Below are 56685 nucleotides of genomic sequence, written 5' to 3'. Positions count from 1 at the left end.
TCCTGAATAATTTGATAAAGTTCTTCTCTCAATTCTGGTTGGACATCAATCAAAAATTCTCCCGATAAACCATGTCGCTCTTGATAAATTCTCACAATACTATCCCATTCATCATGAGTAAGCATTTTTTCTCCGTTGTAAATTAAAGCAACCATAGCACTCTTAAAAGCAAGAGAATATTCTGCGTTTCCGTCTACATTTTGCTCATGCCATATACAGCAAAGCTGACTCAATGCAAAGTACGGGTCAATTTTGAAGTGTGCCTGTTTTTCCATCTTTCTACCTTCTTTCCTAGTTTGCTATCTCTTCCCATCAGTGACTAAATTAAGTGAATTATTAAGATCTTTTCGGGCTTTGTCAGTCCGTTTTACAGCGGATTTATACACTTCAGATTCTTTGCTATACCCTAATGATTCGAGTTCTGACAAATCTCTTTCCAACTTTTCTACCCACATTTTTTTATGATCCATTTGACTGTATCTCATATTTTTTCCTCCTATTCCGTTATATCTTCCACTAGTAAACTTCTTGACTTGCAAAATAATTGTATTAAATTCTCTTATCGCAAATTCAGAGATCGTTTTTCAAAACACCCAGAAAAAGTGCTGGCACTTTTTGAGTAGTCAAATGAAAGTGTGATCACTTTTTTAATTTAGGTATCTCGAAACCTGCTTTTTCTTGTTCTATCAACATATCCAAAGCAATACAAAGTAGTTGTGATTCGCTCTTTGTATACTTTGATTTCAATTCCTGAAGACTTTGTTGCCTATGCTTATTCAAAGTCACAGGAAGTCGCTTGTTACCTTTTGCGATTGTCATATGCATCCTCCTAAACTTGGCTCAGGTTGAGAAAAGTAAATAGTTCATGGATATAAATCTATGACACAGAAATGATTACTCTGTGTCATAGACATCTCCTAGCTAAGATTTACTTTTCATTTCCTTTGCTTTGGGAGTAAGCTCATAGACATAAGCTGCTGCCATGCCACAGGGGATAACTCCGACAGCATCTGGGCATATGACCTCTGCTTGAATCAAGGCTTGCTCAATGCCCGTGTTTTCCGACCACCCTTTAATTGCTACAAATTCATTATTGATTTTCATATCTGTATTAACTGTCGCAGTAGCAACTAGCTCAGTTTCGCTTCTTCCTTTACGTTTCCTAACTAGTTGTATTGCCACATTATCATTATCTTCATACTGATCAAATTCCACACAACACAATTTATTATTTAATACTACATTCATTTATATTTCCTCCTAGAAATCAGGAGTTAAAAGGCTCTATCTCTTTTCGTCACTCTCTTCAGATCTCAGCTTATCTGCTAGTTCTGTAAGCAAAGAAGCATTATCAAATCGCATTCTATCAATCGAGGACTTCCCATGCTTAAGGTCCGAGACTGTCATCTTTTTAACACCTGATTTTTTACTTATTTCAGCTATTGATTTTCCACTTTTCAACAGTAACCATTGAATTTTTTCTTTATCAGCGTACATAGATATTCCTCCAGAGTTGGAGTGTAGCTATTATTATTTGCTACTACTCACTTTTATGATATATTTTGAGTAGTAGCAATCCAGGCTATGGTTTTGTTACTTTGTGCTTATTCTGTGTCCGCAGGATAAGCACCTTTTTTATTGCCATAGTCATCCTCGTAATAATAAGCCTCCTCCCACCTCTTTGAAGCAACACCAGGTAAATTCTGAATATTCCTCGTAATCAACGTTTACAGTGAAACACAGCATTATTTTGTCTTCTTCTAATTCTTTTCTATCCTGTTCCCACTCGAACTCATGTTGGCTGACATGAAGCAAAATTAAAAGTAACCCATGCTTAGTATTTGTTTCGACCACATGAAAAACCACAAATCCATATTTTTTCTCGTATTTCTCAATGAGTTTCTTTTGTTGATCTGTAATGCTATAAACAGTTGGCAGTATCATCTTCTTGCGATTGACCATTATTGCGGTTCGCTTAGAACAATATATCTCCCCTTCCCTGAAACTTTCTTTGACGTAGCTCTCTATTGAAAATGTATCCAAACGTTTCTTTGCTTCTTCTACTAGCCTATTTCTCGTTTCCTCAAACAAGTAACATAACCTCCTAAAACAAAAGTTAGACGGTGTACCGTCTATAATTATTATAGCACGGCACGCCGTCTTGTTCAACTGATTTTTGCTGTTTTTTTCGATTTTTCAGCAATTGAAAAGGTCAATTTGCGTTACATTGTTCTGAATTCTATCTATAGCCTTGGTGTAGTACTCAAAGTTGGTTTCAAATCCTACATAATGCCTGTCAGTATTTATACAAGCAATCGCAGTTGTTCCGCTACCCATACAGTTGTCTAATATTAGATCTCCTTTTTTCGAGTAGGTTTTAATTAAATATTCAAGTAGACGGACCGGCTTTTGTGTAGGATGGAAGGTATTCATTGACTCCTTGTCAAACCGAAGAACATTATTCGGGTAGCCTGTATACTCTTGGAAATATTCTTTTCCTGACAGAGATCCCGTATTATATATATTCTCTTCATTACCGGTTCTAATCTTTGTAAGTGGTTGTTTCATCCGTTCTAATCCCTGAGGGTAATAAGCAGGTGTTCCTTTTGAAAACACTGAGATTGTTTCTACAGAACGCATGGGCTGTTTTTTGGCAAAAGCAAAGCCGGTTGCTGTATTTTTGACCCAGTACCAATCATATTTATAGTGTTTGAAGTTACTCATACGTAACTGAGTAGAAAATGGTTCTGCGCCAAATAAAACGATCGCACTATTCTCTTTGATTACGCGCAAGTATTGTGACCACAATTCTTCCCATGGCAAAATAGTATCCCAGGAGCAAGCAGTGGTTCCATAGGGCAAGTCGCAAATGATCGTATCGATCGATCCATCCGCAATTTTTTTCATTCCTTCTAAGCAATCTTCAAAGTAAATCATATCTTTTTGAATCATAGGTTTCTCCTCTATGATTCAGGCCTGAATCCATTGGTTTAGTCAAGTCTTGATACATTTACTATAAAGGATAGCTATTCCCTATTACGCCTGCTTTATCTCCTATGAAAGGTGGAAATGCTTCGCAATAAAGTAGATCACATCAACGGTCACACTATTTCCTGCCTGTTTATACAGCTGACTGTCAGAAACCTTCTGCTCAAAAGGGCAGTTATAATGATCTAAATTTTCAGCTAAAATTCTTTGCGCAACTTGTTTGCTGCCGAATTTTGCTGCTAGAAATGCCCAATCTGGGAACGATTGAAGTCTCCAGCACTCTAAAGGTGTTAACTTACGAACCTGAAAATCTCTCTGTGCTAAATCATTTCTGTCCTCATTAGCGATATCAATCGTATTTTTGGGTATTTCGTTCACAACAATTTTCGGTTGTTGGCCACCTCCTTGCATGGTGTTTAACGTTGGACATAGACCATCAGGAGAATAGACACTAACCGCTGATCGATATCGCCCATCAATCTTCCCCTCTACTATAATTCCGTGACGATCTTGTGCGGTGAGTGTAAACATTTCTTCCCCATTATTTTTTATTCTTCGCCCATTTTGACGGACTTCTTCTTTATCTGGGGAAATCACAGGGATTGCTACTTTATTCCCTTCTCCTTTGTTTGTCGTAAGCGTAGGAGCAATTCCTTCTATACTACAAACCTGACCATTCATTCCCTGACCGGAAGGATTTACATTTCCGACTACAATTTGTTTAGGCGTTTTATAATCAGTGGCGGTCAAAGTTCCCATTAAGCCGTCGGTATAATAGGTCCGCTCTCGCAAATTCGTATTTAAGTTATTTCGTTTATTTGTCGTCCCAGCGATATTTATTTTTGCTGATTCTTGATCAACTGATTTTTCTTCTCCTGTGAGAGGTAAAAACTTTCTGGCACCTGATCCTCTAAAACATCCGACAACAAAGACACGTTCACGGTTTTGCGGGACAAAATCCTTGCTGTTAAGCAATTGCCATGCCACGTCATACCCCAGCTCATCCAGTGTTCGGAGGATTGTTTCAAACGTAGCCCCTTCGTTGTGGTTGAGCAATCCCTTGACGTTTTCAAGGAATAAAATGCTAGGTCGCAAAATATGTGCGAAGCGTGCAATCTCAAAAAAGAGAGTTCCTCTAGTATCTGCGAAACCTCTTCTTTTTCCTGCAGAACTGAAAGCCTGGCAAGGAAATCCTCCCGTGATAATGTCCACACGTCCGAATCCTCGAATAGTGTCGTCTGAGATCCTCGTAATATCATGCATTTCCACCTCGTTTTCCGTATTAAAGATCGCTTTATAACTTTGTCTAGCATATTTGTCAATTTCACAAAAGCCGACACATTTATGTCCTGCTTTTTCCATTCCCATCCGAAAACCGCCTACACCAGCAAATAAATCAATAAAAGTTAGTTGTTTCGATTGTTTCATTCGTTATTCTTTCCCACAGCTGTGTTCTTGTATTCAAGCTTGTAAGATAAGAATAGTAAAAAAGCGGTTGAGAGAAGGGCATTCAAAAGCCTCAGAAAGGTTTAGATTTTTGTTTCTGCTATGGGACTACTCTTGTTTTTGTTCAAGTAAATGAATCGCAGATGTAAACTGAATGAGCGATTTTTTTGAGTCAATCAAAATGATATTCTTCTGATAATGAACTCTCTCGCTGACTAATGGTATTGATAAGCCATAAAAATATCTGAGTAAAAATATTTTTCTTCTTCGATCAGTAATCTCAGGTTTATACGGGTGATTGATTGATAGATACCCTTTTATAAAGAGTCTGTGTAAGTACTCGAATTCTTTATACAATGGATCATTCAATACTTCAGGGGAAACATTTTCTCTGTGCAGCACTGAATACGTTTCTTGAATTCTCGGCGTGGCAGGAATACCGACTTTCTCCCGTATATTTTTATACTCTGATAGAAAAACACTAAATCTCTTTTTCGTGGTTTCCCACTCTATGTCCATATCCTTTGGTAATTGGTATTTGGCCACATCAAAAAGTTCCATTTACTCCTCCATAATACAAAGAAGCATTACCTCCCCAAATGAGTAGGCAATGCTTCTTTTTCATCATTATTTTTGTTATAAGTTAAGCTAGAATTTTTATTTATAGCTCTGGGCCGTGGTCTTTTTCCGTTGATCGAAGTTCAGATTTGATTCGATAAGTAGAAAGCTCTTTGCCGTCGTTTCGCTCTTCAATCGGTTGACGTAAATACAATTCACGATCTTTTTTCGAGGGTAACGTACGATATAATCCCTCAAATGCTTGCTCTTCCTCTAAATGATCATTTGCTCGATAGAATGCCATCAGATTATAGGTAAACTCCAAGCGTTTTATATCGTGAAATGGAACCATCAGATAATTTTCGCTGTCCAAAGTGCCGTATGCAGCATTGGCTGAAATCAACGCTGTTCGCTTGTTTCCATCCTGAAAAGCCTGTAATTTAGCAAGTCGAGCGAAAACCCACCAGGCATCTTTTTCGGTCCGTTCTGATTGTTCAAACTGATCCACGATTTCTTGCAAATCATCTCTGGTAATGATCTCTTTAGGAAAATAGTGTTCTTGACTAGCTTGATCAAGAACAATGGCTATTCGATCATCTTCATTGTAATATGAATTTCTCAAATGACCTGGTAATTTGGGCTGCTCTTCAGATGGTGAATCAAACTGCTTGTTTACATCGATAATACCATCTACTGAAAAACCTTTTTCTTTTATCGCATTGATTCCTTTTAGACTATCCACAAAAATAGCTATATCATCTCTATTTTGGCGAAGTGGTTTCGTGGATTTCATGTCCAAAGCTTTTTTCGTTTGGTAAACAGAGCTGCCGTAGTTATTCAAACTCCCCAATGACTGGATAAATTTTGCGAGTGCTGTAGTATTCATAGGAATTCCCTCCTTTATAAAATTCATTCATAACCAGTCAATTTCCTAATTTAAAAAGGATAGATCTCTTAATAAATCGAGTTTATTTAAATGGTTGCTTATATCTCTTGCTATTCTATCTGCTACGCTATTTCCAACAATTCCTGTATGTGATTTTACATTTAGAAAATGAATGTCTAATTCATTGACTTTTATTAACTCGACAATTTCTCTTTGTAAAGAGATTGGGACAGACTTTATTGTTAGTATACCTCTAGCTATTTTCTCAAGATCATTGTAATCATAAACTAAAATAAACTCTTTGAAGTCATACAATGCATTCACTATCTTTAATGCATGTAATAAGCCTTCAAGTTCTCCCAGAGTGTTGTTCTTATCTTGTTTATTAGACTTTGCAAATGCTGCAATCGATCCTACCCCTTCAGATATAACAACTGAAGAACTATACTGTTGCTTAACCGGCATATAAGAACCATCCGTATAAACAACAGGTAAATCTTTACTTTCATACGCAATGATTACTTCTTTATATATACTTTTCTTATATTTATTTATGAATTCTAAACGTTCAGACAACCATTTTTCAGCATCAGCTCTGGTTCTAAATCCATCTTTTCCCCAACCATTCTTAACGCCATTTAAATTATCCAAATATTTCTTCCTATCAACGTAAATACCTCTGCGCTTGCCGATCGCAATAGCAAAATATTCTTTCACTTGATTTTCTTGTACTTCCTTCATCCATTGCTCGGCTCTTTCTCTGGTTTTAAAGCCTCCTTTAGCTTTAATATCTGAGACTCCAGAAATATATTTATTGTACTTCTTAATATCCGTGTAGATTCCTCGACGTCGACCTTTAGCTACAGCATAATATCTTTTTTTAGGTTTTTGAGCGTTTAGCCAATCCAGCGCTTCCTTCTTATTATTGAAATCGCATCTCCCTTTTGCACCAGGGTAACCTATTAAATTTTTCTCATATGTGTGTAGTTTTGTAAAAAATCCGGTGTTAAATCCCTTGGAAACAGCATATAAACCTTTCTTATTCACAGGTGAAATGCCATTTTGTACTAACCAGTTTTGTGCAGCTTCCTTTGTTTTAAAAATGCCTTTTCCCTTACCCGACTTGTATCCCAACAAAGATTTTTTGTAATCTTCTTTATTATCAAATACGCCAACAACCCTTCCTCTGACTACCGCATAATATTGGGACCTCTTGTTCTCTTTAATTTGTTCAGGCGCTTTGTCATTAGTTTGTGGTTTCTTTGATTTGACTACTTTGTGGGGTACACCTTCAAGCCACTCAGAAGCATCCTCTATCCTGTTAAATCCTTTACTGGAGGAATTACTAAACCCTTTTATTCCGTTTTGATAGTCATCATAGTTGTTAAAGATTAACCCCGTATTATCTGCATATCTAACCGCATAGAACTTTTTTTTCCCCACTTAAAACCTCGCTGATCTTTTTAAATGTTTTACCATTCTTCATTCTAATTCTCCTACCATCTTAGACAAAAAAGAAACTTTTAATCCTATGAAGCATTATCTGTGGCCACAAGATAATCCTGTAAATGCATTCGCTTCAATAGAAAATTACTACCTAATTTCGAATGATTAGGTAGTAAATTCGCATTTTCATTCTATCTCTTTAAAGTATTTTTCAAAAATACTTCCAAACGATCCGTATCATTTTGAGAAAGTTCACCAATGTCTTTATATTCAAAATCAGTTTTGTCTTTGGAAAGTACAAATAAAGTGCCAATATCAATCCAGGACTCTTTTTTTAAATTTGAATCTTTCCAATCGTTAATTTTAAAGTACAGCTTTTTTATTTTATCCGATTTATTTTGGTACTTACTTGTGATTGAATAAAATATAATTTCATTCTCACTGTTTTCGACCACTAATACCGGTCGTCTTTTCCCGCCTTCTTTACCAACAAAAGCAACATACAATGAAACAATCTTATTCATCTTCATTCAACCAAGCTTCTAGAGTCTCATTGTCATCTATCCTAGTCACATTAGGTGTCTTTTTTGCTAATTTAGCGATTCGTCTTGTCTGTTTTGTTCTTTCGGATAGCTTTACTTCAAATGGTAACCCTCCTTCTTCTACTACTTGCTTGTAGAAAACTGTAATTGCGGTTGTTGGATTCATTCCTAAGTCTTGTAAAATATCTTCTGCTTCCATCTTTAAGTCTTTTTCTAAAGCGACTTGAATTCTTTCTTTTTTTACTTTCATTTGAAACACCTCGTCAGAGTTATTTATACTCATATTATACTCTTTATTACCGATTATTTCAATAGAATGGCAGAATATGCAAATTGTTTTAAAAGAAGATTTCTATTTTTCCAAATCATTCGTTTCATTCACTGCCTTTTCGCTCAGTATTCCTAATGCAGCATCATAGGTTTTTAATTGCTTTTCAAGTTGCTTTACTTGTTTTTCAAGATCCTTTTTCTCCGCATGCAATGCTCTAACCTTTTCGGCTTGCTCAATATTGGACGGATTATATTTTAGTTTTTCGTTCGCTCTAAATAATTTGTCATCCAACTTTGCCCTTGCTTCTTGGACAATTTCATAATTATCATAAAATTCTTTTCCTAAAACTGTTGGCAGTTGATCGCTACTTACTTGACGGACTGACAGAATATTTAACGCTGTTACCATCTCACGAACATTTTGAATAGCAGAGTTTTTTCGCTTTGGATACAGTCCGCTTTCTTCAGAAAGGTGACTTGCTAAAGACGCCCCCTTAACAAATTTGTTTTTCTGCCCTTTATCATCACTCCAAAAATAAAAAATATCCTTGTAATTAAAGTGTGCCTCGTAACGCCCATCTTCCATTTTCTCTAACATGTAATCAGGAACTTTAACCACACCTGTTTCATAACGACCATAAGCTATCTCTACATAAATTCCAGTCATTGTATCTCGTTGTATTTGCCAAGGTTCAATAATAAAAGTTAGATCAGGCAAAGATTCTTTTGCGGCTTTTTGTTCCTCATATTTTTTTGCAATTTCACCTAAGGAAAAGACGGCTTCTTTTTTATTTTTGCTTGTGCGCTCAATAATATTTTCTTCATTAAAAATACGGTGCTTCTTAATTATCGTGTAATCACGAGCCGGCCGTTGTTGAGGGAGATCCAACAATTTATAATTGATTACTTTCCCATGTTCCTTTGAATTGTGATTAGGATCAACTTCAACATTTAACATTTTAGCTTTAGCAAGAAAATCAGACCAGCTAGTACTGTGCGTAAGTAAAAAATTCAAACGTTCTTTCAGTTCGATACGATACGCATGCTTTCTTCGGTACTCTTGATATTTTTTATAGGAATTTCTTTTGGGTGTATCGAGGATCATTGCGCCGTGATAGTCAGCTACTTTATCGGAGTAATTCCTCAAATCTGCAGCTGTCCTTCGTTGCCAGCGGAACTTAGTTAGATCAACACTAGAAGTTGTGTTAAAAATTATGTGATTATGCAAATGGTCTTTATCAACATGCGTCGCAATGATAAATTCATAGTCTTCTCCCAAAAATTCTAGTGCAGTCTGTCTTCCAATTTCATGGACTTCTTCAGGTGTGATATTGTCTTCTGGAGCAAACGATTGAATAATGTGTCTTGCAATTACTTCCTCTGTCTTTTTTTTATTCATTTTCCCGTGGACTCTTTGAGCCAAAGTTCTTGTTAAATTCATTTCAAAAAAAGCATTGTTCACTGCGTTAATCTTGTGACTGCTCGTTAAAGTTTGGTTTTTTGTCTTCTCTGGATCCAGAATGTACCTTATCGCTTCTCGTAGGTATCTTTCTTGCTTAATCGTGAGAGTTCTAGTCGTTGGCACTTCACTCCCTCCTCGTTAACTTCTGAATTTCTTGCAGCAAAATATCTTGCGAACGTACATAGTTATTTTTTATTTTTGCAAATTCAGAAACCAGATATTGAACATCTTCTGTTTCTACAAGATCAGTTTGATTTAATTTATGAGCAATTTGATTGATATTGTTTCCAATCATGTTCAGCTCAGTAACATATTGTCCCGTTTCAAGTAATGCATCTTTTAAATCCTTAAAGTCTATATTAATGACTAATCCGTTAAGCGCCATTGACCGCATATAATTCGATATTGTCCCTACACCAGCAACTTGTTTATTTCTATGAATTTGCTTCTTCTCCTCCTCCGTAACCATTATTATTATTGACTCTGATCTATATCTGTTAACTTTATTTCCCATTTATTTTCTCCCAAGTAGTCCAAAATTCGGTCAGCAAGGCTGCGCCTTGCCCACTCCCGAACCAAAATCGTCCGCCCAGGAGGGGCGGAGGTTCGACAGTGGCAAGCATAGCGAGTGTATATACACTCGCGAAAAAATAAAAAAGAAGGAAAACCCGAAAATCTACGATTTTCGAGTTTCCTCTTTTTTTGTTTTTAAACTTGGGGCATGCCCCAAACCCCATTTTCTTCTTTCTGCTTCACTTATCTTTTCCAAATTCCTCAAGATCCGATATGAGCTTTCTGAAGGATTGCTCCGATTCTTTTTTTAATATTTCCTCTAACAATGCCAAGCTAGAAATGTGAATAGCGATTGATTCATTCTCAACCTTTTCTAAGTTTCGTCTTTCAGATTGTATCTGCCCCAGCACTGCTTTAATTGGTGGAAGCATAATTTCTTGTAATTCATCACGCTCGAATCGCTGACAAACTTTCCATAAATAATATTGACTAAGCGGTCTTTTTTTTAATAGTTCAATCATCCTCGTCATCACTTTCCGATTTTCCTTGTACATTATTAACAAGTTCCTCTAAAGTAACAGAAGGTCCTGTTTTTTCTTCTCTTTTATTCGCCTTATCCGTTGCGACATTTTCCATTGCTCGACTTTGAGATTCTCTCGCACGTCTAATTTCTTCTTCCAACGTTGGTCGAACTGATTCAATCTCTTTTTCATACATATGCTCGGCAACCTTTTGTAAAAACTTATCACTTCGAACGATAACGTCGGTAAACAATTGTTGCAATTTAACTTTTCCATTACTCAATGATCGCAACTGAGTCAACACACCTAAATTTAGCGGCAAAGGATTAAAACAAAAAACAGTCATCACGATAGACGCAATACTTTCATTTTCAAATCGAATGATTTCTTCTGACGATCGTTTCTCTTTTTCTAAAAGACAAACAACTAAATCACAAAGCGTATGTGCTTCTTCCTGATTTGATTTTAAACGAATCGTGTAATCCTCAAGAGACGATTTCTCTCTTTCTTCAAATACGATTGGCAAATTCGCCATCTTTTCTAAGATAGCGAAAACATCCTTCGGACTCTTTTCAATCTTTTTCGTTTCTTCTTTTCCTTGCGTTTCTGTTTTTTCAAAATATGGAACGATCGGGACAAAAGTGTTTTGTGTAAGGAGTGTTTGTTTTTCTTTAAGGATTTCTCCTGTTTCACTATTCACTTTTTGTTGGTTTCCGCCAAATAAAAAGACTGGTTCCGCATTATTCTTCAACGTACGATTTTCTCGAATCCAGTCATGTACTTCTTTTGACTCGACTGCTTCAGCACGTTGGTAAAGAAGTAATAATTGATTTATTAACGATAAATTTTTTGTCTTTGGCACACTTCTTAAAAAACGTTGATAATTTTTTTCTTCAGTCCAATCATTTAAATGATCCATTACGTAAGAACAGATACTATTTGAATCGCCTTCTGCTAATAATTTTTGTAAGTGATCATCAATAGTGAAATCATGTTCTTCTTGCTCAGCTAATTTGTTTTCTAATAAGGCAAGCAACATGTCCTGTGTTTCTTTTCGATAATACTTTTGATCATTTCTATAAAAGTAAGCCAAAAACATCTGCCGTGCTTTCTCAATTTCATTTCCTTTTGGTTGCCCAATACTTTCTTTTGTCCTTAACCAGATTTGCTGAACAAAACCTTGTAAGAGTTTTTCTAGATCATAGGCATCTAGTTTTATTTCAGGTAGTAACGCATCCTCTCTCAAGTATTGTTTCCAAAATGAAACAGGCAATTCCTCAAACAGAGTCAGGCACATCGAATAAAAATCAATTGTAATCGGAACGATTGGCAAATCTTGATTTTCAATAATTTTTGCGTTTGGATTGAATAAAGGAGAAACCTCAAATAACTCTTTTTCTGAAAGAGGCGTTTGTGTAAAAAACGCCTCTTCGATTACTTCATATGGTACACCTAACGCCTCTGCCGCATATTGGAACAATGAAACAAATGAACTGTTCGGTTTTTCTACGTCGTGTTTTTTTAAATAAGCGAAAATGTCATGAGCATGCAACGCAATATCCAAAGCTGATAATTCATTTTTCAGATTTATATTTCTAGCCAGCTTTTTCCTTTTCGCTATATTCGCTGTCTCGTAATTGTCAGGAAACAATGTTGGCATCCTTTTGTTCCTCCTTTATCCCACTTCAAGTTCTGACTCAGTCTCTTCAACAGAAACTGATTTATTCTTGTCTTCAGCAGCTGCTTCCATAGATCGGATCAATTCTGATTTTTGTGTTTGGGTTAATTCCCTAATTGTAGCCTTATCCTTTTCGCTAGCCTTTAATCCCAACTGATCACTTAATTCCTCGATTCGTTTCAGTTGTTGCAACTCGATATTGTTCATTTTCTGGTCCGTTTGTTTCTGGACTGTTGCTCCTACTGAATTTTTATCGATTGATTCTCCAGTCTCCTCAGCAATTTTTGGATCATCCACCTCATCTGCTTGTTTTTCCCGTGACACAAAGTTAGATTCTTCAGAGTGGAGTTTCTTGTCATCGTTACCTTGTTCATCTACCGCTACATTTGTTTGATCTCCAGATTCAACAGCTGGGGATTGTTGCTCTTGCACGATAGGTTCTTTGGGATCTTGAGCCACTTCTTTTTGAACAGGTTCTTGAGAAACACTCGGTTGTACCTCTTGTAATTTTTCAGCTGTAGTTGCTTGGTCACGTTTTTCCTCAACAACAAACTTTTCGTCTATTGTATTCGTAAATTTCTTAAGCAACCCATTGATTGATAACATTTTTCGATTAAATGAATTTTTAAATCCGAAACGAATGTCATCCATTGTGCTTGTCACCAGACTTACGGTATTATTCTTTTTGGTGGAAATGTAATTCTTTATTGTTTCTTTAAATTCAGATAATATTGTTCCGATCGATCGTTTTACCTTGGTTGTTTCTGCTTGGATTTGGCTCTCAGTAGGATCTACCATGGCATCCACTGCTTCAATGGACTGTTTGACGATAGCTTCAACTTGCTTCAAATGTTTTGCTAAGATATTTTCCATTTCAGCTATGTTGATATGTTGCTCCCCTGTATTTGCTTGCTGGCTTAAAAAGTCATCGACTTCCTGCTTTGTTTCTTCAAATGTAACGTTGATCTCCTGAATAAAGGATTGATTATTAGGAACATCGTTTACCGTTGGTTGATCGTACCCTAGATTACCCAATGGTTGATCTGCTTCTGCTGGGGAAGGTTCGCTTAGAATCTTCGCAGGTTGAGGAATGTTGCCATCATAATCGCTTTTCATTTCGAGTAATTTTTCCCTGTACACTTCTAAAATTGCTATTTTGTCTGTACTTAACTCAACTTGATTGGGAGTGCTGCTAGAATGATCCAGATGTTTCAGTTGCTCGATTTTTTTCTCTACTATTTGGATTTCATCAATAATTGGTCCTAAGTCCTCACGTCCAATTATTTCTCTATTTAAATCAGTTTCTTCCAGCCATTCCATAACTTCAACAGCATATTCCCAATTCCCATTGTCTATCGCTTTATCTCTTGCGTCTGTAAATTCCCCACCTGCGGCATTATAATGCTCTAACGCTCTCTGTTTAGATTTTTTATCGAAAACTATAGGAGTGGAATTATTGATTAATGAACGATTATTTCCTTTCCCAAGGACTTCTTCCGCTACATCACTCAAATCTACTTCTGGGATACCGTAAATAGCAATACATTTTGCCTTTAAGCTATTTAACTCCTTTAGTTCTTTTTTGCGCTCGTTAACCTCTCTTAATAGCGAATCCGTAGTATCCCCATGAGAAATATCTGAATTCAACTTTTCTACTTTGTTCTCCATTGTTTTGATTTGCAGTAAAATAGGATCTAAATTTCGAGTAGTGTGTACTTCTTTTTCTAGTTCTACTAGCCTCAAACTCCACTGATCAATATTTTCCTCCTCATTTTTTTCTACTTCTGTCTGTAAGCTCGTGTCGAACTCATTTGGAGTACTATCTATTTCAATCCCACTTTTTACCATATTGTACTCAGTATATATTCCTTTCAACTCCTTTAACTCTTGTATTTTTTCTTTTGAATGAGCGATTCTTTCAGTAATTGCATGGAATTGTTCTAAATTTTCATGAGACGTCTCAATACTTTCCAATCCGGCAATGTCAATTTCAAATTCTGCAATTTCCCTAAATATGGGCTCCATATTGCCTTCTTCTAAGACTTCTATCTCCAAATTTAATTTTCGTAGCTCCCAATCAATTTTCGAGACTTCTTCCCAATTTTGTTGATTCCTATAGTCAATACGTTCTTCTTGCAATGTCTCGATTCTATTCCCTAACTCAACATATTTTTCGTTCTCTCTACTTTCTTTTGGCACTTTATCCACTCCTTTAATTTTTTCTTGGTAATTTAACTTTTTTTCAGCTGAAGCTTTTCGTACTTCAAATTCACTAATAGTATTAGATTTTAACAATGTTTCTACCACTTTTTGCTCCTCAGCTGTACGTGGTTCGTATTTCTTTGAAAGAACAAAATCTCCTGTTCCTTCTAATTCAAAGGCAACTTTACTCAATCCTCTTACAAAATAAATTGCAGGATACTTTGCCCAAGGAGTCACTGCTTTACTATCAATCAGCGCTTGTGCATGAGGGCTGATATTTTGGTGGGCCTGTTCAGATTGTTCTTTTATTTCCACCAGTACTTCCAATTCTTTTTTATACTTTCGGATGGTATCTTTTGAGAACATAGACTCACCGTTTTTTGATTTTTCGATCTCTTCTTGTATACGTGGAATATTTTCAACGCTCATAATAAGCCCGCCTTGTTTGTTCAAGCCCATTTCTTTGTTTTCTTTTTGCTCCTCTAACTTAGCGACACGATCCTCTTGTTGTTTGATTTGATCTGACAGGTTCCTGATACTATTTTCAATCTGATCTCTTCGATTAAACCAAGATTGGCCGTTTCTCTTATCATTCATCGGCTGCCCGTTTGTTAGTTCCTGGTGCGCGAATAGTTGATCAAACTTTTCGTTATACTCATTACGCAAACGTAAAAGCTTTCTTCTTGCTTGCCCTAACCGACTATTATCTTCAAGGTTCTCTTTTTCAGAAGTTGGTGCTTCAGTACTATTAGTCGGCGTAAGACTCAAGTCAGTCTCTTCAGCTTTATTTGGAATAGAGAGTGATTTTTCTACTGTATCAGGAAGTCTAGGGTAGTTCTCCATCATTCCCAACTTTTCGGCGATTGGCCAAAGCGTTTCCGGAATATACATTTCTCTTTCTTCACCGTAGGCATTCAACCATTCACGTCTTTTATCATCGAATGCTTGAATATCTTCAGTCAGATTTTTATACCGTTGTTCCCACTCGACTCCAAGCGGATTGTTTAAGCTGCTGAAGATACTATCTACATCTTCTAAACCGTACTTCATCAATGCCAGTTTTGCATTCACGGGATTACGGAAAGTAATGATCAAGATCTCATTTTGCGCTTCTTCGGGCAGAGATAGCCACTTTCTTAATTGTTCTTCCGCTGCTGAAACAGATCTTTCATCACCAATTTGTTTTACGTCAATTGTTGATTGTGCCTGCTCACTCATTAAAGCAGAAGGAAACAGCATTTCGGTCAACGAATTGCCATAAACACCATGGAATACTTCCCTTTCACCAATCATTGACAACATTTCGTCATGATCCAGTGAATAGTCAGCAAGTTCTGATCCGTCAAATAAAAAAAGCGTCCCTTCAGGCTGTTCCTTGATCTCTTCTAAGGAATCCTTGAGAATCGCAGTAATTTGTTTCAATCTTTCTGCTTGAGGAAGAGCATACAAGGGATTGGTGTATAACCGAATTGCCTTTTCTTGCATTTGAATAGCAGCAGCTTTTCCTACTAAAGAAAGCTCGCAACTTTCCAGGGCTTCCCCAACAGTCAGTTCATTGCTCTCATGAAAAAATTTCATCGATTTTATATGCTCTATTTTTTTATCTACACGTTCTTGAACCATTTCATGATTTGTCTCTACTTCTCGATCAAGATCAATTTGTTCTTTTTTTGATTCTAAAACTGCAGTTTTTAACTCCGGAAAGACACTGTCAAAAAAGGTTGTAATTTCTTCACGCATCTTCTGATCAAATAAGATATACTCAATGCTTGTTGAATAGGTCTCTTTCGATTTAAGGAAAATACTACTCAGGCCAGCTTCGCTCACATATAATTCAAACGCTCTTGCGAATACTTCTGTAGGAGCTGTATAATATCCTGCCTTTTCAGCCACGTAGCTGCCTTTTCCGTTGAGTGAAAGGTTTTCTCTATATCTTGCAACGATTGGCTTGAAATCGTCTCTCATGCTCAATAAACGACCATTGTCTATACCGTAGTCTATTGCGTGACCATACTCATGTACAAATGATTGTATACCCACACCGCCCACTTCATCGTTAGTATCTCTAAAATCGATTGCGATCGTATTTTTAGTAGGTACGTACAATCCAAGGGCTTTATGGTTCCCAAGCTTCCTCAAACGCAGCTCAGGAAGCTTTTCTCCAGTTTTTGGGAGAATGTCGTGTATTCGTTCCATTTCTTCCTCAAACTCTGAAAACAACGCTAGATCCACATCATTATCTATTTCAACGAATTGGAAATATTTATTTAGGGTTGTTGATTCCATTATTTTGCGAGTATCTTTGTTGATATTCTTTTTTGTTTGCCAAGCTGAAGCCCTTGTTTGCTTATCAATATCTTTTTCGTACTCTTGTTGAAGGAAAATATCGTAGGTGTTTTGAATATATCCTTCTACAAAATCGATAACCTGGTTTTGTTTCCGAGCATTCTGGATCGTTTTTGGATAAAGATAGGTAGTTCGATACCCCTCTGTAAGTAAAAACGGTGACTTGTCTAAATTTACTTTGACTGGATTTTCGGGGGCGTCTGATAGATTTCCCCAATTAGCAGCAAGTTGTTCCTCCAACCATTGCCGTTCTTCTCCTTGTACTTCATTGCTATCTAACAACTTTTTCATTTGTGACGGACTATCAAGGTACCTCTCTCCTTCGTCTCTAGGCAGTGTGTCCAAAAAAGCGTCCGTCAATTCCCCATGAGAATTTTTTTGAAACAAATGAGCATTCTTTTTTCCGGTATAACTTGCTATTGATAGCTGCTCCAGTAATCGTTCTAAGTCCCTTCTTGCAAACTTCCACTCCTGGTCAGACTCATCAAATTCTTTTAAGATGTCTCGTTGTAATTTATCGTAACCAATCGCCCGATTCATGTTCCCTAGTGCATAGTATTCAGGATCTTTAGAGCTGCTAGGCGTAAAATAATAAAAATCACCATGCTTTGTACCATTCTTATTCTTTGGATCTAAAAGCACATTAATGGTTTTGACACGTTCCTCAGATCCATTGATCTCTTTCCTAGTAGCTGTAGCTGAATATACTGATTTCCCCTCGGTTTTACTTCTAAGAAAGATACTTTCAACTTCCTCAACCGGACTGACCTTAACTTCAGTTAACCAAGTTTGCCCGTTCCCGTTTAAAACTAAAGCCTCTTCCATTCCCACTGGATAACCATATCGATTTCGGATAAATGTATCTACTGCCCTTAATTCGTCTTCTTGTGACCATGAGCCATTCTTATAAATATTATCCGCTAACTTTCGAAAGGCCGTATACAAGGTATCTTTGTCGGTAAATATCACGGGGGACGAGGTAGTGGTTCCATATTTCTTTTTAAGCAACGAAGTTAATTGATTTTCCATTTAAGAAATCCCCTCTCTTAGTCTCTATCAATGGGTCCGTCAGTAGCGACCTTTTCTACTGTCATTTTTTGGAACTGATCAGAAACTTGTAATAGGGCTGAAACTGCTCCTCTTTTATAGTCGGTCATTTCCCCTTCTTGATAGTCCTTCATCAACCGAAGAATATAGTTATTGAACTGTGTCTCATTAAATGTGTTGTCTTCCATATTGTCCTCCTATAATTGCATTGGTTCGACCTCGTTTTTCGCCACATCTTTTTGGATATTATTGATCATCTGTTGTAGAGAATCCGTTACTTCTAATCCTTTCAACAAGCCTTTTTGAACCTTCAACTCGTCATTCCAATCGTTTTTTGACATTCCCTCGTGGCATTTTGGGAAGTGTGGAATCACATCGATATTTTTTATACCAAATCCCCGATAAAAGTCCGTTGCTGGTATCTCAATTTTTCCTTTTTCTGGATTAAATTTCGCTTCATCATTATCCAAAGCAAGGACAATTTTTAGTTTTTCATGTCTTGCGCCTGCAGATCCTGCCAAGTCATCGATTTTTTGTAACCAACGATCGACACTCACCTTTTCTTCAATTTTCTTCACGTAGCTTTTATCTGCACAAAGTGCTTCAACAATTGCGCGTGAAATAATCCCTTTATTTAGTCCATTCATTGCTACGAGGCGGCAGTTGGTTAATTGGTTTTTGTGTAATTCGTAATAGCTCATCATATCGATTGGGGCTTCAAAAGCGTAAACAGTGAATGGATCTGCTGGCGTAGCTTTGCTAAATTGCGTTTTATCACCAATATCCACGATTACACCACTTGTCCCCTCACTGTTGTAGAGGGTCTTTTTTAGTCGGCCTTTTTCCGGATAGAGCTGTTTATTGTACCAGATCCCCTGCCTAGCCCCTCCTACAATCTTTCCTTCAATATCAAGGTGTTTGAAAACGATCATAGGCTCAGTCTTGCCCGTCTCAGTATCTTTATGAATAGCCTGCACCATGATCCCTTTGTTTAGAAAAAAATCGATTGTTTCATCTGATAAACCACGTTCTTCTTTAAGGTACTTCCTAGCATAATCAAATGTCTTTGCTTCTCTGACTCGATATACAAATGGTTCTTTCTTAGGTATTTTCGCACCATCAAAAACACCAGCCTCTGTTTCCAACAAATAATGTAAGGCTTCTTTGAACGATACATTATTGATCACTTCAACCATCTTGATCACATCTTGGTTACGAAGTTCACTACCTTTTGAAAACCAAGAGAAAGTATTTTTCCTTGTGTCAATTTTAAAACTCGGATGTTCAATCCATGCATACTGTTGTCCTACACGTTTCAACTCTAATCCTAAGGAACTGGCCACATCTAAAATATTCTTTTGTTTGGCCAGCTCTTTCAATCGATTCGGATTGTAGTTAGCCATAAATATCCCCCTTCTACATCAATTACTTAGTATTTCTTCTAAACTAAAAGTAATCATATAAAAAAAGTCAGTGCCATTCCTTGAAAAAAAAGGATTGGCACTGACTTTTTGAATGATCATTTTCTTTTGGGTATCAACTAAATATTGGGATTTGGTTCTTGCGTCTCTAACGGGGTGCGTTGCTATTTCCACCCGACAGATCCATCATCTAAAACTGTTTCATAGTAGGTTGTTGCACCATGCTTAGAGGCTGCACACTTCTAGACCACTAATCTAAACTGTACTTACATATGAGGCATATGGCATTATATATATCTATCTCTTCTACGGTTGCTGGGAACCAATCTCCTTTTTTTGTATTTATATATTTAAACGTTGAAATCACTTCTAGATTTGTTGCTAATAAATTGACAACGTTAAAGTCAAAATAATCCTTCGTTAGCAGCTCGATTTTCTCGCACTCCTCGTCACGATATTCTTTTGGAAGCGGGCCAAAATCTAATGCGTTATAAATGTGGTAGTTATCTCCTTTCTTTCTGTAATATCCCCAGTGGACAACTTCCAATGGATTACTAGGCGGTTCCTTATCATCGATTTTGGCGAATTTATATTTTTCCTGATAACTTAATATCTTTGCTATGGAAGAGTGAATTTTTCGTTCTTCCTTCGTCACAGGAATTAATTCCAGTTTTGACGTATCTAGGTATGCTACGTTGATCATTTTTCGCAAATCTCTTTGTGTTAAATCAGCAACTAAAAAGTACTGATGATTTTCAAGAAACTCATTTTCCCTTTTGATTTGATAGCCTTCTGGGAGCTCATGTTCTGCTATTGCTTTATAAAAACGCTTTTTGTAGTAATCTACATCCTTGTAGTATTCTCCATGAATGATTTTCATTTTCTTTGGTCCCTTCTAAGACAACCAATTGCTGAATTCTCTACTTGGGCCGATATGCGCTAGTTATTACACATAAGAGTCACCACTTCACCGTTTACTGAAAGTTCACTTGATATCATGAGAGTAAGCACCTCGTCTTTTAAAGCTATGCCCAATGCTCCCAGTATTAATGTCCATGCAGTAAACTTCATTAATTATGTGACTAGTTCTAAAATTTCCAGGCTTAATATTTGCCACCTTAGCCACTTAGTATCCTGATTATCCATTACTCTGTCCTCGTCGTACTGATATTTGAGCTAAAAATCGATCGGTTGTCATTAAATGATCTTTCATGTCTGACAAGCTCATACTTTTCATCCAACATCTACGAAACATATATCTATGGCTATCCAAAAACTGAATGGTTCGTTGTGCAACTTCAATATTTTCGGACGTTGGATCCGCTAAGTAATTATCCGACAACAGATTGAACTGTTTGTGATAGAACTGAATGAGCATTTGCTCTTTCTGGTCCTGATCCTGCGCTTGTCTTCGTTTTCTCGTCAAAAACATGAGACAACACTTCCTTTCTTTATCCATTTACGCCTGCAATCTCAATCTCCTTTCTTCTAAATTGATCGGAGACTGTTGCTTTTTTTGCTCCACCTCATGGATCACTTGTGAATGTTCCCGATTAAATTTCTCTAACACTTCTTTGAAATTGGCTTCTAACCCAGTATTCACTGTGTGCTGCCGCAACCTTAACTCATCCATTTTCCCTTGCAAAATACGTGATAACTGATCAGTTTGTTGCTCATACTCTTTTTTGATGGTCTGATCGATCGTTTCTTTATAGGCGTTCTGGATAGCTGCACTTTGTCCTTCAAGCTGTGTGGTAAAAGAACTCTCAATATGTTGCAATGCTTGTTGGTGACGGATGGTTTCTTCTTGAACTTGTTGCTGTTTTTTGTTGGTTAGCTGTCTTTCTAATGTAACCAGCTCTTCTTGCTTTTTTGATTCTAGACGGTTCGTTACCGACTCCTCAATCAAATGTCGTTTGTCTAATTGTTGGATCTCTTGATTGATTTTCTTTGTTTCCGAGTCGATAAATTTGGTCAGTGCTTGTCCAAACTCAATTTTTGTAGACTGAAGTACTTCTTGGACAATTTCGTCTGTGGCCGATTCAAAGTTTACTGAATCGCCTACTAGAGGATCTGTACTTACTGCTCTTGTCACTGCCTCCAACATATCATCTTCTGTCTTTTGGTCTGCAACTGCAACGACTGATTGACCTGCTGAAGCTTTTTCTTCTCGAATATTTGATATTTCTTTTTGCTGAAGGGCAATCGCTTGCTTTAAGTTATCGAATTCACTTTTTGAGATCTGTACGAATTCTTCCTTATTTTGTTCTTTCAAAGTCTGTGTATGCTCTTCAGGCGGACTATCCCATACTGATTCTATTTCTTTCTCTGCTTGAACTGCCTTAAATGTTTGCTCCTCTGGTTGAACTGAAGATTCGAAATCATCTAATGTAAGTGATTGTTCTGAATCCACGGAAGGGACAGGATCCGAATCGTTCGTTGGCTCAACCATCGACTGCTCTATAAAGTAGTCAATCGGTTTTTTCGTGTAAAATTCTGATAACTCTGCAACCCAATCAAAATCTTCTTCTTGTGGTAGATGGAGTCTTTTTGCATAATAAACGGTCCCTTGAAGATTATTTCTCACTTTAGTGACAACAACAGATCCTCTTAAATAATCCCTCCGAAATCGATAGTCTTCTTCCTGAAGATACTGCACAAGATCATCTGGTTTATAAATCTCTTTTTCTCTTAGTAACTCATTCTCTGAAATTTCAAAGATAAATTTAGGCTTTCTTCTAAACATGATTCTCTTGCTCCTTTTCATAGCTATTCATAAGATTGCTAGCTCTGTCTTGTTGCCCAATTGAATCGTGTATTTCTTTCACTGTAGGTCGATTTTTGCTGGTTAGGAATTCCATTGCCTCTTCATAGGATAATCCCAATTCTGTCAATGTATTGCGAAACCCCTTTGTTTCCTCTTCCAAAATTTCTTTATTTAATTTAACGATTTGTTTGTTTAGCTGCTCTTTTTTCTTTTCTGTTTCCTTCAATTTCGATCGAAGTTTTCCTAATTTATTCTGAGTCATCTGTTTCACTCCTTACTGGATCCTTTGATCCTTCTATATTGCTCACCTGATCATCTTCAAAGCGCAAATGGTATGATTCTTCTATAATAAACGGTGCATCTTGATAAGGTGCTTTCTGTGCGACACGTACAGTTATTCGATAAAGTGTCTGGTCATTGGTATCTTGGTAAATTTGAGAGGAAAGATACCGACTAGATAAGAGTTGCATAGAATTAGAAGTATTGATCTCATTTGTTTCGTTGAATGTATCAATTAGCTCCTTTAAAACTTCACTGTCTGCCTCTATTCCCTTTTCTTCGTAGAGTTGATCTGTCATCAATTCTTGCAATAAGTCTGCACGCTCATTCACTGAGTCCTCTTCTAATTCCCAAGTAAAATAAACACTTAAAAAATTTCGGATGTTAGAAGTGTCGTCTGCTTCTCTTACTGCCGGTCGAATCGCTTCAGTAGTCTGAGTGGTCTCATCTTCGCTCGAACCATCAACTAATGCGACACGACTACTTTCTTCTGTTTTAGATTCTTGGGTCTCAACTTGAGAAGACTGAGTCTGGTTTGGTACTTCCAAAGACGGCGGTTCAGCGTTTATAAATCGAATAACCACTAAAAACAAAAAACTAAAAATCAAGATTGAGGTAATAAACCCCAATCCTACTATTAATCTAAGTTTACGTATGTCTTGCATTCATTTCTTCTCCTTGCCTAATTAGGTGGACGAACAACAGACGATACACTGCCTGAATGGAATGTCACTGTCCACGTTTTTAATGGTCCTGGATTTTGATCGTACAATATATATTGATTATTTCCTAAAACTTTTCCAACAACACCGGTATGTCCGTATAAAGAATGTGCATACCAAGGGCCCATGTTGCCCCCTGTGTGATAATTGATGATATCCCCTGCTCGAATTTGGCTGTATCTAGGGTTTCTAATAACTGTCCATCCCCAACTTTCCCAAGGATAATCAGTACCAATATCACTAGCTTTTATCCCACCTCGTAAAATGATTGATGAATTAATCGAATTTGCATAATAAGCAGAAACGGCGTAGCATTCTCCGGCTAAACCACCGAACTCACCGCCAATCACTGTACCTAGCCTTTGATCTAATACGGATAAACCAGCGCCTCCTCCTCCAACAGGTCCATAACCTCCAGGTGGTTCCGGTGTTCCTCCATTGGCGTCAATCCACCGATTGAACTTTTCTGCGGTTTCAGCTCTCGACTTTCCTGCATCCAACTTGGTCCAGTAAACAAATTCTCCTGGCTTTAATGTATTGTCATGGAAGGCTCTGGCACGTGCATCCATAATCGCTAACGTTCGGTTACCGTAAGTATCGATCTGTGTATTCCGAAAGTCAGTGACTGCACGTGTGTTGTCCCATGAAGCTCCTTGATTGGGATCATTATCAAATGCACCGTAGCCGAATATATTCGCCTTAGGGAACTGCAGGGCGACACCCGCTGTTCCATATGAACTTTCCCATTGTGCAAATGCTACAAGTTGACGGACATCGATCCCAGACAATGCTTGGAGCCGTAAAAACTCTTCACCAGTTGCACGAGAATCTACTGTGTATCCCTCATTCGCTATAAAACCATCAATTTGATCAGCGGTGATACCATACCTTTGAGCCAAAAGAGAGGAATTATAGGCGTCTGGTCCATCCCAGTTTTCCACATAGAATACTCCGTCATCAGAGGATGCGCTGCTTTGGCTGTTGAAGATAAAAAACAAGCCAGCAAGTATAACAAAGAGAAATACTATACCTGCAATGATCCAACCAACTGGATTACTCGCCGTGAAACTACTCATTGCTTTACTAGTCGCACTTGCGATCGCCTGCTGGACTTTCAAAGAAACCTGTGAGACTGCTGTTTGATGCGTAGCAGTCTTCGTCGCTGCTTTTCCGGCTGCATCTGCTAGAGGTTTTGTAGCCTTTGGAGCTTTGACTGAAGAAAAACGCATATCATCTAGTTTCCCTGTGGTTACTGATTGAGAAAATTTTTGATTTTTCGTCAAAAATTTATTTGCTTTTTTCGCTCCTTTAAATACACGCTCGCCATCCTTCACACTGGCTTGAAATTTCTGTAGCTCTTGTGTGTCTTCCTCTTGAGCCATGACATTAAATCCCTGATTGATTAATTGTTTCGTAGCAGTTTTTTGAATTGAAGATGAAAAAGGTGCCTGCGGCTTAGTGCTGCTAGCCTCAGACTTAGTTGAGGGGTTCCCAAATTGATCCTTTTGCTTTGTATGAAATGATTGATCTTTCTTTGTTTTTAGATCCTTTTCACTTTCCTGTTTTCTGTGCTTGTCTTGGCGTTTTTTTTTCTTTGCTATTCTACCTGCAGTTTCTGACTCGTCTTCAGTAAGAAGCGATTGTTTCGACAACCGCTTCTCATGAAGTTTTTTCCCTTTCTTTTCCAGTTTTGAGAATGAAGGCTCTTCTAGGTTTAGTTTTTCTTCCTGATCTATCTTCTTCTTTGTTCTGGATTTTATTAAGTGGCTCTCACTCTTCTGTTTACTGAGTACGTACCCATATGCAGCTCGTTGGTCGAATTTAGCGATCGTTCCTTTGCGGACAGTTAAAGACTTCTGCTCTCCCTTAAAGCGAGTGTCTTTGGGTAATTTATAGTGTTCTTTAGGCCGATTGTTGATCCGCATGACTCGTATTCATCAACTCAAATAGTTTTGTATCTTTTGGAATCAGATTTGAAAAGGGAATGATCTGACCCCCAGCGATAATTAATCCCGTTCCAGGCTTATTATTTTCAAGATACAACGCTTCTTTTTCTGTCAACTTGAATCGTTCAATCAACGCTTCTAATACTTCACCTTTTTGTTCCAGTAAGATCAAAAAGTTTGAGTTAAACAATATCGATCGTCCTTCTGGTGTCAGAAGCATGGTTTCGGCTGATTGTGTCATGAACGTAGGACAACCTTTGTATTTCCGAATTCGTGAATAGATCTCAGCTGCTTGGACACGAAGGATTTCCGGCTGTGACTGATTGATAATCACTTGAAATTCATCGATATAGACCCGCGTTTCAATTCCCTTCGCGCGATTTTCGACCACCTTATTCCAAATTCGATCAAGAACGGCTAAATAGCCAAACGTCGCCATTTGGTTTTTTAATAAATACATGTCGTATATCATAAAATTCTTTGATGTATTGACGTTCGTCTCTTTCGCAAACATGCTTAATGACCCTTCAACATATAATCCCATTGCATCGATCAACTCTTTTGCTTCTGGGCTTTTATCCCGTTGTAATACTTGATACCAATCTTCAAGGGTTGGCTGCTTTTCACATTCACGGAACGTATCTTGTACAGCCTTATCAATTTTCGTTTTTTGTCCAGCTGAAACATGGCCAACCAAATTAGAAATCAAGCTAATCAAGAAATTTGACTTAATAGAGACTGGATCGTCTCCGACCTCTAAGTATTTTTCATCTGCCAATTCCAAAATATTGATAGAGTTACCACTTCCAGGTGCGACAGTGACGATTTCACCATCAAGTGCACTCGCAAGTGGCATATATTCTCGCTCCATATCAAGGATGATAATTTCGGCTTCAGGATTCCTCAAGCGGGTTGCTATGATCTCATTCTTTGCCGCAAATGACTTTCCTCCTCCAGTGACAGACATAATTCCTCCATTGGAATTTTTCATTTCACTCCCCATTCGATTAATGAGAACATTGTTCTTTGACAATTGGTTTATGCCATAGTACGTGCCATTTTTATGTTGAACATCTTGACTTGTGTACGGAGAATTGATTGAGATATTTGGTGTGATCAAGTCACGCAAAAAGGTACGTTCAAAATCTAAATAATTTTTTCCAATAGGTAAACTTGAGTTAAATCCTTGTTCTTGAGTAAGGTATAACGGTTCAAATACCGCCCCAAACTTTTCACCTACCGCTTTAACCTTGTCTATCTGATGGTACAGAGCTTCTTTTGATTCGTCCCATACATAAACCAAAAAAGTAGAAGAAAGCTGCTTATCACCCGTTTCTTCTACAAATTCTATTTGTTCGTTTATGTCTTGTTGATGCTCTCTGATTACCCGAGCAATATGCTGCCTTGAATAGCCGCGCTCACTAGCTTTCATTTCCCGCTTGATGACATCTGTCTCCAAGTTAGTCGCTTCTGTACGTAATTTCTTTGTTGTTTGAGAGATAGAATACGGACTTGCATGAATCGTGATCACCATTTCCATTTCTGATTCTGTCAATTCTTTGCACATGTGGTCCGATAAGTTGCGAGGGAAATCTCGCAAATACAGTACTTGACCAAAATGGTCATCCATCTGAAAATCTATTTTTCCTGATTTTTTAAAATCTAGATAGCCTGGGGCAATTAAATCTTTGGTCGTTCTCCTGCTCCGCTCAATATCTTCAAAATTTCCAAATAATGGTTTTCCCGGCCGTAGTATTTTATTCATTGTGCGTAACCGTTCCATACCGTCCTGCACATCAACCGTTCCTTTTATGCTCATCAACTCGTCCGCAAAGGATTCGCCGATATTTAACAATCTCTTTTGTGCGTTGCGAAGATTCGTTGCGTGAGTCGCAAGGGTTACAAAACGTTCAACTTTCCAATTGTTTCTCCCAGAATCATAGCTAGCCTCAATTAGTTGGTTGAGCTCCTTTCTAAGGGGATCACCTTGATCGCCCTGTAAAGAATAAGCTGTTTTTTTCATGTATTCCCCCTTGGGATTTTTAGTCACCAAAAGAGTGAGTTGAAAATGATCTTTTTCAGACAATAAATTGATTGCCTTGTTATATTGCGAAAGAATTTGTTTCTGCTTATCCGTATGAGCCGTTGTGTAATTGACTGCTCCTAACGTATAGGTACTAGAAAAGAGGTCTTCTGTTACATGCATGACCCCATCTTCAAATAAAGACGTGTAGTATAACGAGTTTTGTGTACTAGCGGCTTGAATTTTTGGTTTTTTTGGTTGCTTCTTTGATTTTTTTCCCTTTTTTAAAGTCTTGAGCACGATAGATTCTCATCCTTTCTCCTTTTTGATAGGTTCTTATTTGGATCGTAGTTTGAAATTTCAAAAACAGCTTTACCCAGCTAGAAAAGGCATAACCATATGGTTTATACATTGCATTGCAGGCACTTAACGCAAGCAAAGGAAAAAAGAACAATCGATATACGCCAACTGGTAAAACTAAATAGACGGCATTCCCTATGTCTAATCCAATAACCAACAAAAGGCTCAGGATAAAAATCCACTGTGCACCAGTTAAGCCAATAAATGTTTTATCTCTTTTTGAAGCATCTTTAAACACTTTAATTTCCATTTTTTACACTCCAAACATTTCTGAAGATTTCTTATGTGTTTGCCATAAGACAATAATGAATACGATCGCTAGTATCAGATTCTGAAAGAATTGTACTTCCATGTCCAAATTTAGTGGGTTTCCTAAACCAGTCAGGTCCAATACAATATTAGAAAGAAAATGATAGACACCGAAAACGACCATAATGACCGCAGGTTGAAAAGCATAGGCTAAGATTCGTTTGAAATACCCTTTTCCTATATTGTCATGTTCTTCAGAAGCAAAAGAAGCCATCGGAACAGGCATTAATGCTAACATGACATAGAGTTGAAAGAATCGTAGCATAACGATCACCCATACCATGACATACGCTGCTAAAGTTACCAATGCACCAATTATGATCAATAAAAGTACCATTATTCCTCTTCGCAATGCCTCTGTCGGATTTAACAAAGCACCAATTAATTCACCTATTATTGATAGCGTATCTGTTGGTACTTCGACACTAGGAAGAGTAAACACATTGAAGGCACCATTCGCATTTTTTGAAATTAGATTGGCCAACCCAATGCCGATCAACAAAATAAAATTTAATAGGTTACTTGATAATGTGACCATAAGCCCACCCAATGCCGCACGAAAAGAGATACCTTGAAACATTTTCAAGGTCACGATACCAGCATTCGACGAGTTGGCCTTTTCAAACATTTTTGCAATCTCTAACACTAAGAGTATTCCTACTAAATAAAGACCAACCTCACGGGTCGATTTGGCCACGATATTGTTGACCCAATTCAGTGTGCTGGGGGAAAAATCCCCCATATTCTGTGTGAGGGTTTCAACTAAGTCCATGTGAATCCTCCTTTAATTTCTTGATTACATTCCTGGCGGATTTGAGAATACTCCGGTGATCATGGTTCCCGCACTAATCGCAAGTAACAGAATCCCTCCAATAATCAACCAAGAACCTTCCATCTTCCCTTGAGAATCGCCTTGCCGTCCAGCTTGAGTAATTTGTACAATTCCCCAAACAGCTAGTAGAGCCCCACCACCAGCAATGAGCCATTGCAAGCCCCCTGCAATTGTCTCAGCAGTTCCACTAGCGTTCGCATTGGCCACAACTAGTGGCTCCAAAGTTGTTGCTACATTCGTTAAAAGTGATTTCATTTTCCATTCTCCATTCAATTCGCTATTTTTTACGCCGCAAAATCAATATCCAATACTACTGGATCTGAAAATGCTTCTTTTTTTACATTTGCTTCGAATTTTTCTAAGCTATTTTTATATCGCTTCACCTCATACCAGTTCGGATCGCCTTCCTTATTACCGAATTCTTTAGCATTTGGGTGATTTTTATAATTGTATTTTGGTACTTTAAACATAGGTACAGAAGAAATTTTTACCAGGGCGTAAAGTCGATCTAGATTCCCAACCTCATCGACTGAAATAACATCTTTTCCGACTGGTTCACTTCGAACAGATCCTTTATCACGTTTGCGGATGTAAATCGTCTTTTTTCCAGCTGCTTCAGAAAAGTACTTCGTGGTATCTGGCTCTGTCGATCCGGATAGGTACACCCAAGCGTCACAGTTCCCAAAAAATTCTTTCCAATCGTCTTTATACCTAGAAACGATTTGATTGACGCTTTGTAATAGGATCGTGATACTCATTAAGCGGCTTCTAAATACAGACAAAGCCTCTTTGATATTCGGTATTTTGCCAATATTGGCAAATTCGTCCATTAAATATTCAATAGGTACATCTGCTTCTCCGCCCATTTCATAATCTATTATGTGTTCAAGTGTTCGAAACGAAAGGATAAAAATCAAAAGTGGCAAGAAGTTGAATGTATCGTCCATATCCGGTATCTTCAGGAAAACAGCCGTCTTCTCACTAACCCATTTTTCAATCTCTAAATTATCCTCTTTGATAAAGTCTTTGACTTGTTCTAAGTCAAAGAGTGAGAAGCGAGTGATCGAAATCGCCAAGACACTATCTCTCGTCTTTCCTTCAAAGTTTCGGAGGAAGTTTTGCCATTGAAGATACGCATAATTTTGTTCACCAAATTCTTCTGCAAAGCTTTTAAACATAAACTCAAGGGGACTTTCCACGTCTTTATTCTCACGAGTTAAAAGACGGATCAGTGTACCGATTTGATCTAGGCTAGGCATAATGCCGTCCCCTTTCACCTCTTTATTACCATTTTTTCCACCACGGTAGCGATAATAGAGATAAGCAAATAAAGAGGTAATCAGCAATTCTTCGGCTTTGTCCCAAAAAGGTTCTCCTTTTTTCTCATGATCCGCATTCGTCGCATCGATCAATGCTCTGATTACTTTTTTAAGGGTGATCTCATCTTTGACATAGGCAAACGGATTGAAATGATCGGTATTTGTCAACGAATCAAAATCAACGACTTTGATCTTATACCCACGACGTTCTAGCATTTTACCTACCCGATTGACTGTTCTCCCTTTTGGATCTGTGAGGACAAAACTCGATCTCATTTGAGCAATATTCGACATGATATAAGAAGTCGTCTTCCAAGATCCAGAACCCCCAATGACCATGACATTGTTGTTCCGATTCAATCGAGGATTTCTTCCTTCATAAATATTCTTATAGCAACCGTCTCCTAGAATGATATTGTCTGAAAACCTCTTTTTATTCTTGAACTTCTTCATTTCTTTTTCTGTTCCCCAACGTCCGCTACCATATTCTTTTCCCGGCTCATACTCTCTCGTATCACGGCCAAGAAATGTTAAAGACGCGAGTGTTAAGGCTGCACCACAAGCGAGCAGGGGCGTATTTTCTAAGGAAAAATGAAATGGATTATAGAAGATTTCTCGATTTACCTGGAGCGCAGCTAACAGCTTCTCCCCAACAGGTGCATGCATAGCAAGCTCCATTGCACGATTAGCGACAAAGCCTCCGACACCACCAAAAAGTGCGTAAGGAACTATCGACTGTTTTTTTGTCATAAATCGATCCCTCCGCTTAGATCATCAAATAGAGACAAAGCCTCTAAGCTTTCTTTTGCCTCTTTTGTGGTGTCTACTGCCGTTTTTGTTCCTTCTTTTGTAGTAGTGACAGTCGCTTCTTTTGCTTTGTCGACTGCCGCGGCTTTCTCCTTGGACTTTCCTTTTGCCTCTTCAATGAGTGCTTCAAGCGTTGGCTTCGTTACAGTTTCCGGATCATTTATGATGGTTTCTAGGGTCTTATTAATCGCAAGAGCAGCAATGTTCGCATCTTTCGCATAAAAGAACATTTCAGACGTCTTATCCGGAAAGTCTTTGATATGAAATTGTAGACCGTACTCTGTCATCATGTTTTTCAATTGTTCCAGATTTACTGCTTGATCTAAAACTTGGGGTTCTGCCAGCATCTTATTTGAAGAAAGTAAGAACTCATAGTCTTTTTCACCAGCCTGCACGAGAAGTTTTTTCTCACAATCACGGATTAAATCCATCTGTTTCTCCCTCGGCAATTGCTTGAACTTGAATTCTAGTTCCGGCCGATCAGGACGTCCAAGTTGCTCCCTTAGACTTTTAAACTTTTCCCATTTGTCCGTTGCAAGTTGTTCCGCTTGTTGCTTCATTTCTCTGCTTTTAGCTATTTGCTTCAGCATGGATAGTACACGAAAAACTTGATATAACTTTTGTGGGGCACTTTTGCAAATCACTTGATAGGCTTCTTGTTGCGATTGACTCATACTTTAACCTCCTGGATCAGAAATTATCAGGAAGATGCGCGGTGATATCTGAATCTGCCAAATTTTCTTCTTCATCTTTTGATAAGTCACCTTCTAAATGATTCTTTAGTGCAATCAAAAGGTTTGCCAACGTTTGATCCGTAAGTGTGATACCCTTTCGCATTTCTCCTTCAGGCGTCCAATTACGCAAGTCATAAACTGCCTCACGTCCGTTATAAGAAACTTTATTTAGTTCGACTGTCGCTCCCCATTTTGTGCGACTGAGAATGGCAATCGGTTCTACCTTCTCAAAGGATATATTTTGGTTCTTTTTTTCTTTTTCTGATTGGTTTTGCGATAAATCCATTACCATAAAAACTACCTCCTACTTTCTGATCACGTCTGTCATTCTAAAATGGTTGCTCGAACCATTAAACGATAGTCCGTACCAACCCGACTTCCATCACATGTCAGTAAGGTCAAATAATGCGGGTCTTCTGGGTTATCTAACATATACTGGCCTTCACTTTGATGAATAATGCGAGTCTCTTGTACTTCATACATAGCTGTTTTTCCATAGAATGTGATTTCTACTTCGTCTCCAATTGAAACGTTGCGCAATCCACCAAATAATAGACCGCTATTGGTCATATAATGGCCCAACAGGCCAAAGTTTCCACGTCCGATTCGTTGATTCGGTTTCACAGTTCCTGCTCCAATACTAAGATTGGCCTGTGTCATACCTTCCAATATAGGCAATTCAAGCCCTATGGTTGGTATCCGAATGATTCCCACCCCATATTTTTGAATCAAATCGTTCGAATCAATAGAAAGATTTGTAGGGCGCAAATCTTCAACATCGTTCCCTGAATAATCGCCAGTAATTCTTTTGTATGGCGTTTTTTCACTCATTTCTGCTAATGCGGCTTGTTGTAGATCTGAGATTTGTTGATCAAATTGTCGCTGTCGATAATGTATTGTGCCAACAGTCGTTCCTAATAGTAAAAGCATACTCAATACGCCAAAAATGATTTTCTTTTTGTGTGGGTGCTGCTTAAAAGCCAATCGGAACTTTCTTAGCTTTAATTGTAATTCTTTCAATACCTTGCTCCTTTCCGTTAAAGATGATCGAACCAAGTTAATTTCGACTTTTAGGGCCATACTCATGAAAATAAAATATTTACCGTACGTATCAACAATAGAAAAAAGAGACAAGGAATTTCTTCCTTCGTCTCTTCTTAATCATCTTTTTTTATTTTAAAATAGGTTCGACAGTACCGCCTTCAGCTCTTTCCAAATATTTGTACTTCCTGCTTGTGGGATAGACGGTACTTGTGGTGTTGCTGGTGTATCTGGTTGTACTGGATCCTTTGGTGTTCCAGGTACTTCAGGGTCTTCTTCTGGTGTTTGGAAAAGAACAGTTTGGTCTTCATTTTCTAAATCAAAATGATCGTTCACCAAGTCTTCATGTTCTGGGTCACTATAAACCATATGTGTGGCAACTAATTTCTCGCCATCCTTCATTGTATCGGCAGGAAGCTCCAAGGCAATGAGAAGTTCTTGCTCTTCGTCTCCTGTTGAAACAAACGTAGAAGTGTCCGTAGCAACGACTTCTTTTGTTTCTACATTGATATATTCCGTATAAACATGGTACTCATGACCTTCTTTTCCACCACGAACCCAAACGTAGTCTGTTAAATGATTATCGATTGTTGGATCAATAATTTGTGAGCCTGTTTCAGTTTCCGCAAATAACGTTTCTACTTCCAGATCCAAACGGTGATTTTCAACCTCAAAAACAATGATTTCACCATCATTTTCTGGTGATACTTCAAACGTATACTCTTCTTCATTTGCGTGGTACCAAGGTAATTCTTGAGATTCCACCAATAGATAGTGTCCTGTCGGTAGACCTTCAATATTGATTTCACCGTCTTCATCCGTGAAGTACGTACCGATAAGAATAGCTTCCTCTTCAGCTTCTTCGTCGACGATTGGCTCTTCATCTTCACCCTCTAGATCCTCTGAATCTTCAGGCTCAGTAGAATCATTAGTGTCGATTTCATCAGAATCCGTTGTTCCAGCTGCTTCTTCGTTCTCTTCAGCTTCGGTATCTTCTTCAAGATCTTCGCCTTCTTCACCTTCTGGTGTCTCGTCAAGATCTTCTTCAGGATCAACTTCTGGTGCTGGCACTCGGAATAAATCAAAGGCCACACCTTCTAGTGGTTTTTGGTCCAGTCCATCGGTCTTAATGACTTGAACACCTGCACGAGCCAAACGATTGATAATCACGCCTGTAAGGTCTTCTTCTGGCTCTTCTTCCAGATCTGTATCCTCTTCAGTTTCCGGCGTTTCAGCATCCACATCGGCGGACGTAGGGGCTACTTCTTCTTCAGGATCTGCAGTCTCAGCGTCAGGGTCTTCTTCAGCATCTTCACCTTCAGCATCCTCTTCTTCTTGGCTCGCTTCCACATGAATATCAAAAGAAATATCATTGTTTTCTGGATCATAAACAAAATGGTGTTTCGTATCATTTAGCACATGATCCGGTCCAGCATAGATTTCTTGGATATACATCGGAATCGTTTGATTTGGTAACTTCAATCCTTCAAAAGCAATCATGCCTTCTTCTACAATTGAGTAACCTAGTGTGGTATCCGCCGCTAATTCTTCTTCTCCAACAAGCAGCTCATCTGCTAAACGTAAGGCAAATACCTGTCCGTTTTTTGCATCTTCTAATTCAACAACCGCTTCACCGTCTTCCCAGCCAGTTAAAACTTCTTGCATTTTCCGACCGTAAATATTCAGGTCTTGAAGGAAGTTTTCTACTTCTAGTGAAGTTGATGTGATATCGACTGTTTGGCCAGCATAATCAATCGAAAACGGAATTGGTTCATCGAGTAATACAACACCTTTTGGTGCAGAAACTTCCACTACTTCATATTTTCCGATAAAGAGCAGTGAATCTGTAGTAAATTTTCCATCTTCATCTGTCGTCCAAACGATATCTTCCCCGTCTTTTTGCAAGAATTTACCCGCTTCATAACGACGTGTGCCGTCACCGGTTACGATATCTTCTGTCGGACGAATTTTAAAGCCAAATCCAGCACCGCTGCGTTGCTCAAATTCAATGGTCGTATATTCGCCGTGGTCACTTTCATTTATAGCTGTAGAAACACCCGTTTCAACGGTTTTAGAAAGCTCCAGCTGTCCTTTTTGAGGTTTGTTGTCAAAAGTTGCGGTGACTGTTTCATTGACTTTAATTGTGACTGTTTGTGGCTTGCTATTGATCACATAACCATTCGGTGATCGGATTTCTTCAATAGTTACTTTCTGATCATGTGTCAAATCGCGCCATTCACCAATCCCTTGAGCATTGGTTGTAATTTCTTTTGTCTGATCGTCATCCGTTGTAAATCGGAATACAGCACCTGCAAGAGGTTCTCCCGTCGTTTCATCCAATTTGAGTACTTGTGCATGGCCTTCTTTTTCCACTTTAATATTCAAAGCAGCAATTCCTGGGTCAGGTAAATGAAGTCGAGAAAGATCCTGTGTTCTTCCATTCGTATAAGCAAACGTGGTACCAATTCCAGATCCATTAGGATCATATTTTGTTAGTCGAACTACTCCTGATTCATTAGAATTCGCAGAAGCAACGATTACTAAATCATTTCCATCTTTTCGAACACTTACACCAGCCGAATTAGAGGATACAGTTCCATTCCAAGAGGAAAAGCGGTTATGAGTATCTTTAACGCGTGTTTCCTCACCTACTTTGACTGTTACAGTAGTGTTATGCCAAGAAGGGTTAAGATCATGTTCAACAATCTGCTTATCAACAGCAGCTTTGAAGGAATCATACTTTGTTTTACCAAATGTTCCATAATTGATGAAACTTCCGCCCATTTCATCCCATACCATCATTTGTGTCAATGCATAGTTTTCCATGCTGCGCTGGCTATAATAACCAAAATACCCAATAAAACGAAGTCTCCTTGAGCGACTTTCAGGAGATACCACATCATTTAGATCTAGTTTTTGATCATACAAGACACCATCTTCTGTAAAAACTCCTTCTTGGATACAGAAGACATCTTCTCCGTCAATTTGCCAACGAATGATTTTATCATGCGTATAGTGCAAACCAGTAGGTGTGTACCTTACGACATTAACATCTAAACGTCCATTTTCAGATAAACGATAAGAAGAACTTCTGGTCATTTTATCTTCTTTAAGCTCTTGCCATTCATCTGATTGAGCTGCTAATTCCTCTTGCTCAGAGTAAGATCCCAAAGCATGGAGGTCTTTCTCACCAACAAAAAATTGTTTCATGTTTTCAGGTACTTCTTTTACTTCCAACTCGGGTCCATCATTAGCTAGTTGACTCTGTCCTGTTTGGATAGGACCAATAAAATCTCGATTATCCATTAAAGGTAACAAAACCGGAGTACTGACAGTTTTTTTAGATTCCTTGTTGCTTTCGATTTCTTCAGTAGGGGAATCATCATTGCTTGCTAGACTAGTTGATTGCTCCAACAGTACCGTTGCCATACTATTTATCGGCAACCCTGTTGTAAGTAAAACAGTCAACAAGAACAAGCTGATCACTTTTTTCACATTTTTAAATTTCATATTTGTCTCCTCTTAATCCTTTTAGTAACAAAAAAAGAACCAATGATCAGCTCACTAGTCCTCTACAACAATATCCCAATATGATGGGCTTCGACATTTATTATTCGATTTTTTCACCTCAGAACATAAAAAAGAGGCAAGCTTTTTAGCTTTACCTCTTTTTAAAAATTTTTTTAATTATAAAAGACAACAGTCCATCCAATTATATCACCTTTAGCATTCAAGGCAGGATTAATTAAGAATCTAGTAAACTCAACGAATTTATCTTCAGCCCATAATGCATATGCTTGAGCATTTGCCTCTTCCTGAGTCGCGGCAAAGATTCCACTGTTTCCGATATTTACAGGAATATTATCAACATCTTCTTCCCCGCCAGAACCATTATCACCATCACCAGAGCCATTGTCTCCGCCTCCTGGAGGTGTAGTTTCTTCTCCGCCAGTTCCGTTATCTCCATCAGCGCCGTTATCACCTTTACCTACTTCAATTTCGATATAGATATAGTCTCCGTCAGGATGGATTTCATAGCCTTTTACTCCATTTGGAAAGTTCTCACGAACCCAATTAGATGCTTCATCTTCATTTAAGAATGGTCCGACGCGATATCTGGTAAACAATTCATTCTCACCAATAACTACTTTATTGATTACACGATCTGGTGTTGTTTGTCCATTATCTCCACCAGCTGGAGGTGTTACCGTGCTGTTGTCGCTTCCTGAACCATTTCCATCATTTACCGGAGGATTAGTTGTTGAATTTCCTGATCCATTTCCTGAATTAGTAGAATTAGACCCAGTCCCATTTGAAACAGTACCATTACCAGTTTTTGGGTCTTGAGAGATCTGTGCTTTTGTTTCTCCTGTTGGACTTTGGATCGTCACAGTATTACCGTCACGGTCAAAAACTAGCTTATCCCCTTCATAAATCCAGTCGGGATCTACGATACCATTTCTTTCTGCAATTTCTACAAACGGAATGCCTGTTGCGTCTCCCAGGACAGATAGCGTATCCCCTCTAACAATCGTGTATGTGTCATCCGTCATTTTATCCAGATCAGCTTTAACCTGATCCACAGTACGTGCGATCCAAATAGTACTGCTGATTGGTGTAGCTGCCTCTTCAGCTGCAGCTGCTTCTTTCACTCCAATTGTTCCTGCAACAAATAATGTTGCTAATAACGCTAGCCCTGTTGATATTTTTCCTTTGATTGATTTCATTTTACAATCTCCTTTTGTTATGTTTTTTGATATCTAGGATATCTCTGATATCAATAATGTAACACACATCAATTATCCTTGCAATATTTTTTTTGACCACTTATTATATTTAAGAGGGAGGGATAAAGAATGTATGATAAATCCGATGAAACAGTTCGCATTAGTTTAACGCTTCAGACAACACTACTTGCTGAGATAGAAGATTATTGGCATAAAGAAAAAATAGCTAACCGCACTCAAGCAATCCAAGACCTAATAAAAAAAGGAATTGAAAGTGAAAAGCAAAAAAATCAGGACTCTGTTTGATACAGAGTCTTATTTACAGGGAGAAAGAATATGAAGAAAAAATTACTGATCATTTTGCCGTTTGTATTTTTAAGTATTAGCCTCATTTTCATTTACCAGACACACAGTGCTAGAAAAGAGTTGCAAGCAACGATAGTATCTACCGAACCAAGAGAGCTAACCGCCTTTGAACAGCTTCAACAAACCTTAGATATGGAGTTAACCGATCTAGGAGAAGCCTTTGTCTCTTTTGTTCATTTTGAGGAACCAAAAGTTGCAATGGTTTCAACTGCTAGCGAAGAGTTTACTTTCCCTATTTCCATTGTTAATTCTGAGACGCATGAGTTTAACTTTGAAGATATTGCTGCTAGTCCAGCTACAATCAGTATAGGTGAGTCTTTTGGATTAGCTATTGATGAAAAAGACTCTTTTTATTACTACTCTATAGAGTGACTAGGTGATTCTTAACTGAACTTTGTCAAGGAACTCTTTCAGGAAACAGTCTTAGGAGAAGGTATCACTGAAAGAAACACAACTGCATGTGAGAGTGACCAGTCAAAAGACTATTCTTGTTTTGACACCTTGATGAATGGGTTAATTGCGCTGTTGTCCCTGACAAAGCTCAGCCAAGAATCCAGAAAACTAAAGGTTTTTTGCTTTTTTAGATTGCATTCGCTTTTCTTCTCGGCAAACAATCCCTTTTCTGCCTACATAGCAACAATAAAGTGTTCCTTTTTTAAGAACCATTGGTTCCCCAAAAACGTTATAAATTGGCTTTTCTTGCATTTAAACACCCTGATTTTTATTATTAAATAATTTCAAAAAACGTCTATTAATCATAAATTTTTGACGAATTTAAACTATTTATATATTAAGAGTACCAAAACAGCGTGTTTTTTTCTACTAATATCCTAATAAATATAAATCGAATTTAATTGCTATTGTTATATAAAGTTAGAAAATAGTTTTACATATTCAAAAATGGTAGTTTAGCCTTTAGCCAACAACACTATTTTTAGTCTGAATCATTTTGTTTCTCTACCTCTTCGTGTCTAAAAGTATAATGTCTCCCCGTAGATTTGTTTAGTGAGGCTAAGCGACGTTCATTATACTCAATAAGATCAAAAATTCGCTTGTTAGATATCCCCTCATAAATCATAATTACTAATCTGAGAAAACCAATTATTATCGTTACCAATATCCAAGTCTCCGCCAGCGGAATCTTTGATTCATACTCAATAATTCCCCAGACTAGTCCTCCTATAGTAAGTAAAACTAAACTTGACAAGAACCACCCCGCATCGTTGAAATAGTAAAACTTCAATCTACGGTACCAGTTTTTGTCCAGTAGATTCACAAGACATTCTATTTCTAATATTATTTCCTCTCGTTCCTTTTTTGATTCCTTGCTTCTAACGGTAGCAATTTTCTTATTAAATTCTTCCATGAAGTGCCTCCCTAAAAACTATGATTTCTCATATAGTTTGTAGCTCGAATCGCTATTATTCTTCATTTCTTCGTATCTCCGATCGGCCCTTCCAGCAATAACTAAACAGCTATATAAAGCTAACAAAATGAACATAAAAAGTACAAATCCAACAAAACTTAAAATATAGACCATTAACTTAAACCTTCCTTTCATGTATTTCTTCTATTAATTAACTATTTTGGTGGATAGTGGACTAAAGCAGCCCACGCCACAATCACTTTTCCTCCTCAACAGGTGTCGCAAGAGCCATTAAATTGGGGTCAATGTTCCTGATTTCTTGAACTGTGAGTTGTGGCACCATACTCAATAAATCAGTCATCCCGTGTACGCCCGTGGCAGTTAAATAATTGTATTTGCACTTGCTAAAACGAATAGGTAGTAATAACCTATAAAGTTTTTTACCGTCAATTTTTTTCTCGTATGGTTCAAACCCACTAAAATTAAAGTGTCCTGACCCAGCTGTAAGTACTGCTTTATAGGTTCCAATTTTTCTACCATCAAAAAATATAGTGTTCGGTTTAATCAAATTCATTCCTCGCTTTCTGCAATATCTGTCAATCACTGACTGGCTCAAACATTAAATTAAGAAGAGCTTTATTAATACATATCCAAGGGCTATCTTTATCTTTGGTAGTCAGTTCAACTTCTGTGGCGTTCTCTTGAACTGGTTCTTCGCACTGCCAAATACTACCTTCGTCAATCTGATAGTTATCACCAGTCACACATCCTGCAAAAGAATCAAATACTGTTACTGTAAATGTATCAACACACCTAAATTTGTGAGTCATTTATTTTCCCTTTCTTTCCATAATTTCCGCTAGTCAACTAGTGTTGTGAATCTCGGTTTAATAGCTACCGGAGTTGAATATTCCATTAATAGACAATAGTGTGATCCTTTGATTTTCTGTAATATAACTCCTGTCAAACAATCCCCTAGAGCATTAAGAGTTGGCTGGCTTACATAGTCAGTGTCTTCCATCAATTCATGCTTGAAGTTCGAATTTTGTTTATTTTCTTCACAAAAATCACATTCACTTGTTTTTGCAATCTCAACAGGAGCAAATACATCCTCATGATGTTCTTTAAAAGCTGTTATTAGCTCATTTAACTGATTCAAAAATTCATTATTCAAGCTTTTTTCCTCCTAATTCTGTTATCTCTAGAACTAATCAACTATCGTGGTGGATAACCAACTTTAATGTATCCAGAATTTAAAAAATCTTCCTCTTCTTCTTTGGACTCCAAATTGTAAGTATCTATAACCTGTATCCCCAGTCCATTTTCTATTTGAACTAGTTTAATATATCCCTGCGCTAAATTTTCATTGAAATCTTTCAACCAGAAAAATCTAGATTTCCTTCCATTACCAGCAATTCCTAATGAAAATTTATTGCTCACAATATTTTTAACAATACCTATAAACTCGTTTGAGCGTATATCTCTATATATTTCAATGTGCTGGTGTCTATCATTTATAATTTCGTATGATATTTTTTCCATAACGTTTTCTTTTGCATCTGAAATAAACAAAGAAATATCACTCGAATCAAAATTATCTCCCAGAGTGAAATAATACTGCCCATTCTTACCGATAATCGGATCTTCCACCAATCCTTTTTCAATTTCCCAATTTTCATCAAGTACAGCGTCGATAAAATATCCTGATTTTACATCGTTCACTAGCTCTTGCTGCTTCTTGTTGAGTTCTGACACTATCTGATTTTGATTTTTAGGATCACATAAGATAATTTCTTTAGATTTGTCGTTCGAAAATGTCTTAAGGAAGCCTTCCAGCTGCTTTTTTCCCATCATGATAAAGTCTCTCCATTCTATGATTTCTGTCAATTAATGACTTCCCCTTCTTTCCAAGAAAAGGAACCTCTTCGAACAGTAGCATGGTCTAGCTTTTGCTGCTCTTCTTCCTTTAAACTGATCTACCTGGTACGCCATGTCTCTTTAAATACATTAGGATTGGTTTTTCTCATTCTTTTTAATTGATTCGTCTTCAGAATTCTCACCTCCTGTTGACATATAAAACCATCAATCAGTTTCTTTTTTTGTATAGTCGTCGGCAAGTCTCATTACATCCTGCAATGTTTCTTCAAGACTCTTTTGATTTTCTTCTCTTTTAAATAATATTCTGCTTGAAATACTTTCGGGATATTCTACAAGTGAATTGGTTTTCCAAATGATTTGCTGAACATAATTCTTATCTACATATTCATTAATTTCTTTATTTGAGTCATAGGCTAGCTTTCGAGAAAATTGGATACTATCTATCGAATTGTCAAAATTGGACTGCTCTATTACCGCTTTTACGCCTGTCGCAAAAGTAAAAACAAGTACAAATGCTGACACACCTACTTTTATTACAAACCTGACTGCATTTTCGTACCTGGACATAAACTTAGGCTTCTCTCCTTAGCTCCTCAAACTAAAGACAGCAACTTCCAGTTTGAAAACTTTTATTTTATTTGATTCAATCTATTTCGAATTAAAATGAATCCCAATTATCAAATTTACGATCTTCTTCAGAAAGTTCAGCTAAGATCTCCCGATAACTACCTGAAATAATTTCACATTTTAATTGCTTCAAATACTTTATTCTTTCTCTGCGTTCATAGCTCATAAAGCTCTTATCTCTATTTAGCTGTATACGGCAAATACAACGGTCAATTTCTAACAATATCCTCTTTTTTTCTGATCGATCATAAAAACATTTCTTTATAATCTCTCTCCTGTTCAATGGACTCAGATAGTAATTGATCAAATTCTTATTCTTCTGAGTATCGGTGTAATGATAATAAGTAATGAATCCAGACAGTAAACTTAATGATAAAATGAGCAACTTTTCCATAGAAAGCACCTCATACTTTTTGGAAGGTATCAGGATCAAATCCATTTTGGATCAACTTTTCTCGATAGAATCTATGGACATTAGCTATGTGTTCAGTGTCTTCAAGAAGATTCGTCTGCCCCATTTCATATACACCGACATAAACAACCTCCTGATTGTAACTAGCTGAATCACAATTTTCATCGAGAAATCGATCAAAGTTGCATTGATTAAGAGCCTGTGGTGCACTATCAGCTTCTACTACTTCATATTTCTGTATTCCATCAATTATTTTTTCAACAACCATCTTCATGACTTATCAGCCTCACTTTCACTTAGAACCCATGATAAAAACTCATGTCCAACCTGAAGGGATTCATTTTCACTTAGATTGTTGAAAGCTTGTATGAATTCTTCTTCAAACATATCCTTATCGCCTTCCAATAAATAGTAAAAAATATCCCATGCATGACTATGCTGCCAGATATAGATCCTTTTGAGTTCGTTCAATAACAACAACCTTGGATCGTCAAGTGACCATGTAGTACTATCCATTAGTTCTCATCCCTTCAGGCCTTCCCATTCTAAAAACCGTTGGTAGCTTTTCAGTTCGGTTGCTCTGAATATGGTTTCCATCGTTAACTAAATGGGGATAAAGTTCTTCCTCGCATTCCTGAAGATCTCTAAGCATAGCGCTCATTGAATCTCCTTCTCCTGCTAGTGCTAGTACCTCTTTATTTGGATGATTGTATCCCTCCGCACTGTAATGAATCCCTTCATTGTCGGATGTTAAGGTTACCTGTATATGCCATCCTGACCTGACATAATCTTCTAGTTGCTTCATAAAAATGCTCCTTTCAAATGTACTCGCCTTAGAAATCCGCCAATAATTTAGGATTTTTTAGAAATAGCAACACATTTTTATTAGATTTATGGATTTTTCTGATATCAAAACGTTCTTCAGTTTCTAAGATCTCAATTCCTTTACCAGAACGAAGATCATGAATGTCTAACGCACCGCTATTGAAAATCCGATACTCGATACCGAGGTAGTACTCTCCTTTATCAACGTATTTACTCGTGTGACCAGCCTTAAACACCTGGCAATGTTTCTTTTTGATTTGACAATATGCCTGTTTTTGTTCCATAGATATTCCTCGTTCCTTTCTGAATGAAAAAATAGAAGCTTGCAGGAATTCCTACAAGCTTCTATTTCTTTTACAAGTATATTTGGACTTAATTGTTAATTGCGTTTCGGTCTTCCAACTATCGTTATCGACCTGTTTCCTAATGTAAGTAACTTCAAAGTATGGCGAATTACTAATTTCACGACGTAAATCAATTGATCTTTTATTGTTCCACGTTCCTTTTTGTTCTTGTAATTCAAAGTAATTAGCTAACAAAATCTTTTTTCTTCTGCCAGAATCCATAAATGCCAGCAATTTTTCGATCTCACTCATAAGTTTCTCCTAAAGAAGAGATACTTTGCTCAAAAAACAGCTTATTTACCAATTCAATCTCTGCATCTATTATTTTTACTTCACTTCCCAGAGATCGAACCATCTTGATATAATCTGATTTTATATAAGCATTTTTTACCAAAATTGCCAGACAACCAAGAGTAAAAATAGTTGCAACGAAAGCAAGAACCAAATATCTAAAAATCCCTACCAAATCCCCACTTCCCCTGTAATTCAGAATAAGGATTTGCGTGATAGAATAGATTAAACCTAAAAAGCAAATTGGAATCATAGCAATGAACTCCGGGAAGATGTAACGTAGTAAACATTTCATTCGTTTAGAAATGTTATCATCAATTGCTGATGACATTCTGTTCAAATTTTCAATTGTTTCTGACCTTCTAAACCTTAACTTCTCTAACTTTATCTCACAATCATTTCTTATTTCATCTGCCTCAAGGAGACTTATTTTTGACATGGTCTCCCTGTATTTCTGATCAGCGTCAAATGATTTTTGCATATCTTTTCTCCTTCGACAAATTTGTTAACATCCTCTGAAATCGCTCAATCATTCTTAGATTGCTGCTCCTTTGGACCGCCTCTATTGGTAAAAATAAAAGAGAAGAACAACTTTTTCAGCTTTATCGATTGATCACAGAAGAGAATTAGTTTGATCGATTAAAAAATATTTTTACTTACAAATGATATTGGAATCACTTTTAGGGTAAGTGAGAACCTGCCGGTTTAGGGTGCCGAGCTACCTCACATATTTCTCAATCCCAGTGGTGCCAAGCCCAGATATCCATCTGCAAGCCGTCTGAAAGAAACAAATATGAACTTCAATGCTTAAGGGGATCCAATAGTCACCTCAAGCCCTGTCATTTATGGGTGAATAGCAACGTGTTATAGACAGTCAGATTCCCACGTCTTTTTTGCTATTCTTGATATTCTCTTGTCAAAGGGCGCGCAAGTTTTCACTTGCAAGTAGAAACATTTTTTAATCGTTTTGCTTTATGCACGAATCTTATAAGGAAACTCCACCAGACAAAGTGGATCTGATCGCTTCGGTCGTTTAGCAAAAACAAGTTTTCCTGGCAAAGCTGCCGTTCGAATGTCCTCAAATTTTTTACTCAAAAAATCGATTTCTCTCGTTTTTGGATTAAATATTTGACCATCACCAGCATTGATCCAAATTGAACGATCAAACAACCGAATCGACATTGCTCTATTCTCAATTTCTGTAAGTGAGCAAACCGAAGTGACAGCTTTCGTTCGCTTTTTTTTGCTTTTATCAACTACCAAATCAACCAATCCTTTCACATCAAATAATTTGAAATACACTTTCCAGCTGGCCATCTCTTCGCCTGTAATCACGACGAACACGATTGGTATAGCGGATCAACACTAAAAAGTTGGCCACGTTTACTTCAGGCAATCGATTTTCTCGTCGCTGCTGTTGTAATTGTTCGATCGTAAAGATTTTCCCTTGATTTTTATTAAGAAATTCTTGAAATTCCTGCTGATCCAGTCTCAACACCTCCAAAATACTAATGAAATTTGGTATTATACTTTCAGACAAACAAAAAAGGGTGTCACGTGACCTAAATCACGTGACACCCCTTGCTGCTCAGCTCTTTCCAACGAGAGTTTAGCTAGAAACGTCTTCCGTCTTCCCCATTTTGGGCGTGACGAAGAAGCTATTCTATGCTAAACTAAACCTCGTTGGGCATAGCTCAACAGAGGGGGCATGCACCATGATATTAGAGCATCAGTTCATCTAATATTCATGCACACATGTGTTCAGGGGCCTAAACCTGAACGCATGTCGCATCCCCTTTTTTGATTGCCTGAAAATATATCCAAGTAAACAATCAAAAAAATATATTTAAAAATCATTTTTTGATATTAATAACAATCTTTTCACAAGAAGCTTAACATTTTTAATTTTCTTTGGCAAGCCAAGAAATAATTAATAACAAACACTTCTTGTGAAAATTCAGATTGCACTATTAAAAAAAATAAGTGGAAACTTTACGGCCGAATGATTTGAACATCATACGGTTCTACTGGAAATGGGAACATATACAACTCCTCCTTCCATTCATGCATGAACAAATTTGATATCTGAGTTCATTATTGCAATAACGTCAAAAAAATTCAACAAAAAAAACAAAATTTGCTAAATTAGCAAATTTTATCTTATTTTTAGTAAGGAGAGTTGCTTTTGGAACTACACGAAGCAGTGAAACATGTACGTTGCGAAATGAAAATGAAACAGCAACAAGTTTACGAGGGGATTGTATCTCCCTCAACATATTCTCGATTTGAAAACGGAACTCGGATGTTACATATTCAAGATCTGGAAAAAATATTAGACAGATTAGGTATGCAACTAAGCGACATTGATGACATACAAAAACAAAGAAATGAGCATATTACATATATTCGAGATCAAATAAATAAAGGATTAAAAAACGAGTTGACGGAAATGGAACTTGCGAAGTTATATGCATACACAAAAAAATTAAAAAACCACTCGCTAATATTCCTCAGAAACTATTATTTTATCCGCCAGTACTTTCACTCGAAATGCTACATCATACCACCAATTTCAACAGAAGAAGTCGATTTTATTTATAACAGAATTAGACAAAGTGAACAGATCACATCCATTTATCTTCAGTTCATAATAGACTTCATGTCCCATTTCTCTGATCAACAATTAATCCGTATTGCGGATAAATTTCTAAAAATGGATCGACCACAAATGTTGTCATTACATACAACTTATGTAACTAAATTACCAGATCTACTTATCAATTTGTCTGATACCTTTATTGATCGAGGCGTTAAAACAGGAAATATGAATAATCAATTTTTTCCAAGAGTACCACCTATTCTAGAAGCGTTTCTAGCTTTATTAAAACAAAGAAACAACTTTGACTACAGCATAGTTTTTACCTTACAAAAACATCGCTACCTGTACTATACTGCCCAGGATGACACGAGAAAAACAGCAGCAAGGGAACAACTAGTAGCATTTAAAGAAAAACTGAAAATAGTTGAAAGTATATCACCTTATCCGAACGAGTATACGGAAAGTTGCATCAAAAGTATCAACAATCTATTAGAAAACGAGAAACCCAGTGAAGAAAACTTTTATATAAAAAATTAAGTTAAGGGTCTTACGTGATAATACGTAGGACCTTTTAATTACCAAATAATCATTCGCAGGCTCATGTAGCCCTCGACGTTATCAATGCCTTTCCCTCACTTCGTTCAGTCCAAGCCATCGATAAGTTTTCGGGACAATTCCTCCTTCAAACCCTCTAATAACCTAATCAACGTACTTCTTTTTCTTTTTCGGATCGATACTCAAAAGAAACTGCTCTTCCAGCTGTAGCAATTCTTTATAAACCCTATCCATTGACCACCCAGAGGACAAACTTAAGCTATATAGAAAGTCACAGGGTAATAACCCCACAGGACGATTCCTATAAGACCAGGTGGCCACGGTACTTTGCTTATAATCATGTAACTCACAAAATTCCTCTACAGACATCCCTAGCTGCTTAATAATAAAAACAGAGACAGGATAAGGATAAACAAAAGTATTCACTGACATAGACGGTAAACCCCCTCCAGCGTATTATCGCGTATGTGATAATAATAGTTCTCTTTATAAAACCTGGCAAGCAAGACACTAGTCAAAAAGACAGATCAGAACCCAAAGAAAAGTCAGGAGTATCATAGATATAATGTAAAAGGCAGTTTGCGGGTTTTAATATTATCCGGAATCGAGTTGCAATAATTCCATTTGTACGGCGGTTTTCTTAGGCTCTATCAGCTGTTTCAACGTCTCTTGTATAAATGTCCGCCCCAAGCCAAAGGTCTCAGAAATCGCATGGAAATACGCTTCTTGCACCTCTTTTTTTACTCGAATGATTGATCGCATCAAGCCGTGAACAGAGGCTAAAGTAATTCCGCCATTGCGGCCGGCCCGAACTCGGAAATAGATCTTATTTTCGTTCTTCAGTTGCTTCAGCACTTTATCAAGGGATCGTTCCGGAATCTTTAATTCTTCTCTCAACTCTTTTTTTGTAGAAACGATATAAGGTTTGTAGGTATAGGACTGTTCGTTCAAATAAGCCAGCAAATCAGCTGCCCACTCATGACTATGCGAATACTTTCGTACAGCTCTTTCCTTCTTGAATTTCCACCAACCACGCTTTTTATTGAATAGCTGCTCTTCAGAGAGGTTAGTATCGACCCACTCCTGGCACAATGCAACAATTTTTTCTCTATGTGCGGCTTGATACTTTCCTGAATAAGCCGATCGAATAATCCTAGTCAGTTCTCGGTCAGTCAATGGACTTGCTAATCGATCATTGAACTCAAGCATAGCTAACTCACACTCTTCGATTTCGTATCCTGAAGAAAAGTAGGCCAAAGACAGGGTAAATATGACGTTATTTCGGCCATAGATTCCCTTCTCTCCTTGAATTTTTTGACTCCGTAATAACAGCTGGAACCACGGCTCATCGACCTGACGAAACTCCTGGTTTGACGGCAAGACAAAGACATTCTTACTCTCAGAACTCTTGTCAGCATCCACTCTCATGGACCAATTGATCCACTCTTCGAAACTATACCGGTACTCTGGCTCAAAGAATAAGACGCTCTCTTCTGTAGGTATACGAGTGATTCCAAAGTGGTTTGCATTAACATCAACTGGAAATTCATAGTCATTCGCTAATTTATTTCGCAGATTATTGGAGATCATTTTAGCCACGTTGATCACTTTGAAGTTGGATTTCTTTGTTACATAGGCAGGTTTATCTAATACATAAAATGCCTGGTATCCATGAGTTGTCCGTAATACCATCGTTGGCATAAAGCCAATCTCATTACTGGCCAAGATAATTTCTCCATAGTCAAAGTTTGGATCCAACGTGTCAAAATCAACAAAGAATGTATTGATTTGACGTAAATTGTCCTCAGAATGGCCCTTCGTGAACATTCTCCCTTCGTCAGCATACGTCCCATAGCAAAAAACGTTCGGTGTCCAATGGCTAAATGCATTGTTATTCTCAATGATTCCTTCTTCAGAAGTGATCACTAAACCGATTCCTTCGATCATATGTTGTTTCGAACGGTAGGCAAAAATAGCCCCTTTCCCCGTCTGATCGCTAAAAGAGAACGGTTTAAGGCGGCTATTTTTGTATTTGAATTTACGAATACCGTTTTGTAAGATCGTTGAATAAATGACGTCTAGAGAAGTTACCATGACCTTTTGTCCTTTCCAAACAAAAAGAGAACACAAATAATCTTTCGATTTTGTGCTCTCTCAATGGCTTAGAACGTCATAATTTCGTTAAATCGCATGACAAATAAGCATGTATATATTGAGTTGCTCGTCGAAAAATGGTAAAATAATCCTATAAGTTCAGATTCCCAGTCTGAGCTGATTATCCAATCACATAAGTGGTATCCAGCCACTTACATAACTACCGAGACGAGCGAGAACACATAGCTTTGTATGTGATTCAGAAAAATAGGTGAGGTCCAATTCACTTATTCTTCCGTCTCTTTTTTTATTGTTTATTTTTCTTTTAGACTACAGAACATTCTTCAACTTGTAAAGAACTATTTTAAACAAAGACTTGCATAAGTATACTTTCGAACTTTTTTGTAGGTATACGAGTATACTGATACACTTATCTTAGTGTTCTAGTATACTCGTATACTTTTTTTTATTTTGTGACTAAAGTGGTTTCATAATGGTACTTCTGGTAAATATATATATATATTATCTGGTATTATTTTTTTTAATTTCAAAGTATACCAGTATACTTTAGAATGCATTTAGTATACTGGTATACTTTTACACTAATCTACTTTTGCGATTATTTTCTTTACAACAAAACTCCACACTGGTATACTTATGGTATATTATAAATCTATCGGAGGTCTATTCATGGGAAAAGTATATGTCGTGGGGAATTTTAAAGGCGGAGTAGGAAAAACTAAATCTGTAACTATGCTTGCATATGAAAGTGCTGTAATCAATGACAAAAAAACATTAGTAGTTGACTTAGATCCACAAGGAAACGCTACAAGTATTTTAGCTAAAACAGGTGAACTCGAAGAAATTACAAAAAATATCACTACTGGATTTGAAGAAGGAGACTTAAGTACTCAAATTACACCTATCATGAGTAACTTAGACTTAATTGCATCCAATACCACCTTTAGAAATCTAACAAAAATACTAATGAATCGTTTTCCTAACGATGAAATTAAGCAAATTACCTACTTGAAAGAGCTATTAAAACCACTGAAAGAGATCTATGATGCTATTTATATAGACGTGCCACCTACAATATCTGATTATAGTGACAATGCTATGCTTGCAGCTGATTATTGTATCATTGTGTTGCAAACTCAAGAATTATCTCTGGACGGGGCTCAGACCTATATTGCTTACATGCAATATCTCTCAGATACTTACGATAATGATTTACAAGTGCTAGGTATCATACCTTGCATGCTAAGACCCGGTGGACGAGTGGATACTAAAGTACTTGATCAAGCAAAAGAGTTATACGGAGGAAATGTGCTGGAAACAATCGTTAAGTATCAAGAAAGACTAAAGGTTTACGATGTTGAAGGTATACGTGTTTCGTATTCTTATACTGGAAAACCAGATGGATGGGATATTAAAGCTCATCAGGTATTCATCGATGTGTTAAATGAGTTAGATCGACATGAGGAAATACTAGAATCCCTGGAGGAATAAATATGTCAGAAAATTTCAAGCCAATAATAAGCAATAAGAAAAACAAATCTTCTTTACAATCAAAAAAGGTCGAAATAAGAGGAAAAACAGATTTTGGTAGAACCTCTTCTAGCACTCCTATAAGTGATCCGAAACCAGAGACGTTAAAGAAAGAAACTAGTACGAATCCGACTGCAAAAGATAAAAGATTTTCAGCAACTCTGACACAAAAAGTATCGCCTTCAGTTAATTTGAAAATGAACACTCTTAGACCATTTCTAGGCGAATTAGAAAATATGCCTAAAGCCACAATTAATGAGATAGTAGATTTAGTTATAGATAGTTATGTAAACACACGGTTATCAACAAGACAGCAAGAAGCATTTAAAGCAATGTATGAAACTCAGTTGAAAATGCTCAAAAAGTAGAAAAGTATACTGGTATACTTTTCTACTTAAGTAACAGTACTATTAAATAAAGCTTTTATAAGTTTTATGTGATGTAATATATTTAAATAAAGCTAAAGTATACTAGTATACTTTAGCTTTATTTATTGTATAATCACAATATTAGTTCTAAAATTCTTTGCTGGATTCCCACTTTGTATGATTGTAAAAGCAAACATGACGAATCTCATCGTAGCCGATTTTTGTTTCTTCTATATATATCCCTAATTCGTCGAAACCTTTAATCTTGCCAATGATGTCAGGATAGTAATTGCCATTTAAGTCTCTGGCTTCCATCTGAATACAGACCGACTTATCTTTCAGCCTTGCTTCCTCCATAATTCTATTGATTTCATCCAGTTCCATTTGTGGTTTCTGGGAAGGGGAGGTTAGCCGATTTTTATCATCATTGTTCATTAGGTCTGTATGCTCAGACAGATAGAATCCTGCCCATTTCACCATTCCACGATCATCATATGAATCTCCATAGCTCATTTTAAACAGTCCTTTCTAGTGACCTCCGACTTTGGCGCTACGGCTAACAGCTGTCGCACCTGGCAACAACGAACTAGCATGGATCAACGCCTTAAAGCCATATCTGCTTCTAATTTCATCACATAGGAAATCGAGTTTTTCTTGCTGAATTGTTTTTTCTGGATCAGAAAATAGATCCAACTGTAAACTCGTCTGATAAACGAGTTTTGAACAGGATACACCGACATGCCGCACCGCATAACCAGCGTAATGTTCCTCAAACAGCTGTAGAAGGTAACTAGTGATTTGTTTCGTGTTGGACGTTGCTGGTACCTTCATTTGACGCGAAAACCCTGATAACAACTCACCGTGAGAGTAGCCGATAGAACGGGCGATTGATTCGGTTTGAGCGTGTTCTTTTCGTAACCTAGATCCGACCAAATCAGCCATTTCACGGATGATAATCATTACTTCGCTTTTATCTGTATAATCCTTCATAAGGATTTGAGAATTGGAAATACTCTTTTCTAGAACTTTATATTTCTTATCAATCTCGCTGCGATCGATCCCATTTGCGTGAGCGTGCAATTGAAGCCCAATCACACCCATGGAAGCCTTCAGTCTGGAAGGAGGGGTATTTGCAAGTTCTTCGACAGTAGTGATCCCACGTTTCCAGAGATTTTTTGCCGTACGGTGACCAATGCCCCAAAAATCAGTCAGACTTTTTATTTTCCAAACAGTAGAAGGGACGTCCTCATAACGCCACTCTGCAATCATGTCCGGATTCTTCTTTGCAGCATTATCCAATGCAAGTTTGGCCAATAACATATTATCGCCAATCCCAACAGTGGTATAGATTCCCGTTTCCTCGAGTATCCTTTGCATTAAGGCTTTTGCGAATTGCTTTGTACGACAATTGCCGTAGAGGTTTTTAACTTTGTCAAAGCGTACAAAGAGTTCATCAATACTATAAACATGAATGTCATCATCAGAAACATATCGCCGAATAATATTTACGATTTTTATGTTTGTTTCGATATATAAGTTCATTCGGGGTGGCACACAAATCAAATCTTTATGATCCGGTAGCTCATATTTTCTCGTGACGTTGGAAATACCTAATTCTTTTTTTGCGGCAGGAGAGGCGGCCAAGACAAGTCCACCTGGTCGATCAGATCCAGATAATACCACTAGCATGGTCGTCAAAGGGTTTAAGCCTCTTTCTACGCATTCCACGGAGCTGTAAAAACTTTTACAGTCGATACATAAGTAATCGCCATGGGGTTCAAAACGATAATCGAAATACATAAAAAACCCTCCTTTATCACAATTTATTATACGAACTAATGTTCGTTCTGTAAAGAGGGAGGGACTTGTTTAATTTTTTTCAGTAACTAATAGGAGTCAATGGCAATACGTACATCCATGTATTCTAAAGCGGTACAAACAAGGGGATTATCCATCGGTTTTCTTTCAAACGAGCTTAGAATTGCCCTGTGGCAACCTATAAATAGAAAAACAAGCGAATCGAGTGAAGGATTCGCTTGTTTATTAAATATAGAGAATGAAAAGCAGCGTTCGGAGTTTGATCTTTACCGAGCATTTTCGTTTCTATGTTCCATGTACCCCGACTTCTCAAAAATCTAGTTTCATCTGTTTAGACTGGAAAATACGTCCTACCAGTATCTCTTTTTTTTCATGGTCAATCCGATAAAAAAGAGCATAGCTTTTGCCGATAACAATCCGATATGTTGTAGTCTTCATACCGTATATTTTTGAAACTTCCTCATACATTGTCGGGAACGTCTTAGTGAGCTCCAGCGATTTTTGGATCGCACCTACAAATCTTTTTATGCTACTTTGGGGAAGCAACAGCTCTTTTTCCCATTCAGTTATTAAATTTGATAAACTTTGCTGGAAACTTTTTGAATAAACTAGTGTGTATTCTTTCATTTAACTCCAACCATACTTTCCGAAATTATCTCTCATTTCGGCTTCAGTTATGGTCAAACCTTTTTCAAAGTCGTTAAAACTTTCCTCAATCAGCTTTTTATCATGTTTCTTGGCTGTTTGAGTGGTATCCAAAATAAATAAGTTCCCTTCCTTTTCTGCTTGAAGAGTATCTCCATTTTTCAAACCAAGTTCCTTGGGCAAAATAATTCCTACGCTGTTTCCAATCTTACGGACTTTAATTGATTGCATACTGTTCACGCTCCTTTTCTACGGCTTTATTGATTTAATTATAACAGGTTATAACATAAGTTTCCATCCTGTTTGTTCGGATTTAGAAAATGCGCTACTTTTCACACCGTTGATCCCGCATCTCACACATTGGCAATACGTACATCAAAGTATTCCGAAGTAGTACCTTATGGGATTCATAGGTATTCTTTGAAATGAGCTTAGAATTGCCCTGAGACAACCAATAAATAGCAAAACAAGCGAATCGAGTGAAGGATTCGCTTGTTTATGATCAACTCTGTTTAATTTTATCTAGGATCACTTCAAATGTTTCAAAGGTATCTATATCTAACTGGCACAACCAAAGCAAATACTTCTTTTCTTTGTAAGTCCAATTTATAGTAGGGTAGGAGGACATCAAATTATTATATCTTGCTCTTTGTTCGCTAGTAGCTAACTGCCAGCGTTTCTCAAATATTTTTTCTTCTTCCATTATCGATCCCCCAAAAAGAGCGCTGCCTGAAACTTCAATAACGGGCAACGCAAGTCTAATTACGCAGATCTAAGTATAGCATAACAAACAATTATGAAAAAACTTAGAAGACAGAGAAAGTTCTTCCGTCTTTGGTACAGCTGCTATTCTTTATATGCCTAGTTATAGTTGCTCTACATAATTTTTCATTGATCACACACTCGCTTATTGTTGTGTACTCTCTGACGTTGCTTTCTTGATCAATCACTTTTATTCCGTTGGCATCCTGATAGTTCATAGGAGAAGCGCGGCCATCAGAAATTGTTGCTCCTATCTTTTGAACTTCCTTTACAATTTCTGGAAAATCCACCCATCCTGCTTCAGCTGTCAAATGTAATAATCTATAGTACTTATCTTTTCTTTTCAATTTAGGGAATCACCACTCCGTTCTTTTCCTACTATTCAAAATTTTTTTGAGCATTATCACCATACCTTGTTTCTGTACTATCAAAGATTCTAGTAGGTGTTTTGGCGTCTTCCTTTGTAATATATAGCCACATGTAAGAATTCGTTGTGTTTTTCCAGTTCAATAAACACTTGATAATTAGCAATATACCTTAGAGTATTGCCATAATGCATAGTATAATGTATACGAACAGTAATTTTGACAGGAGGCAGTACAATGAATCATATAGTAACAAGACATTCCAGCCCTATATCATTAGAAAAAAAGCAAAACATCTCTAGAAGATATCATGTAGTTACCAAAGCAGTAAACAGAGAATTTTGGAATTCAGAAAGCGATACTCTTCATAGCTTTTACGTAGGCTCCTATGGTCGAGGAACCGCTATTGATACAAGTGATATTGATATTTTAATAGAATTGCCAATTGGAGAATACGATAGATTTAATAGCGTATATGGAAACGGACAATCAAGATTGCTACAGGCTGTTAGAACTACTTTAAAAACTGCATACCCTAGAAGTGACATTAGAGCTGACGGACAAATCATTAAAATTAATTTTCATGATGGAATTCAATTCGAGTTATTGCCCGCTTTTAAGAAGGAATATGGCTGGGGTAGTTCTTTTGAGTATATATATCCAGATACCAACATGGGGGGAACTTGGAAATCAACTCATCCAAAAGCTGAACAAGAAGCTATGAAAACAAAAAACAGCTCGATATTCAGTAACGGATTACTCTATGCTACTTGTAAACATCTTCGTTTTATTAGAGATACTCATTTCAAAAGCTATAAACTATCAGGTATAGTTATAGATAGTTTTGTCTATACAGCAATGGGAAACTGGAGATATCTAGAATCAGGAACTAGCTCGTCTGCTAAGACTGGAGATTACGAAAAAGTTCTTTTAGACTATTACAACAATCATACTTTATATGGATTCAATACTTTAAACTTATCAGCTCCAGGCAGTAATCAAGCAGTTGACGCTACAGATAGTCTACTTTGCCTAGAGAAGGTCCTAAAAAAAATTAATACCTAAATTAGAAAAGAGGACATAAGATGGATAACCAACAGCAAGTCGGAAAATTAAGAACACAGCTTCGAGAAGCATATGGACGAGTAACATACTCCTATACCACCCATTTAAAAACTGTTGATCTACTAAATGAGAAAAATAATAAAATGAAAAGGTATCAAATATATTTTTCGGCAATTTCGACTGGTGGTTTTTTAGGCTCTTTTATATTTGACGAAAGAATACTAACTTTTGTAGCTGGTTTAGTATCCGCTTTTTCACTCGGTTTAAACTTATATTTGAAAAATTTTGAATTAGATAAACTCTCCAAAGAACATCAAATCACTGCAAATGAACTTTGGTTAGTGAGAGAAAAATACGTTTCTTTGCTGACAGACCTTGATGCCCTCTCTTTAGATCAAATAGAATCTATTAGAAATGAACTACAGGATATAAGCTATAATATATATAAGACTGCTCCTAAAACGGATAGTTATAGTTACTCCAAAGCCCAAGCTGCTTTAAAAGATGAAGAAGAACAATTTTTCTCTGACGAAGAACTTGATAAAATGTTACCTAAACACCTTAGGTCTAATCAAAACACTTTATAGACTATTATGAGAGTAACAGTCTGAGACTTTCCACAAATAATTGATTACTGTTAATTCAAAAGAGTAGTTTTTAGCTCCTAATTAAACTACTCTTTTCCCCTCTCATTGTTTCTATTGTAAAATTTTATTTTCACCAGACTCTTTATTCCCCATCTTATCTAAGTAACGATAAATTGTTGTTCTAGAAACTTGCCACCGTTCAGCAATCGTTTTGATTGGAGTTCCACTATCAACTAATGTCTTCATCAGCTGTAGATCCTGATCCGTAAATTTTTCCGGCCGCCCACCATATCGGCCCCTTGCTCGAGCAGCTTCTCTACCAGCTGCCGATCGCTCTAAAATCAGATTCCGTTCAAATTCTGCAAACGCCGCAAACAAATGAAACATCAGCTGGCCAGTTGAACTGGATTTATCCATCGTAATATTTTCCTGAAGGCTATGGAAACTCACTCCCCGTTCATTCAATCGATTGACGATTGAAATCAGGTCCTCCATATTTCGCCCCAATCGATCCAACCGCCAAACAACAAGTGTATCTCCAGATCGTACAAAATCAATCGCAGTTTCTAATCCTGGTCGATTATTTTTCGCTCCACTCATATAATCAGTAAAAATTTTTTCACAGCCAAATTTTTTTAAACTATCTTCTTGTAAATCCAAATTTTGCAATCCAGTTGAAACTCGTGCATATCCAATTTTCAAAAAAATCACTCCTCGATTAAAACCATTGTACCATAACTTAATACAGGGGAAATAACTGAACATAGATTTTGTTACGGGTTTCTGAACACTAAATTTGAGATTTTCTATAGAATTTTAGATCAAAAAGAGAGTGTTCAGAAACGGGTCATTTTCTGAACACTCTCGATTAAATCAATTCATTTAGCTTTTCGGACGCTTCGACAATTGGGTCATCCCATATTATAGAGTTGTTATCTGAACCATATTTTTCTAGCGTAACTTGGATTCCCATCA

66 protein-coding genes (1 of these 66 only partly in view) are annotated in these 56685 nt (G+C 37.2%); 7 read left to right on the top strand and 59 right to left on the bottom strand.

Annotation, left to right across the window (positions count from 1 at the left end; genetic code table 11):
- The 35 genes from IGI88_RS18305 to IGI88_RS18135 all read right to left on the bottom strand — a co-directional run.
- Positions 1 to 275, bottom strand: partial view of a hypothetical protein gene (locus IGI88_RS18305; RefSeq protein WP_429960912.1) — the 5' portion only. The gene continues 316 nt to the left of window position 1, outside the view; only the first 275 of its 591 coding nucleotides appear in the window; its start codon is at positions 273 to 275; the stop codon falls past the left edge of the window.
- Positions 276 to 299: 24 nt separating this feature from the next.
- Entirely contained in the window at positions 300 to 485 is a 186-nt protein-coding gene (locus tag IGI88_RS18300) for a hypothetical protein (RefSeq protein WP_429960913.1), read from the bottom strand.
- Positions 486 to 639: 154 nt separating this feature from the next.
- Positions 640 to 819, bottom strand: coding sequence for a hypothetical protein (locus IGI88_RS18295; protein WP_429960914.1), 180 nt, complete (start codon positions 817 to 819; stop codon positions 640 to 642).
- A gap of 102 nt (positions 820 to 921) precedes the next feature.
- Entirely contained in the window at positions 922 to 1248 is a 327-nt protein-coding gene (locus tag IGI88_RS18290; protein ID WP_429960915.1) for a hypothetical protein, read from the bottom strand.
- Positions 1249 to 1284: 36 nt separating this feature from the next.
- Positions 1285 to 1497, bottom strand: coding sequence for a hypothetical protein (locus tag IGI88_RS18285; RefSeq protein ID WP_429960916.1), 213 nt, complete (start codon positions 1495 to 1497; stop codon positions 1285 to 1287).
- A gap of 150 nt (positions 1498 to 1647) precedes the next feature.
- Positions 1648 to 2091, bottom strand: coding sequence for a hypothetical protein (locus tag IGI88_RS18280; protein WP_429960917.1), 444 nt, complete (start codon positions 2089 to 2091; stop codon positions 1648 to 1650).
- A 105-nt stretch (positions 2092 to 2196) separates the two neighbouring features.
- Positions 2197 to 2952, bottom strand: a complete 756-nt coding sequence (locus tag IGI88_RS18275) for a DNA-methyltransferase (protein WP_429960918.1) — start codon at positions 2950 to 2952, stop codon at positions 2197 to 2199.
- Between the two features lie 102 nt (positions 2953 to 3054).
- Positions 3055 to 4416, bottom strand: a complete 1362-nt coding sequence (locus IGI88_RS18270) for a DNA cytosine methyltransferase (protein ID WP_429960919.1) — start codon at positions 4414 to 4416, stop codon at positions 3055 to 3057.
- Positions 4417 to 4542: 126 nt separating this feature from the next.
- The gene (locus IGI88_RS18265) at positions 4543 to 4995 is read right to left on the bottom strand and encodes a transcriptional regulator (protein ID WP_429960920.1); all 453 of its coding nucleotides are present in this window, start codon (positions 4993 to 4995) and stop codon (positions 4543 to 4545) included.
- A gap of 100 nt (positions 4996 to 5095) precedes the next feature.
- Positions 5096 to 5878, bottom strand: coding sequence for a Fic family protein (locus tag IGI88_RS18260; RefSeq protein WP_429960921.1), 783 nt, complete (start codon positions 5876 to 5878; stop codon positions 5096 to 5098).
- Positions 5879 to 5923: 45 nt separating this feature from the next.
- The gene (locus tag IGI88_RS18255) at positions 5924 to 7321 is read right to left on the bottom strand and encodes a viroplasmin family protein (RefSeq protein ID WP_429960922.1); all 1398 of its coding nucleotides are present in this window, start codon (positions 7319 to 7321) and stop codon (positions 5924 to 5926) included.
- Between the two features lie 194 nt (positions 7322 to 7515).
- Positions 7516 to 7854 (bottom strand): type II toxin-antitoxin system PemK/MazF family toxin, encoded by a 339-nt coding sequence (locus IGI88_RS18250; RefSeq protein WP_429960923.1) that lies wholly within the window; start codon positions 7852 to 7854, stop codon positions 7516 to 7518.
- Positions 7841 to 8116, bottom strand: a complete 276-nt coding sequence (locus IGI88_RS18245; RefSeq protein ID WP_042890552.1) for a type II toxin-antitoxin system RelB/DinJ family antitoxin — start codon at positions 8114 to 8116, stop codon at positions 7841 to 7843. The genes IGI88_RS18250 and IGI88_RS18245 overlap by 14 nt, the downstream gene beginning before the upstream one ends.
- A gap of 102 nt (positions 8117 to 8218) precedes the next feature.
- Positions 8219 to 9721, bottom strand: coding sequence for a relaxase/mobilization nuclease domain-containing protein (locus IGI88_RS18240; RefSeq protein ID WP_429960924.1), 1503 nt, complete (start codon positions 9719 to 9721; stop codon positions 8219 to 8221).
- A gap of 1 nt (position 9722) precedes the next feature.
- Positions 9723 to 10112 (bottom strand): plasmid mobilization protein, encoded by a 390-nt coding sequence (locus IGI88_RS18235; protein ID WP_429960925.1) that lies wholly within the window; start codon positions 10110 to 10112, stop codon positions 9723 to 9725.
- A gap of 238 nt (positions 10113 to 10350) precedes the next feature.
- Positions 10351 to 10632 carry a hypothetical protein gene (locus IGI88_RS18230; protein WP_429960926.1) on the bottom strand — a complete coding sequence of 94 codons (282 nt, stop codon included), beginning with the start codon at positions 10630 to 10632 and terminating at the stop codon, positions 10351 to 10353.
- Positions 10625 to 12292, bottom strand: a complete 1668-nt coding sequence (locus tag IGI88_RS18225; protein ID WP_429960927.1) for a hypothetical protein — start codon at positions 12290 to 12292, stop codon at positions 10625 to 10627. Before IGI88_RS18225 ends, IGI88_RS18230 begins: the two co-directional genes overlap by 8 nt.
- Positions 12293 to 12307: 15 nt before the next feature.
- Entirely contained in the window at positions 12308 to 17887 is a 5580-nt protein-coding gene (locus tag IGI88_RS18220) for an LPD1 domain-containing protein (protein ID WP_429960928.1), read from the bottom strand.
- Between the two features lie 17 nt (positions 17888 to 17904).
- Positions 17905 to 18093 (bottom strand): hypothetical protein, encoded by a 189-nt coding sequence (locus IGI88_RS18215; protein ID WP_429960929.1) that lies wholly within the window; start codon positions 18091 to 18093, stop codon positions 17905 to 17907.
- Positions 18094 to 18102: 9 nt separating this feature from the next.
- Positions 18103 to 19308 (bottom strand): hypothetical protein, encoded by a 1206-nt coding sequence (locus IGI88_RS18210; protein WP_429969543.1) that lies wholly within the window; start codon positions 19306 to 19308, stop codon positions 18103 to 18105.
- A 268-nt stretch (positions 19309 to 19576) separates the two neighbouring features.
- Positions 19577 to 20206: a hypothetical protein gene (locus IGI88_RS18205; protein ID WP_429960862.1), complete on the bottom strand. Its 630-nt coding sequence runs from the start codon at positions 20204 to 20206 to the stop codon at positions 19577 to 19579.
- A gap of 579 nt (positions 20207 to 20785) precedes the next feature.
- The gene (locus tag IGI88_RS18200) at positions 20786 to 22072 is read right to left on the bottom strand and encodes a hypothetical protein (RefSeq protein ID WP_429960863.1); all 1287 of its coding nucleotides are present in this window, start codon (positions 22070 to 22072) and stop codon (positions 20786 to 20788) included.
- Positions 22065 to 22355: a hypothetical protein gene (locus IGI88_RS18195; RefSeq protein ID WP_207490700.1), complete on the bottom strand. Its 291-nt coding sequence runs from the start codon at positions 22353 to 22355 to the stop codon at positions 22065 to 22067. Before IGI88_RS18195 ends, IGI88_RS18200 begins: the two co-directional genes overlap by 8 nt.
- Positions 22342 to 23037 carry a hypothetical protein gene (locus IGI88_RS18190; RefSeq protein WP_429960864.1) on the bottom strand — a complete coding sequence of 232 codons (696 nt, stop codon included), beginning with the start codon at positions 23035 to 23037 and terminating at the stop codon, positions 22342 to 22344. The genes IGI88_RS18195 and IGI88_RS18190 overlap by 14 nt, the downstream gene beginning before the upstream one ends.
- A 17-nt stretch (positions 23038 to 23054) precedes the next feature.
- Positions 23055 to 25019: a CHAP domain-containing protein gene (locus IGI88_RS18185; protein WP_429960865.1), complete on the bottom strand. Its 1965-nt coding sequence runs from the start codon at positions 25017 to 25019 to the stop codon at positions 23055 to 23057.
- Positions 24997 to 27363, bottom strand: a complete 2367-nt coding sequence (locus IGI88_RS18180; protein WP_429960866.1) for a VirB4-like conjugal transfer ATPase, CD1110 family — start codon at positions 27361 to 27363, stop codon at positions 24997 to 24999. The genes IGI88_RS18185 and IGI88_RS18180 overlap by 23 nt, the downstream gene beginning before the upstream one ends.
- On the bottom strand, positions 27293 to 27673 hold the full coding sequence (locus IGI88_RS18175) for a PrgI family mobile element protein (RefSeq protein WP_429960867.1): 381 nt from the start codon (positions 27671 to 27673) through the stop codon (positions 27293 to 27295). Before IGI88_RS18175 ends, IGI88_RS18180 begins: the two co-directional genes overlap by 71 nt.
- A gap of 3 nt (positions 27674 to 27676) precedes the next feature.
- Positions 27677 to 28504, bottom strand: a complete 828-nt coding sequence (locus tag IGI88_RS18170) for a type IV secretion system protein (protein WP_429960868.1) — start codon at positions 28502 to 28504, stop codon at positions 27677 to 27679.
- 24 nt (positions 28505 to 28528) lie between these two features.
- A complete protein-coding gene (locus tag IGI88_RS18165) occupies positions 28529 to 28819 on the bottom strand; it encodes a hypothetical protein (protein WP_429960869.1) in 291 nt (96 codons plus the stop codon).
- Positions 28820 to 28848: 29 nt separating this feature from the next.
- Positions 28849 to 30633 carry a VirD4-like conjugal transfer protein, CD1115 family gene (locus tag IGI88_RS18160; protein WP_429960870.1) on the bottom strand — a complete coding sequence of 595 codons (1785 nt, stop codon included), beginning with the start codon at positions 30631 to 30633 and terminating at the stop codon, positions 28849 to 28851.
- Positions 30630 to 31364, bottom strand: coding sequence for a hypothetical protein (locus tag IGI88_RS18155; RefSeq protein ID WP_429960871.1), 735 nt, complete (start codon positions 31362 to 31364; stop codon positions 30630 to 30632). Before IGI88_RS18155 ends, IGI88_RS18160 begins: the two co-directional genes overlap by 4 nt.
- Before the next feature lie 16 nt (positions 31365 to 31380).
- Complete coding sequence (locus IGI88_RS18150; protein ID WP_207490693.1) at positions 31381 to 31716, bottom strand: PC4/YdbC family ssDNA-binding protein; 336 nt, start codon at positions 31714 to 31716, stop codon at positions 31381 to 31383.
- 32 nt (positions 31717 to 31748) lie between these two features.
- On the bottom strand, positions 31749 to 32444 hold the full coding sequence (locus IGI88_RS18145) for a class A sortase (RefSeq protein ID WP_207490692.1): 696 nt from the start codon (positions 32442 to 32444) through the stop codon (positions 31749 to 31751).
- A gap of 156 nt (positions 32445 to 32600) precedes the next feature.
- Positions 32601 to 35975, bottom strand: coding sequence for a SpaA isopeptide-forming pilin-related protein (locus IGI88_RS18140; protein WP_429960872.1), 3375 nt, complete (start codon positions 35973 to 35975; stop codon positions 32601 to 32603).
- Between the two features lie 173 nt (positions 35976 to 36148).
- On the bottom strand, positions 36149 to 37192 hold the full coding sequence (locus IGI88_RS18135; protein WP_429960873.1) for a LysM peptidoglycan-binding domain-containing protein: 1044 nt from the start codon (positions 37190 to 37192) through the stop codon (positions 36149 to 36151).
- 129 nt (positions 37193 to 37321) lie between these two features.
- Here IGI88_RS18135 and IGI88_RS18130 point away from each other — a divergent pair, with 129 nt between their 5' ends.
- Positions 37322 to 37498 (top strand): CopG family ribbon-helix-helix protein, encoded by a 177-nt coding sequence (locus tag IGI88_RS18130; RefSeq protein ID WP_429960874.1) that lies wholly within the window; start codon positions 37322 to 37324, stop codon positions 37496 to 37498.
- A 30-nt stretch (positions 37499 to 37528) separates the two neighbouring features.
- On the top strand, positions 37529 to 37930 hold the full coding sequence (locus tag IGI88_RS18125) for a hypothetical protein (RefSeq protein WP_429960875.1): 402 nt from the start codon (positions 37529 to 37531) through the stop codon (positions 37928 to 37930).
- A 562-nt stretch (positions 37931 to 38492) separates the two neighbouring features.
- Here IGI88_RS18125 and IGI88_RS18120 read toward each other — a convergent pair.
- From IGI88_RS18120 to IGI88_RS18050, 15 genes are all read right to left on the bottom strand, one after another.
- A complete protein-coding gene (locus tag IGI88_RS18120; RefSeq protein ID WP_429960876.1) occupies positions 38493 to 38924 on the bottom strand; it encodes a hypothetical protein in 432 nt (143 codons plus the stop codon).
- Positions 38925 to 39180: 256 nt separating this feature from the next.
- Positions 39181 to 39498, bottom strand: a complete 318-nt coding sequence (locus tag IGI88_RS18115; RefSeq protein ID WP_429960877.1) for a hypothetical protein — start codon at positions 39496 to 39498, stop codon at positions 39181 to 39183.
- Between the two features lie 22 nt (positions 39499 to 39520).
- Positions 39521 to 39754 carry a hypothetical protein gene (locus IGI88_RS18110; RefSeq protein ID WP_429960878.1) on the bottom strand — a complete coding sequence of 78 codons (234 nt, stop codon included), beginning with the start codon at positions 39752 to 39754 and terminating at the stop codon, positions 39521 to 39523.
- Between the two features lie 29 nt (positions 39755 to 39783).
- On the bottom strand, positions 39784 to 40098 hold the full coding sequence (locus IGI88_RS18105; protein ID WP_074934927.1) for a hypothetical protein: 315 nt from the start codon (positions 40096 to 40098) through the stop codon (positions 39784 to 39786).
- Positions 40099 to 40139: 41 nt separating this feature from the next.
- Positions 40140 to 40811, bottom strand: coding sequence for a hypothetical protein (locus tag IGI88_RS18100; RefSeq protein ID WP_429960879.1), 672 nt, complete (start codon positions 40809 to 40811; stop codon positions 40140 to 40142).
- Positions 40812 to 41006: 195 nt separating this feature from the next.
- On the bottom strand, positions 41007 to 41369 hold the full coding sequence (locus tag IGI88_RS18095) for a hypothetical protein (RefSeq protein WP_429960880.1): 363 nt from the start codon (positions 41367 to 41369) through the stop codon (positions 41007 to 41009).
- A 91-nt stretch (positions 41370 to 41460) separates the two neighbouring features.
- Positions 41461 to 41823: a hypothetical protein gene (locus IGI88_RS18090; RefSeq protein ID WP_429960881.1), complete on the bottom strand. Its 363-nt coding sequence runs from the start codon at positions 41821 to 41823 to the stop codon at positions 41461 to 41463.
- Positions 41824 to 41833: 10 nt separating this feature from the next.
- On the bottom strand, positions 41834 to 42115 hold the full coding sequence (locus tag IGI88_RS18085; protein WP_429960882.1) for a type III secretion system protein PrgG: 282 nt from the start codon (positions 42113 to 42115) through the stop codon (positions 41834 to 41836).
- Positions 42112 to 42357: a hypothetical protein gene (locus IGI88_RS18080; protein WP_429960883.1), complete on the bottom strand. Its 246-nt coding sequence runs from the start codon at positions 42355 to 42357 to the stop codon at positions 42112 to 42114. The genes IGI88_RS18085 and IGI88_RS18080 overlap by 4 nt, the downstream gene beginning before the upstream one ends.
- Entirely contained in the window at positions 42350 to 42646 is a 297-nt protein-coding gene (locus tag IGI88_RS18075; protein WP_429960884.1) for a hypothetical protein, read from the bottom strand. The genes IGI88_RS18080 and IGI88_RS18075 overlap by 8 nt, the downstream gene beginning before the upstream one ends.
- Before the next feature lie 28 nt (positions 42647 to 42674).
- Positions 42675 to 42950, bottom strand: a complete 276-nt coding sequence (locus IGI88_RS18070) for a hypothetical protein (RefSeq protein ID WP_429960885.1) — start codon at positions 42948 to 42950, stop codon at positions 42675 to 42677.
- Positions 42951 to 43001: 51 nt separating this feature from the next.
- The gene (locus IGI88_RS18065; RefSeq protein ID WP_429960886.1) at positions 43002 to 43262 is read right to left on the bottom strand and encodes a hypothetical protein; all 261 of its coding nucleotides are present in this window, start codon (positions 43260 to 43262) and stop codon (positions 43002 to 43004) included.
- On the bottom strand, positions 43255 to 43782 hold the full coding sequence (locus IGI88_RS18060; RefSeq protein ID WP_429960887.1) for a hypothetical protein: 528 nt from the start codon (positions 43780 to 43782) through the stop codon (positions 43255 to 43257). Before IGI88_RS18060 ends, IGI88_RS18065 begins: the two co-directional genes overlap by 8 nt.
- A gap of 491 nt (positions 43783 to 44273) precedes the next feature.
- Positions 44274 to 44564 (bottom strand): hypothetical protein, encoded by a 291-nt coding sequence (locus tag IGI88_RS18055; RefSeq protein WP_429960888.1) that lies wholly within the window; start codon positions 44562 to 44564, stop codon positions 44274 to 44276.
- 19 nt (positions 44565 to 44583) lie between these two features.
- A complete protein-coding gene (locus IGI88_RS18050; protein ID WP_429960889.1) occupies positions 44584 to 44796 on the bottom strand; it encodes a hypothetical protein in 213 nt (70 codons plus the stop codon).
- A 690-nt stretch (positions 44797 to 45486) separates the two neighbouring features.
- Between IGI88_RS18050 and IGI88_RS18045 the strand changes: the two genes are divergently transcribed.
- The gene (locus IGI88_RS18045; protein ID WP_429960890.1) at positions 45487 to 46437 is read left to right on the top strand and encodes a helix-turn-helix domain-containing protein; all 951 of its coding nucleotides are present in this window, start codon (positions 45487 to 45489) and stop codon (positions 46435 to 46437) included.
- A gap of 162 nt (positions 46438 to 46599) precedes the next feature.
- On the opposite strand, the gene IGI88_RS18040 is transcribed toward IGI88_RS18045, so the two are convergent.
- Together IGI88_RS18040 and IGI88_RS18035 are read right to left on the bottom strand one after the other, a co-directional pair.
- Complete coding sequence (locus tag IGI88_RS18040) at positions 46600 to 46887, bottom strand: type III secretion system protein PrgN (protein ID WP_429960891.1); 288 nt, start codon at positions 46885 to 46887, stop codon at positions 46600 to 46602.
- A 162-nt stretch (positions 46888 to 47049) separates the two neighbouring features.
- Positions 47050 to 48549, bottom strand: a complete 1500-nt coding sequence (locus tag IGI88_RS18035; protein WP_429960892.1) for a primase C-terminal domain-containing protein — start codon at positions 48547 to 48549, stop codon at positions 47050 to 47052.
- Between the two features lie 690 nt (positions 48550 to 49239).
- Here IGI88_RS18035 and IGI88_RS18030 point away from each other — a divergent pair.
- The gene (locus tag IGI88_RS18030; protein ID WP_429960893.1) at positions 49240 to 50061 is read left to right on the top strand and encodes a ParA family protein; all 822 of its coding nucleotides are present in this window, start codon (positions 49240 to 49242) and stop codon (positions 50059 to 50061) included.
- Positions 50062 to 50063: 2 nt separating this feature from the next.
- A complete protein-coding gene (locus IGI88_RS18025; RefSeq protein WP_219295143.1) occupies positions 50064 to 50468 on the top strand; it encodes a hypothetical protein in 405 nt (134 codons plus the stop codon).
- A gap of 147 nt (positions 50469 to 50615) precedes the next feature.
- On the opposite strand, the gene IGI88_RS18020 is transcribed toward IGI88_RS18025, so the two are convergent.
- The 6 genes from IGI88_RS18020 to IGI88_RS17995 form a co-directional block, all read right to left on the bottom strand.
- Complete coding sequence (locus IGI88_RS18020; protein WP_429960894.1) at positions 50616 to 50981, bottom strand: hypothetical protein; 366 nt, start codon at positions 50979 to 50981, stop codon at positions 50616 to 50618.
- Positions 50982 to 50996: 15 nt separating this feature from the next.
- Complete coding sequence (locus IGI88_RS18015) at positions 50997 to 52268, bottom strand: Y-family DNA polymerase (protein ID WP_429960895.1); 1272 nt, start codon at positions 52266 to 52268, stop codon at positions 50997 to 50999.
- 327 nt (positions 52269 to 52595) lie between these two features.
- Positions 52596 to 52913: a type II toxin-antitoxin system RelE/ParE family toxin gene (locus IGI88_RS18010; RefSeq protein ID WP_429960896.1), complete on the bottom strand. Its 318-nt coding sequence runs from the start codon at positions 52911 to 52913 to the stop codon at positions 52596 to 52598.
- The gene (locus IGI88_RS18005) at positions 52914 to 53162 is read right to left on the bottom strand and encodes an AbrB/MazE/SpoVT family DNA-binding domain-containing protein (RefSeq protein ID WP_429960897.1); all 249 of its coding nucleotides are present in this window, start codon (positions 53160 to 53162) and stop codon (positions 52914 to 52916) included.
- 271 nt (positions 53163 to 53433) lie between these two features.
- Positions 53434 to 53634 (bottom strand): hypothetical protein, encoded by a 201-nt coding sequence (locus IGI88_RS18000; RefSeq protein ID WP_429960898.1) that lies wholly within the window; start codon positions 53632 to 53634, stop codon positions 53434 to 53436.
- Positions 53635 to 53737: 103 nt separating this feature from the next.
- Positions 53738 to 54040 carry a hypothetical protein gene (locus IGI88_RS17995; protein WP_429960899.1) on the bottom strand — a complete coding sequence of 101 codons (303 nt, stop codon included), beginning with the start codon at positions 54038 to 54040 and terminating at the stop codon, positions 53738 to 53740.
- 255 nt (positions 54041 to 54295) lie between these two features.
- Between IGI88_RS17995 and IGI88_RS17990 the strand changes: the two genes are divergently transcribed.
- Both IGI88_RS17990 and IGI88_RS17985 read left to right on the top strand, forming a co-directional pair.
- The gene (locus IGI88_RS17990) at positions 54296 to 55123 is read left to right on the top strand and encodes an SMODS domain-containing nucleotidyltransferase (RefSeq protein ID WP_429960900.1); all 828 of its coding nucleotides are present in this window, start codon (positions 54296 to 54298) and stop codon (positions 55121 to 55123) included.
- Positions 55124 to 55143: 20 nt separating this feature from the next.
- Positions 55144 to 55710 (top strand): SLATT domain-containing protein, encoded by a 567-nt coding sequence (locus IGI88_RS17985; RefSeq protein WP_429960901.1) that lies wholly within the window; start codon positions 55144 to 55146, stop codon positions 55708 to 55710.
- A 111-nt stretch (positions 55711 to 55821) separates the two neighbouring features.
- Here IGI88_RS17985 and IGI88_RS17980 read toward each other — a convergent pair whose 3' ends face one another.
- Complete coding sequence (locus IGI88_RS17980; RefSeq protein WP_429960902.1) at positions 55822 to 56421, bottom strand: recombinase family protein; 600 nt, start codon at positions 56419 to 56421, stop codon at positions 55822 to 55824.
- Positions 56422 to 56685: the final 264 nt, after the last annotated feature.

It is taken from the genome of Enterococcus sp. AZ179, from assembly GCF_050498885.1.
GTDB lineage: Bacteria > Bacillota > Bacilli > Lactobacillales > Enterococcaceae > Enterococcus_D > Enterococcus_D entomosocium.
This window is presented reverse-complemented; position numbering and strand designations above follow the sequence as displayed.

What these genes read in the sequence shown, in the direction of transcription:
- IGI88_RS18300 (WP_429960913.1), bottom strand. Translation starts at nt 485, where the DNA reads ATGAGATACAGTCAAATGGATCATAAAAAAATGTGGGTAGAAAAGTTG.
- IGI88_RS18295 (WP_429960914.1), bottom strand. Translation starts at nt 819, where the DNA reads ATGACAATCGCAAAAGGTAACAAGCGACTTCCTGTGACTTTGAATAAG.
- IGI88_RS18290 (WP_429960915.1), bottom strand. Translation starts at nt 1,248, where the DNA reads ATGAATGTAGTATTAAATAATAAATTGTGTTGTGTGGAATTTGATCAG.
- IGI88_RS18285 (WP_429960916.1), bottom strand. Translation starts at nt 1,497, where the DNA reads ATGTACGCTGATAAAGAAAAAATTCAATGGTTACTGTTGAAAAGTGGA.
- IGI88_RS18275 (WP_429960918.1), bottom strand. Translation starts at nt 2,952, where the DNA reads ATGATTCAAAAAGATATGATTTACTTTGAAGATTGCTTAGAAGGAATG.
- IGI88_RS18270 (WP_429960919.1), bottom strand. Translation starts at nt 4,416, where the DNA reads ATGAAACAATCGAAACAACTAACTTTTATTGATTTATTTGCTGGTGTA.
- IGI88_RS18265 (WP_429960920.1), bottom strand. Translation starts at nt 4,995, where the DNA reads ATGGAACTTTTTGATGTGGCCAAATACCAATTACCAAAGGATATGGAC.
- IGI88_RS18260 (WP_429960921.1), bottom strand. Translation starts at nt 5,878, where the DNA reads ATGAATACTACAGCACTCGCAAAATTTATCCAGTCATTGGGGAGTTTG.
- IGI88_RS18250 (WP_429960923.1), bottom strand. Translation starts at nt 7,854, where the DNA reads ATGAAGATGAATAAGATTGTTTCATTGTATGTTGCTTTTGTTGGTAAA.
- IGI88_RS18245 (WP_042890552.1), bottom strand. Translation starts at nt 8,116, where the DNA reads ATGAAAGTAAAAAAAGAAAGAATTCAAGTCGCTTTAGAAAAAGACTTA.
- IGI88_RS18235 (WP_429960925.1), bottom strand. Translation starts at nt 10,112, where the DNA reads ATGGGAAATAAAGTTAACAGATATAGATCAGAGTCAATAATAATAATG.
- IGI88_RS18230 (WP_429960926.1), bottom strand. Translation starts at nt 10,632, where the DNA reads ATGATTGAACTATTAAAAAAAAGACCGCTTAGTCAATATTATTTATGG.
- IGI88_RS18225 (WP_429960927.1), bottom strand. Translation starts at nt 12,292, where the DNA reads ATGCCAACATTGTTTCCTGACAATTACGAGACAGCGAATATAGCGAAA.
- IGI88_RS18220 (WP_429960928.1), bottom strand. Translation starts at nt 17,887, where the DNA reads ATGGAAAATCAATTAACTTCGTTGCTTAAAAAGAAATATGGAACCACT.
- IGI88_RS18215 (WP_429960929.1), bottom strand. Translation starts at nt 18,093, where the DNA reads ATGGAAGACAACACATTTAATGAGACACAGTTCAATAACTATATTCTT.
- IGI88_RS18210 (WP_429969543.1), bottom strand. Translation starts at nt 19,308, where the DNA reads ATGGCTAACTACAATCCGAATCGATTGAAAGAGCTGGCCAAACAAAAG.
- IGI88_RS18205 (WP_429960862.1), bottom strand. Translation starts at nt 20,206, where the DNA reads ATGAAAATCATTCATGGAGAATACTACAAGGATGTAGATTACTACAAA.
- IGI88_RS18200 (WP_429960863.1), bottom strand. Translation starts at nt 22,072, where the DNA reads ATGTTTAGAAGAAAGCCTAAATTTATCTTTGAAATTTCAGAGAATGAG.
- IGI88_RS18195 (WP_207490700.1), bottom strand. Translation starts at nt 22,355, where the DNA reads ATGACTCAGAATAAATTAGGAAAACTTCGATCGAAATTGAAGGAAACA.
- IGI88_RS18190 (WP_429960864.1), bottom strand. Translation starts at nt 23,037, where the DNA reads ATGCAAGACATACGTAAACTTAGATTAATAGTAGGATTGGGGTTTATT.
- IGI88_RS18185 (WP_429960865.1), bottom strand. Translation starts at nt 25,019, where the DNA reads ATGCGGATCAACAATCGGCCTAAAGAACACTATAAATTACCCAAAGAC.
- IGI88_RS18175 (WP_429960867.1), bottom strand. Translation starts at nt 27,673, where the DNA reads ATGGAAATTAAAGTGTTTAAAGATGCTTCAAAAAGAGATAAAACATTT.
- IGI88_RS18170 (WP_429960868.1), bottom strand. Translation starts at nt 28,504, where the DNA reads ATGGACTTAGTTGAAACCCTCACACAGAATATGGGGGATTTTTCCCCC.
- IGI88_RS18165 (WP_429960869.1), bottom strand. Translation starts at nt 28,819, where the DNA reads ATGAAATCACTTTTAACGAATGTAGCAACAACTTTGGAGCCACTAGTT.
- IGI88_RS18160 (WP_429960870.1), bottom strand. Translation starts at nt 30,633, where the DNA reads ATGACAAAAAAACAGTCGATAGTTCCTTACGCACTTTTTGGTGGTGTC.
- IGI88_RS18155 (WP_429960871.1), bottom strand. Translation starts at nt 31,364, where the DNA reads ATGAGTCAATCGCAACAAGAAGCCTATCAAGTGATTTGCAAAAGTGCC.
- IGI88_RS18150 (WP_207490693.1), bottom strand. Translation starts at nt 31,716, where the DNA reads ATGGTAATGGATTTATCGCAAAACCAATCAGAAAAAGAAAAAAAGAAC.
- IGI88_RS18140 (WP_429960872.1), bottom strand. Translation starts at nt 35,975, where the DNA reads ATGAAATTTAAAAATGTGAAAAAAGTGATCAGCTTGTTCTTGTTGACT.
- IGI88_RS18135 (WP_429960873.1), bottom strand. Translation starts at nt 37,192, where the DNA reads ATGAAATCAATCAAAGGAAAAATATCAACAGGGCTAGCGTTATTAGCA.
- IGI88_RS18130 (WP_429960874.1), top strand. Translation starts at nt 37,322, where the DNA reads ATGTATGATAAATCCGATGAAACAGTTCGCATTAGTTTAACGCTTCAG.
- IGI88_RS18125 (WP_429960875.1), top strand. Translation starts at nt 37,529, where the DNA reads ATGAAGAAAAAATTACTGATCATTTTGCCGTTTGTATTTTTAAGTATT.
- IGI88_RS18120 (WP_429960876.1), bottom strand. Translation starts at nt 38,924, where the DNA reads ATGGAAGAATTTAATAAGAAAATTGCTACCGTTAGAAGCAAGGAATCA.
- IGI88_RS18115 (WP_429960877.1), bottom strand. Translation starts at nt 39,498, where the DNA reads ATGAATTTGATTAAACCGAACACTATATTTTTTGATGGTAGAAAAATT.
- IGI88_RS18110 (WP_429960878.1), bottom strand. Translation starts at nt 39,754, where the DNA reads ATGACTCACAAATTTAGGTGTGTTGATACATTTACAGTAACAGTATTT.
- IGI88_RS18095 (WP_429960880.1), bottom strand. Translation starts at nt 41,369, where the DNA reads ATGTCCAGGTACGAAAATGCAGTCAGGTTTGTAATAAAAGTAGGTGTG.
- IGI88_RS18090 (WP_429960881.1), bottom strand. Translation starts at nt 41,823, where the DNA reads ATGGAAAAGTTGCTCATTTTATCATTAAGTTTACTGTCTGGATTCATT.
- IGI88_RS18085 (WP_429960882.1), bottom strand. Translation starts at nt 42,115, where the DNA reads ATGAAGATGGTTGTTGAAAAAATAATTGATGGAATACAGAAATATGAA.
- IGI88_RS18080 (WP_429960883.1), bottom strand. Translation starts at nt 42,357, where the DNA reads ATGGATAGTACTACATGGTCACTTGACGATCCAAGGTTGTTGTTATTG.
- IGI88_RS18075 (WP_429960884.1), bottom strand. Translation starts at nt 42,646, where the DNA reads ATGAAGCAACTAGAAGATTATGTCAGGTCAGGATGGCATATACAGGTA.
- IGI88_RS18070 (WP_429960885.1), bottom strand. Translation starts at nt 42,950, where the DNA reads ATGGAACAAAAACAGGCATATTGTCAAATCAAAAAGAAACATTGCCAG.
- IGI88_RS18065 (WP_429960886.1), bottom strand. Translation starts at nt 43,262, where the DNA reads ATGAGTGAGATCGAAAAATTGCTGGCATTTATGGATTCTGGCAGAAGA.
- IGI88_RS18060 (WP_429960887.1), bottom strand. Translation starts at nt 43,782, where the DNA reads ATGCAAAAATCATTTGACGCTGATCAGAAATACAGGGAGACCATGTCA.
- IGI88_RS18040 (WP_429960891.1), bottom strand. Translation starts at nt 46,887, where the DNA reads ATGTCAGTGAATACTTTTGTTTATCCTTATCCTGTCTCTGTTTTTATT.
- IGI88_RS18035 (WP_429960892.1), bottom strand. Translation starts at nt 48,549, where the DNA reads ATGGTAACTTCTCTAGACGTCATTTATTCAACGATCTTACAAAACGGT.
- IGI88_RS18030 (WP_429960893.1), top strand. Translation starts at nt 49,240, where the DNA reads ATGGGAAAAGTATATGTCGTGGGGAATTTTAAAGGCGGAGTAGGAAAA.
- IGI88_RS18025 (WP_219295143.1), top strand. Translation starts at nt 50,064, where the DNA reads ATGTCAGAAAATTTCAAGCCAATAATAAGCAATAAGAAAAACAAATCT.
- IGI88_RS18020 (WP_429960894.1), bottom strand. Translation starts at nt 50,981, where the DNA reads ATGAGCTATGGAGATTCATATGATGATCGTGGAATGGTGAAATGGGCA.
- IGI88_RS18015 (WP_429960895.1), bottom strand. Translation starts at nt 52,268, where the DNA reads ATGTATTTCGATTATCGTTTTGAACCCCATGGCGATTACTTATGTATC.
- IGI88_RS18010 (WP_429960896.1), bottom strand. Translation starts at nt 52,913, where the DNA reads ATGAAAGAATACACACTAGTTTATTCAAAAAGTTTCCAGCAAAGTTTA.
- IGI88_RS18005 (WP_429960897.1), bottom strand. Translation starts at nt 53,162, where the DNA reads ATGCAATCAATTAAAGTCCGTAAGATTGGAAACAGCGTAGGAATTATT.
- IGI88_RS18000 (WP_429960898.1), bottom strand. Translation starts at nt 53,634, where the DNA reads ATGGAAGAAGAAAAAATATTTGAGAAACGCTGGCAGTTAGCTACTAGC.
- IGI88_RS17990 (WP_429960900.1), top strand. Translation starts at nt 54,296, where the DNA reads ATGAATCATATAGTAACAAGACATTCCAGCCCTATATCATTAGAAAAA.
- IGI88_RS17985 (WP_429960901.1), top strand. Translation starts at nt 55,144, where the DNA reads ATGGATAACCAACAGCAAGTCGGAAAATTAAGAACACAGCTTCGAGAA.